This is a genomic window from Spirillospora sp. NPDC047418 (genome assembly GCF_040643275.1).
Classification (GTDB): Bacteria; Actinomycetota; Actinomycetes; order Streptosporangiales; family Streptosporangiaceae; genus Spirillospora.
Genome location: NZ_JBEYTW010000044.1, coordinates 1 through 54,793, shown reverse-complemented (window position 1 = coordinate 54,793; position 54,793 = coordinate 1). Strand labels below are relative to the sequence as shown.

At 71.9% G+C, this 54,793-nt stretch carries 54 protein-coding genes and 3 pseudogenes (1 of these 57 cut by a window edge); 34 read left to right on the top strand and 23 right to left on the bottom strand.

The features are described from left to right. The 3 genes and pseudogenes from ABZ806_RS25490 to ABZ806_RS25480 all read left to right on the top strand — a co-directional run. Positions 1-17, top strand: a pseudogene (locus ABZ806_RS25490) (IS630 family transposase); its annotated part reaches 106 nt to the left of the window's first position; the annotation flags it as partial. A gap of 369 nt (positions 18-386) precedes the next feature. Next, the gene (locus tag ABZ806_RS25485) at positions 387-1,421 is read left to right on the top strand and encodes an RHS repeat-associated core domain-containing protein (RefSeq protein ID WP_500219894.1); all 1,035 of its coding nucleotides are present in this window, start codon (positions 387-389) and stop codon (positions 1,419-1,421) included. Between the two features lie 31 nt (positions 1,422-1,452). Beyond that, on the top strand, positions 1,453-1,812 hold the full coding sequence (locus ABZ806_RS25480) for a hypothetical protein (RefSeq protein WP_500219893.1): 360 nt from the start codon (positions 1,453-1,455) through the stop codon (positions 1,810-1,812). A gap of 978 nt (positions 1,813-2,790) precedes the next feature. Here ABZ806_RS25480 and ABZ806_RS25475 read toward each other — a convergent pair. Continuing rightward, positions 2,791-2,931, bottom strand: a pseudogene (locus ABZ806_RS25475) (transposase); the annotation flags it as partial. A gap of 55 nt (positions 2,932-2,986) precedes the next feature. Here ABZ806_RS25475 and ABZ806_RS25470 point away from each other — a divergent pair. The 6 genes from ABZ806_RS25470 (at position 2,987) to ABZ806_RS25445 (ending at position 10,081) form a co-directional block, all read left to right on the top strand. Further along, complete coding sequence (locus ABZ806_RS25470; protein WP_500219892.1) at positions 2,987-3,145, top strand: hypothetical protein; 159 nt, start codon at positions 2,987-2,989, stop codon at positions 3,143-3,145. Between the two features lie 226 nt (positions 3,146-3,371). Then, positions 3,372-6,329, top strand: a complete 2,958-nt coding sequence (locus tag ABZ806_RS25465) for an ATP-binding protein (RefSeq protein ID WP_500219891.1) — start codon at positions 3,372-3,374, stop codon at positions 6,327-6,329. 74 nt (positions 6,330-6,403) lie between these two features. After that, complete coding sequence (locus ABZ806_RS25460; RefSeq protein ID WP_500219890.1) at positions 6,404-7,003, top strand: hypothetical protein; 600 nt, start codon at positions 6,404-6,406, stop codon at positions 7,001-7,003. 26 nt (positions 7,004-7,029) lie between these two features. Then, the gene (locus ABZ806_RS25455; protein WP_500219889.1) at positions 7,030-8,190 is read left to right on the top strand and encodes an RNA-guided endonuclease InsQ/TnpB family protein; all 1,161 of its coding nucleotides are present in this window, start codon (positions 7,030-7,032) and stop codon (positions 8,188-8,190) included. Between the two features lie 114 nt (positions 8,191-8,304). Further along, on the top strand, positions 8,305-9,705 hold the full coding sequence (locus ABZ806_RS25450; RefSeq protein ID WP_500219888.1) for an AbeC-like domain-containing protein: 1,401 nt from the start codon (positions 8,305-8,307) through the stop codon (positions 9,703-9,705). A gap of 16 nt (positions 9,706-9,721) precedes the next feature. Then, entirely contained in the window at positions 9,722-10,081 is a 360-nt protein-coding gene (locus tag ABZ806_RS25445) for a DUF5955 family protein (protein ID WP_500219887.1), read from the top strand. A 129-nt stretch (positions 10,082-10,210) separates the two neighbouring features. Here the strand turns inward: ABZ806_RS25445 and ABZ806_RS25440 are convergent, their stop codons facing one another. After that, positions 10,211-11,101 carry a hypothetical protein gene (locus tag ABZ806_RS25440; RefSeq protein ID WP_500219886.1) on the bottom strand — a complete coding sequence of 297 codons (891 nt, stop codon included), beginning with the start codon at positions 11,099-11,101 and terminating at the stop codon, positions 10,211-10,213. A gap of 164 nt (positions 11,102-11,265) precedes the next feature. Then, positions 11,266-13,026, bottom strand: coding sequence for a hypothetical protein (locus ABZ806_RS25435; protein WP_500219885.1), 1,761 nt, complete (start codon positions 13,024-13,026; stop codon positions 11,266-11,268). 366 nt (positions 13,027-13,392) lie between these two features. On the opposite strand from ABZ806_RS25435, the gene ABZ806_RS25430 reads away from it, so the two are divergent. The 3 genes from ABZ806_RS25430 to ABZ806_RS25420 all read left to right on the top strand — a co-directional run bounded on the left by ABZ806_RS25430 (position 13,393) and on the right by ABZ806_RS25420 (position 16,934). Continuing rightward, entirely contained in the window at positions 13,393-14,643 is a 1,251-nt protein-coding gene (locus ABZ806_RS25430; RefSeq protein WP_500219884.1) for a Mur ligase family protein, read from the top strand. Next, positions 14,633-15,343: a type 1 glutamine amidotransferase gene (locus ABZ806_RS25425; protein ID WP_500219883.1), complete on the top strand. Its 711-nt coding sequence runs from the start codon at positions 14,633-14,635 to the stop codon at positions 15,341-15,343. Before ABZ806_RS25430 ends, ABZ806_RS25425 begins: the two co-directional genes overlap by 11 nt. Before the next feature lie 130 nt (positions 15,344-15,473). Continuing rightward, the gene (locus ABZ806_RS25420; RefSeq protein WP_500219905.1) at positions 15,474-16,934 is read left to right on the top strand and encodes a purple acid phosphatase family protein; all 1,461 of its coding nucleotides are present in this window, start codon (positions 15,474-15,476) and stop codon (positions 16,932-16,934) included. Here ABZ806_RS25420 and ABZ806_RS25415 read toward each other — a convergent pair. Beyond that, positions 16,903-17,667 carry a DUF4232 domain-containing protein gene (locus ABZ806_RS25415; protein ID WP_500219882.1) on the bottom strand — a complete coding sequence of 255 codons (765 nt, stop codon included), beginning with the start codon at positions 17,665-17,667 and terminating at the stop codon, positions 16,903-16,905. The two genes, ABZ806_RS25420 and ABZ806_RS25415, sit on opposite strands and share 32 nt — an antisense overlap. Before the next feature lie 169 nt (positions 17,668-17,836). Further along, a complete protein-coding gene (locus ABZ806_RS25410; RefSeq protein WP_500219904.1) occupies positions 17,837-18,628 on the bottom strand; it encodes an SAM-dependent methyltransferase in 792 nt (263 codons plus the stop codon). 130 nt (positions 18,629-18,758) lie between these two features. Here ABZ806_RS25410 and ABZ806_RS25405 point away from each other — a divergent pair, with 130 nt between their 5' ends. Continuing rightward, positions 18,759-20,090, top strand: coding sequence for a cytochrome P450 (locus ABZ806_RS25405; protein WP_500219881.1), 1,332 nt, complete (start codon positions 18,759-18,761; stop codon positions 20,088-20,090). 96 nt (positions 20,091-20,186) lie between these two features. Here the strand turns inward: ABZ806_RS25405 and ABZ806_RS25400 are convergent, their stop codons facing one another. The 6 genes from ABZ806_RS25400 to ABZ806_RS25375 all read right to left on the bottom strand — a co-directional run bounded on the left by ABZ806_RS25400 (position 20,187) and on the right by ABZ806_RS25375 (position 27,192). Beyond that, the gene (locus tag ABZ806_RS25400) at positions 20,187-21,164 is read right to left on the bottom strand and encodes a zinc-binding dehydrogenase (protein WP_500219880.1); all 978 of its coding nucleotides are present in this window, start codon (positions 21,162-21,164) and stop codon (positions 20,187-20,189) included. 168 nt (positions 21,165-21,332) lie between these two features. Further along, positions 21,333-22,382, bottom strand: a complete 1,050-nt coding sequence (xynA, locus tag ABZ806_RS25395; RefSeq protein ID WP_500219879.1) for an endo-1,4-beta-xylanase XynA — start codon at positions 22,380-22,382, stop codon at positions 21,333-21,335. 422 nt (positions 22,383-22,804) lie between these two features. After that, entirely contained in the window at positions 22,805-24,178 is a 1,374-nt protein-coding gene (locus ABZ806_RS25390) for a hypothetical protein (protein WP_500219878.1), read from the bottom strand. A gap of 186 nt (positions 24,179-24,364) precedes the next feature. Next, positions 24,365-25,645, bottom strand: a complete 1,281-nt coding sequence (locus ABZ806_RS25385; RefSeq protein ID WP_500219877.1) for a flavin-dependent oxidoreductase — start codon at positions 25,643-25,645, stop codon at positions 24,365-24,367. Between the two features lie 141 nt (positions 25,646-25,786). Further along, on the bottom strand, positions 25,787-26,068 hold the full coding sequence (locus ABZ806_RS25380; RefSeq protein ID WP_500219876.1) for a hypothetical protein: 282 nt from the start codon (positions 26,066-26,068) through the stop codon (positions 25,787-25,789). Positions 26,069-26,244: 176 nt separating this feature from the next. Beyond that, positions 26,245-27,192, bottom strand: a complete 948-nt coding sequence (locus ABZ806_RS25375) for a helix-turn-helix transcriptional regulator (protein ID WP_500219875.1) — start codon at positions 27,190-27,192, stop codon at positions 26,245-26,247. A 91-nt stretch (positions 27,193-27,283) separates the two neighbouring features. Between ABZ806_RS25375 and ABZ806_RS25370 the strand changes: the two genes are divergently transcribed. Beyond that, the gene (locus tag ABZ806_RS25370) at positions 27,284-27,808 is read left to right on the top strand and encodes a DinB family protein (protein ID WP_500219874.1); all 525 of its coding nucleotides are present in this window, start codon (positions 27,284-27,286) and stop codon (positions 27,806-27,808) included. A 6-nt stretch (positions 27,809-27,814) separates the two neighbouring features. Here the strand turns inward: ABZ806_RS25370 and ABZ806_RS25365 are convergent, their stop codons facing one another. Further along, positions 27,815-28,837 (bottom strand): TerC family protein, encoded by a 1,023-nt coding sequence (locus ABZ806_RS25365; RefSeq protein WP_500219873.1) that lies wholly within the window; start codon positions 28,835-28,837, stop codon positions 27,815-27,817. 233 nt (positions 28,838-29,070) lie between these two features. Here ABZ806_RS25365 and ABZ806_RS25360 point away from each other — a divergent pair. Then, a pseudogene (locus ABZ806_RS25360) lies at positions 29,071-29,658 on the top strand (DUF2238 domain-containing protein); the annotation flags it as partial. A gap of 48 nt (positions 29,659-29,706) precedes the next feature. Here ABZ806_RS25360 and ABZ806_RS25355 read toward each other — a convergent pair. After that, positions 29,707-30,069, bottom strand: a complete 363-nt coding sequence (locus tag ABZ806_RS25355; RefSeq protein ID WP_500219872.1) for a DsrE family protein — start codon at positions 30,067-30,069, stop codon at positions 29,707-29,709. 9 nt (positions 30,070-30,078) lie between these two features. Further along, on the bottom strand, positions 30,079-30,759 hold the full coding sequence (locus ABZ806_RS25350; protein WP_500219871.1) for a GIDE domain-containing protein: 681 nt from the start codon (positions 30,757-30,759) through the stop codon (positions 30,079-30,081). Between the two features lie 117 nt (positions 30,760-30,876). Between ABZ806_RS25350 and ABZ806_RS25345 the strand changes: the two genes are divergently transcribed. The 4 genes from ABZ806_RS25345 to ABZ806_RS25330 all read left to right on the top strand — a co-directional run bounded on the left by ABZ806_RS25345 (position 30,877) and on the right by ABZ806_RS25330 (position 33,773). Next, entirely contained in the window at positions 30,877-31,365 is a 489-nt protein-coding gene (locus ABZ806_RS25345; protein ID WP_500219870.1) for a heme-binding beta-barrel domain-containing protein, read from the top strand. 356 nt (positions 31,366-31,721) lie between these two features. Beyond that, the gene (locus tag ABZ806_RS25340; protein WP_500219869.1) at positions 31,722-32,138 is read left to right on the top strand and encodes a Fur family transcriptional regulator; all 417 of its coding nucleotides are present in this window, start codon (positions 31,722-31,724) and stop codon (positions 32,136-32,138) included. Positions 32,139-32,221: 83 nt separating this feature from the next. Next, positions 32,222-33,205 (top strand): CAF17-like 4Fe-4S cluster assembly/insertion protein YgfZ, encoded by a 984-nt coding sequence (gene ygfZ / locus ABZ806_RS25335; protein ID WP_500219868.1) that lies wholly within the window; start codon positions 32,222-32,224, stop codon positions 33,203-33,205. Between the two features lie 79 nt (positions 33,206-33,284). Further along, the gene (locus ABZ806_RS25330; protein WP_500219867.1) at positions 33,285-33,773 is read left to right on the top strand and encodes a hypothetical protein; all 489 of its coding nucleotides are present in this window, start codon (positions 33,285-33,287) and stop codon (positions 33,771-33,773) included. A gap of 49 nt (positions 33,774-33,822) precedes the next feature. Here ABZ806_RS25330 and dtd read toward each other — a convergent pair whose 3' ends face one another. Next, on the bottom strand, positions 33,823-34,248 hold the full coding sequence (gene dtd, locus ABZ806_RS25325; RefSeq protein ID WP_500219866.1) for a D-aminoacyl-tRNA deacylase: 426 nt from the start codon (positions 34,246-34,248) through the stop codon (positions 33,823-33,825). 20 nt (positions 34,249-34,268) lie between these two features. On the opposite strand from dtd, the gene ABZ806_RS25320 reads away from it, so the two are divergent. Next, positions 34,269-35,096 (top strand): beta-keto acid cleavage family enzyme, encoded by an 828-nt coding sequence (locus ABZ806_RS25320; protein WP_500219865.1) that lies wholly within the window; start codon positions 34,269-34,271, stop codon positions 35,094-35,096. Positions 35,097-35,142: 46 nt separating this feature from the next. On the opposite strand, the gene ABZ806_RS25315 is transcribed toward ABZ806_RS25320, so the two are convergent. Further along, positions 35,143-35,574, bottom strand: a complete 432-nt coding sequence (locus tag ABZ806_RS25315) for a hypothetical protein (RefSeq protein WP_500219864.1) — start codon at positions 35,572-35,574, stop codon at positions 35,143-35,145. Positions 35,575-35,719: 145 nt separating this feature from the next. Here ABZ806_RS25315 and ABZ806_RS25310 point away from each other — a divergent pair, with 145 nt between their 5' ends. Beyond that, complete coding sequence (locus ABZ806_RS25310; RefSeq protein ID WP_500219863.1) at positions 35,720-38,071, top strand: serine/threonine protein kinase; 2,352 nt, start codon at positions 35,720-35,722, stop codon at positions 38,069-38,071. On the opposite strand, the gene ABZ806_RS25305 is transcribed toward ABZ806_RS25310, so the two are convergent. Beyond that, positions 37,986-38,801 (bottom strand): hypothetical protein, encoded by an 816-nt coding sequence (locus ABZ806_RS25305; RefSeq protein ID WP_500219862.1) that lies wholly within the window; start codon positions 38,799-38,801, stop codon positions 37,986-37,988. The genes ABZ806_RS25310 and ABZ806_RS25305 overlap by 86 nt on opposite strands. A gap of 78 nt (positions 38,802-38,879) precedes the next feature. Between ABZ806_RS25305 and ABZ806_RS25300 the strand changes: the two genes are divergently transcribed. Beyond that, the gene (locus tag ABZ806_RS25300; protein WP_500219861.1) at positions 38,880-40,034 is read left to right on the top strand and encodes an AfsR/SARP family transcriptional regulator; all 1,155 of its coding nucleotides are present in this window, start codon (positions 38,880-38,882) and stop codon (positions 40,032-40,034) included. Positions 40,035-40,131: 97 nt separating this feature from the next. Continuing rightward, the gene (locus tag ABZ806_RS25295; protein WP_500219860.1) at positions 40,132-41,088 is read left to right on the top strand and encodes an asparaginase; all 957 of its coding nucleotides are present in this window, start codon (positions 40,132-40,134) and stop codon (positions 41,086-41,088) included. A 31-nt stretch (positions 41,089-41,119) separates the two neighbouring features. Here ABZ806_RS25295 and ABZ806_RS25290 read toward each other — a convergent pair whose 3' ends face one another. The 5 genes from ABZ806_RS25290 to ABZ806_RS25270 all read right to left on the bottom strand — a co-directional run bounded on the left by ABZ806_RS25290 (position 41,120) and on the right by ABZ806_RS25270 (position 46,030). Beyond that, positions 41,120-41,500: a hypothetical protein gene (locus ABZ806_RS25290; protein WP_500219859.1), complete on the bottom strand. Its 381-nt coding sequence runs from the start codon at positions 41,498-41,500 to the stop codon at positions 41,120-41,122. Between the two features lie 41 nt (positions 41,501-41,541). Continuing rightward, positions 41,542-42,747 carry a CynX/NimT family MFS transporter gene (locus ABZ806_RS25285; protein WP_500219858.1) on the bottom strand — a complete coding sequence of 402 codons (1,206 nt, stop codon included), beginning with the start codon at positions 42,745-42,747 and terminating at the stop codon, positions 41,542-41,544. A 35-nt stretch (positions 42,748-42,782) separates the two neighbouring features. Then, positions 42,783-43,499, bottom strand: a complete 717-nt coding sequence (locus tag ABZ806_RS25280) for a FadR/GntR family transcriptional regulator (RefSeq protein WP_500219857.1) — start codon at positions 43,497-43,499, stop codon at positions 42,783-42,785. Positions 43,500-43,743: 244 nt separating this feature from the next. Next, entirely contained in the window at positions 43,744-44,190 is a 447-nt protein-coding gene (locus ABZ806_RS25275; protein WP_500219856.1) for a hypothetical protein, read from the bottom strand. A 73-nt stretch (positions 44,191-44,263) separates the two neighbouring features. After that, on the bottom strand, positions 44,264-46,030 hold the full coding sequence (locus tag ABZ806_RS25270) for a DUF2207 domain-containing protein (protein WP_500219855.1): 1,767 nt from the start codon (positions 46,028-46,030) through the stop codon (positions 44,264-44,266). Between the two features lie 231 nt (positions 46,031-46,261). Here ABZ806_RS25270 and ABZ806_RS25265 point away from each other — a divergent pair, with 231 nt between their 5' ends. The 8 genes from ABZ806_RS25265 (at position 46,262) to ABZ806_RS25230 (ending at position 49,931) form a co-directional block, all read left to right on the top strand. Further along, on the top strand, positions 46,262-47,152 hold the full coding sequence (locus ABZ806_RS25265; RefSeq protein WP_500219854.1) for a neutral zinc metallopeptidase: 891 nt from the start codon (positions 46,262-46,264) through the stop codon (positions 47,150-47,152). A gap of 84 nt (positions 47,153-47,236) precedes the next feature. Beyond that, positions 47,237-47,533 carry a YiaA/YiaB family inner membrane protein gene (locus ABZ806_RS25260; RefSeq protein ID WP_500219853.1) on the top strand — a complete coding sequence of 99 codons (297 nt, stop codon included), beginning with the start codon at positions 47,237-47,239 and terminating at the stop codon, positions 47,531-47,533. 219 nt (positions 47,534-47,752) lie between these two features. Continuing rightward, complete coding sequence (locus tag ABZ806_RS25255) at positions 47,753-48,193, top strand: helix-turn-helix domain-containing protein (protein WP_500219852.1); 441 nt, start codon at positions 47,753-47,755, stop codon at positions 48,191-48,193. Beyond that, entirely contained in the window at positions 48,190-48,606 is a 417-nt protein-coding gene (locus tag ABZ806_RS25250) for a hypothetical protein (RefSeq protein ID WP_500219851.1), read from the top strand. The genes ABZ806_RS25255 and ABZ806_RS25250 overlap by 4 nt, the downstream gene beginning before the upstream one ends. A gap of 211 nt (positions 48,607-48,817) precedes the next feature. After that, positions 48,818-49,183: a DUF2516 family protein gene (locus tag ABZ806_RS25245; protein ID WP_500219850.1), complete on the top strand. Its 366-nt coding sequence runs from the start codon at positions 48,818-48,820 to the stop codon at positions 49,181-49,183. A 52-nt stretch (positions 49,184-49,235) separates the two neighbouring features. Beyond that, the gene (locus ABZ806_RS25240; protein ID WP_500219849.1) at positions 49,236-49,532 is read left to right on the top strand and encodes a type II toxin-antitoxin system prevent-host-death family antitoxin; all 297 of its coding nucleotides are present in this window, start codon (positions 49,236-49,238) and stop codon (positions 49,530-49,532) included. Positions 49,533-49,566: 34 nt separating this feature from the next. Beyond that, positions 49,567-49,767, top strand: a complete 201-nt coding sequence (locus ABZ806_RS25235) for a hypothetical protein (protein ID WP_500219848.1) — start codon at positions 49,567-49,569, stop codon at positions 49,765-49,767. Further along, positions 49,764-49,931: a hypothetical protein gene (locus ABZ806_RS25230; RefSeq protein ID WP_500219847.1), complete on the top strand. Its 168-nt coding sequence runs from the start codon at positions 49,764-49,766 to the stop codon at positions 49,929-49,931. Before ABZ806_RS25235 ends, ABZ806_RS25230 begins: the two co-directional genes overlap by 4 nt. A 24-nt stretch (positions 49,932-49,955) precedes the next feature. Here ABZ806_RS25230 and ABZ806_RS25225 read toward each other — a convergent pair whose 3' ends face one another. Next, positions 49,956-50,576, bottom strand: a complete 621-nt coding sequence (locus ABZ806_RS25225; RefSeq protein WP_500219846.1) for a TetR family transcriptional regulator — start codon at positions 50,574-50,576, stop codon at positions 49,956-49,958. 71 nt (positions 50,577-50,647) lie between these two features. Here ABZ806_RS25225 and ABZ806_RS25220 point away from each other — a divergent pair, with 71 nt between their 5' ends. The 3 genes from ABZ806_RS25220 to ABZ806_RS25210 form a co-directional block, all read left to right on the top strand. Then, entirely contained in the window at positions 50,648-52,963 is a 2,316-nt protein-coding gene (locus ABZ806_RS25220; RefSeq protein WP_500219845.1) for an MMPL family transporter, read from the top strand. Positions 52,964-53,030: 67 nt separating this feature from the next. Continuing rightward, positions 53,031-54,080: a type III polyketide synthase gene (locus tag ABZ806_RS25215; protein ID WP_500219844.1), complete on the top strand. Its 1,050-nt coding sequence runs from the start codon at positions 53,031-53,033 to the stop codon at positions 54,078-54,080. Between the two features lie 7 nt (positions 54,081-54,087). Then, positions 54,088-54,793, top strand: a 706-nt coding sequence (locus ABZ806_RS25210; protein ID WP_500219843.1) for an isoprenylcysteine carboxyl methyltransferase family protein, incomplete at its 3' end; no start/stop codon positions are given.

The window sequence follows — 54,793 nt, the reverse complement described above, 5'->3', positions numbered from 1 at the left end:
AAACGCAGGTCCAAGCCTGGAGCGGACGCAAGGGCTGTGGGTGGAAGGAGGTCGGTGATGGCCGCTGGCGCCTGATTCGCGTCCGATAGCAGGGGTCCTGTCGTGTGCGTCGCATTTGTTGGAGCAGCTGACGCGGGCGGGTATCCCGTGGCTGGCGATCGAGCCCGCGAAGTCGGAGTACGCGGCGATGGCGGGGCGCATTCAGGATCTGGGCGGGCCGGTCACCGTTGTTAATCCGTCTGATCCCGACTCGATGCCGTTGTCGGTCAATCCGCTGGCGCCGGAACCGGGGTATCCGGTGCAGGCGCATATTGACATGGTGCGGGCGCTGTTCCAGGCCGCGTTCGATCCAGGGCACCGCCCAAGTCGCCGTCAACTCCGCCACCATGGTGAGCACGATCCGCCGCTTCACCCCGTTCGGCGCGATCCGCGGCTTCGACGACGACGCCACCTGGCCGAATGGCAAGGGCTTCGTCGGCGGCACCCGAGACTCCACGGGCCTCACCCACCTCGGCCCCCGCGAATACGACCCCGACACCGGCCGGTTCCTCAGCGTCGATCCTATTCTCGACCTCGCCGACCCGCAATCGTGGAACGGATATGGCTACGCTGGGGAGTCCCCGGTCACCTTCAGTGATCCCGATGGACTGACCAGATGCGACGTCGGCGCCTGCCCCACCCCCTGGCAGAACGTCCACGGGCCGAATTTCTGCGAAACACATAACTGCCACAAGAGTGGCGCGCCTTACAACGGGCTGGCGTGGGCCGACCCCGATAACGACCCTTACAACGGGCACAACGGCCGGTACGACCGGCGGAATTATGGCCGGGCTCAGAACTACCTCAAACACCACTCTAGACTCGCCCAGCAGCTCTCCGTCCAACGCATGGCTGAGCGAATCGCTTGGCAGCAGGAAGCCCACAGGCGGCTTGCGGCACGGGCCGCCGCACTGCGTGCACAACAAAACTCCTGTCATGGTTGGAAATGCGGATTCAAGAAAACCGCCGGCTTCCTCGCCCTCGCCAGCACGATTGCCGGAGCCGTTCCAGTATGCACGGTATGTCAGGCGGTCTCGGTCGGGCTCGGGCTCGCCTCGGCGGGGTTGTACGCAGGGACCGGTGACTGGGGAGTGGCCGCGAAACAGCTAGGATCGACCGCGATCGGATTGGTCGCCGGCGGTACGGGTCTTAGTGTGATTCGCAATTTCGGAAAGTTTGGAAAGATGTACAAGTACATGTCGTCGCCGTCAAAGATTCACCGCGCGTACGGATGCGGCCGGACCATACTGAATAACGGAGGTGCGGTCGGCAGCTTCCAGAAGGCCGCGCGAGGGGTCGGGCGGGGTAAGGCGTACCAAATCTACTGGGGAACCAGAATCCAGTGGTCCGGCACCGCATTGGGAATGGTGGGGACTTCATGAAAGGTATATGATCTGGCGTACTGGAGGCGGCATGGCACTGATCGCGGCGGTCTCGGCTCTTGCGCTCATCATCGCCCTCACGCTGAGGGACCACAAACTGCTCGGTGTCGCTGGCACGGGTGCCGCCGTCATGATGTGGGTGGCGGCACCCGTGATATTGCTGATCAAGCTCAAGTGGTTTGGCTGGTCGGCCGAGAAGACTCTCTGGTCCACTGCGGCACTATTCATATGGGTGATAGCATCCGGCATCGGAAGGTCCGGCATTTTGCTCTCATCACTTTTTATGGATGAGCCTAATGTGCCGCAGCGTGTAGTCCTGAGATCCTTCATCGGGCAGGGCGTCCTGATAGTCGGAATCGGCGTATTCGTAGCTGTCGACACCTTTGCGTAAGACAGCCGAGAATCGAGTTTGAGACCCTTCGGGCGCTCCGCCGAGCCACGCGGATCGTACGGCATGCATGGCAGTTCCCGCGATGCCACAGCAAGGGCGGCATGCACCCATGGTGATCATTTCACCAGACCCGGCTGAATCCGTTGGGGACGGGTCAGGCCGGCTAGCGGGAGACGACGGGCAAACTGCGTCCCGTACCCCGGTCTCACTCGGCCCAGCCCTTGACCCCGAAACCGGGCAGACGGCGGCAGAATATAGAAATCTTGGTTGAGGAGGGAAGTAGTAGACTTCACACCGGACACCCGGTCCGGTGGGGAGTTGTGCATGGCCGAACAGTACTTGTGCGGCAGATGTCGTGTGGGATGGGTGCGACATTATAGAGTCCGGCGAACCCGGAGAGCGGTATGGGTCTGCGAGGAATGTGACTCCTTCTGGAATCGTAACGACCGGATCGGGCGTGAGAGGAGTCTCGGGATGCCAGATGTAGAAATGGACCAGATCCTCGCGCCACCGGACGGCAATCTTGTGCAGATAGTCGAACCATATACGGGTTCTGGTGATCCCACTGATTGGGAGCAGATAGAGCCTTGGTTTGAATGATGCAGGCGTGTGCAGACGTCACTGTGCAGCGCGTCAGAACGGGCATTGTGGAGCGGGCCACGACGAGGTGGAGGTCGGACCGCCGTACCTGGTCCAGGACGGCACCCTGGTCTCGATCGACCGGTTCGCCGCCGACCGGCGACCTGCTCTCGGGTGAACACCGCCACCACGGCATGAACCTCTAGGTGTGCCTCCCCTGCGATCGTGAGCGGCAGCGGCGGCGGACCGAGCCGGATACCGCGATCCGCCGGTCCTTCGAGGGACTCCGACGGCACCTACGGGGTCCCGCGGATCGCGAGGGCCTGCGGGAAGAGGGCTGGCGGGTGTCGGCGGACACGGTGGCGGCGCGGACGAGTCACCGCCGTGCGTTCTGTGGTACTCCTTGACCCAATTGCCCAAGGTGGCGTCGTGGATCCCGACCTCACGGGCCACATGGGTGATGGGGCGCGGACCGTCCAGGACCATGCGGACGATCTCGTCCTTGTGCTCCTGAGTGAAATGCCGCCTCTGTCTTGCCAACTGCCTTGCTCTCCGGTTCCCCCCAACTCTAGTTGGGGAGCTGTCCGGAAGCTCCGTGGCACCTCAGGACCGCTCCGGAGTCATCTGCTGGTGGGGCGCCTACACCCGGGAATGGTGGGCGGTCATTCCCGGCGGGACGCAATGGAAGATCGTCAACGTCCCTGACCCGGAAGCTCTCATCGAGGCGGTCTTCAAGGCCCGAGGCCGCCGATAGTCCTCAAGCCGCCGCGCGGCCGGGGTGCCCCTGTCCCTTGCCGCGCGCGGCGTTCAGGTCTGAAGCCGGGGCTGATACGGGGTCGATCCTTCGGCCCCTTCCTTGCGGTGCGTTGGCGCGGAGGGTGGGGGCGCGTCAGGATGCGGGGGTGACTTCGTCTGGATTGCCGCCGGTGCCGCCGTATCGAGGGGGGACGGGGGTTCCGCCGGGTGGGCCGCCGCCTGGGATGCGGGCCGCCCCTGAGCAGCAGCCGTTCGTGCTGCCGGGGCCCTGGTATCGGATCCAGGCCATCCCGGCGCCGCAGCGGGACGCTTCGGCCGAGTGGGACTTTGTGAGTGTGCTGCCTGCGGCCTTGTCGGCGGCGCGGTTGCGGCGGCCGTTCGTTGTGGGGTGGTTGTCGGCGGGGGCCGGGGCGCCGCTGGAGCTCATTACCAATGCCGGGCCCATCGGGACGCCGGTCGATGGTGTCGAGACGCATGGGCTGCTGTTCCCGAGTGGTGGGCGCGGGGTGCCGATCGGGGACGGGTGGCTGCGGCAGGCGGAACGGATGGCCTGGACGCGGTGTCCGGGGCGGCTCGCGCCGCAGGGGGCCGGGGGCGGGCCGGGGCTGTTCGAGGCCACGCTCGCCACGTTGATGGAGCGGCCGTTCGGGTGGTTCGTCGTCGCCGACCCCTGCGACGAGCGGATGATCGACGACGAGGTGCGGGAGCTGCAGCACGAGTTGCGGATGCTGCGGCGGGGGGAGGACGAGCACGCGCGGCTCGCCGTCGCGCGGGCCGATCAGCGGCTTGCGGAGCTGGACGCGTTTCGCGAGGCCGGGCTGTGGCAGGTGCGGGTCGTCGCGGGTGCGGCGTCGCAGGAGGAACTGGGGCAGATCGCGCCGGTGTTGGTCGGCTCGATGGAGCTTGGGCATCATCCATACCGGCTGCGGTCGGGGCAGGGGAGCGGGGCGTTCAGCGAGATGCTCAGCCCGGGGACGGCGCCCGTGCCGGTTCGGCCGATGGGCGAGTCGGAGCAGCGGTTCCCGTTCGTTGCGACGGCGGGGGCGCTGGCGGCACTGGCCGGGCTGCCGCGCCGTGAGGTGCCGGGGCTGCGGGTGCTGGAGGCCGGGTACTTCGACGTCACGTCCGAGACGACGCCGCAGTTCGGGGAGCCGCAGATCGAACTCGGTGCCATCCTGGACGGGCAGGACCGGGAGGTCGGAAGGTTCACCGTTCCTCGGTCCACCATCAACCGGCATGTGTTCGTGACGGGGGCTACGGGGGCCGGTAAGTCGCAGACCGTACGGCATTTGTTGGAGCAGTTGACGCGGGCGGGTATCCCGTGGCTGGCGATCGAGCCCGCGAAGTCGGAGTACGCGGCGATGGCGGGGCGCATTCAGGATCTGGGCGGGCCGGTGACGGTGGTCAATCCGTCCGATCCTGACTCGGTGCCGTTGTCGGTCAATCCGCTGGCGCCGGAACCGGGGTATCCGGTGCAGGCGCATATCGACATGGTGCGGGCGCTGTTCCAGGCCGCGTTCGATGCGGAGGAGCCGTTCCCGCAGATCATGGCCCAGGCGCTGCAGAGGGTCTACGAGAACAACGGATGGGATGTGGTTACGGGTGGGGGTGTGCCGGGCTCCCTTATCGAGCCTGCCGTGCCTACGCTTGAGCAGTTGCAGAACGCTGCGCTTCAGGTCATCCAGGACGTCGGGTACGGGCGCGAACTGATGGCCGACGTGCAGGGGTTCGTCGATGTGCGGTTGCGGTCCCTGCGTATCGGGTCGGCGGGACGGTTCTTCGAGGGTGGGCATCCAGCCGATATCGGCGGGATGCTTCGCGACAACATCGTCCTCGCCATTGAGGACGTCGCGAACGACGAGGACAAGGCGTTCCTCATGGGGACGCTCATCATCCGCATCGTCGAGCACCTGCGCATGCGGGAACGGAATCGGGATCGAGCGACCGGGTCGGTGCTGCGGCACGTCATCGTCATCGAGGAGGCGCACCGGCTGCTCCGCAACCGCGGGCCCGAGCGCGGCAGTTCGCATGCGGTCGAGCTGTTCGCCGGGATGCTCGCCGAGATCCGCGCCTATGGGGAAGGCATCGTCGTCGCCGAGCAGATCCCGACGAAGCTCGTTCCGGACGTCATCAAGAACACCGCGCTGAAGGTCGTCCACCGGCTGCCCGCCTATGACGACCGGCACGTGGTGGGCGCGGCCATGAACCTGGACGGCGACCAGTCCCGCGAGGTGGTGTCGCTGCGTCCCGGGGTCGCGGCCGTGTTCGCGGACGGCATGGACCGCCCGTTGCGGGTTCGCGTCCCGCTGGGCGAAGGGCGCGAGGAGGAGCTGCCGGGCCCGCCGCCCCCGGTCGACGGACGCCGCTCCGCCGCGTGCGGTTGCGAATGCCGTTCGGGACGCGCCTGCACCCTGTTCGAGCTGCGCGAGGCCGACCTCATCGCCGGCGGCCCCGACTGGGCGTGGCTGCGGATGTGGGCCGACACGCTCGTCCTGGCGCATGTCGTGAACCGGCCGCTGCCCGCCGTCCCGGCTGAGTTGGGGCGCGCCTGGTCCCGGCTGGCGCCGCGGCTCCGCGAGTGCGCGCTGGCGACCGTCCTCGAACGGGCCGTGTCGCGGCGGTCCAGGGCGCTGCGGGCCGCGTATCCGCCCGCAGATCTGACGGCCGCCGTCGCCGAGGTCGCCGGGCGCCTCCTCGGCGGTGCGGCGGCCGGTACCGCGCCCGGCCCGCAGTGGATGATTCCGCAGGTCAAGTGGCTGCACGAGCTCGACCGCCTGTTCCCCTACGGCGCCGGCGTCCCCGACAAGCACACCCTCGCGCCGCCGCTCGACTACCCGCTGCCGGGCCTCAAGCTGCCCTCGGACGCCAAGCTCGGCCACCGTCTCCGCGCCCTGCGCCGCCACCCGCTGTCGATGGAGCTGGCCCGCAACCGGCCCCTCGCCCTCACCGCCCTCTACGGCGACGACGACCAGACCGGCTTCTACCAGGACCTCACCGTCGTCGCGCTGGGCTTCGAGGAGGACGAGCAGATCGACCACGTCGCCGAGACGATGCGGGTCACCGAATGGCTCGAACCCGTCCTCAGCTGGTTCGAACGCTTCGTGGACCCCTTCGAGGACCCGTCCAAGGGCCTGCCCTTCCTCGGCCAGCCCCGCGACCCGGGCGGTCCCGACGGTCCGTGACCAAGTGCGGCCACGTGGCCACGGTGTGACGCTTTTTCGCGCATCCGCGAGATGAGCCGGATAATTTCGTCGGCATGACCGTGGAGAAGGCGACCGCCGCCCCCGCCGCGCCGTACTTCCACCACGCTCAGCCGACCGCGGAGGCATCGCACCAGCCGCTGCAGAACACCACTCGGTACCTGTGCGCCGCCGTCTACCTCGACCGCGGGATCTGCGAGCGGGTCATCTCCGAGTTCCTCGACGACGAGAACCGCGCCGTCGTCCCGTCCTACGGGTTCGACGTCGAGCCGGTGATCCTGCACGCGCTGCGGGCGCGCCGCTACCGGCTCGTCCGCGACGCGGTCCTCGGCGGGATCTGGTTCGGCGCGCTGATCTTCCTGCAGTTCCTCGCCGTCGGGTACTTCGCCGTCCTGCTGGTCCTCCTCGGCCTGACCGCGATGCCGTGGCGGCGGCTCAGCTGGGGATGGCGACTGATCGCCGGGTGGGGCGCCTTCGTCGTGCTCTCGTGGGTGGTCTTCGGCGTGGCGGTCGCGCTCCTGGGCGAGCGGTCGGTCGAGGACTCCGGCTTCAGCGGGCTTCTAGCGGGGAACCCCGGTCCTTCAGGGCCGGGAGGAATCGCTTCTCTCGTCCGCGGCGCCCCGGCGCCGGCGGGTTCCGCCCTCAAGACAACCTAGAGTCTGTAATGATACAGTCACGGATTGTGAAATTGGTGGTGCAGGTGAAGCTGCTGCCGACGTCCGAGCAGGCGGCGGCGCTGACCGACACCCTGTACCGGGTCAACACCGCCGCCGACCAGGTCTCGGCCGCGGCCTTCGCAGAGTTCGGGCTGCGCTGCCGTGAACTGCCCTTGCGGAGGCTGTGCTACGGCGATCTCAAAGCCGGCGGGCTCGGCGCTCAGGCCGCCCAGCACGTGATCAAGCGGGTCGTGGACGCCTACACCGCCCTGCGCGGGACCATCCGCAACGGCCGCCTCGGCGGCCCGCAGTCCCGGCGGCGCCGCAAAGCCGAAGCAAAACCCATCGCCTTCCGCCCCGACGCCGCGCACACCTACGACGACCGGTGCCTGTCATGGCAACTGGACGCGGGCACCGTCAGCATCTGGACGGTCGCCGGGCGGTGCAGGAACCTGCGGTTCACCTGTTCCCCCGACCAGGCCAAGGGACTGGCCGCGCACCGGAAAGGAGAATCCGATCTCGTCCACCGGGACGGCATGTGGTTCCTGCTGGCCACCTGCGACGTCCCCGAACCCGAGCCGTTCGAGCCGGCCGACTGGGTGGGAGTGGACCGCGGCATCGTCAACCTGGCCACCACCTCCGACGGCGACAACCACCAAGGGCGTCGGCTGGGCCGGTACCGGCGGTGGCAGGCCCGCAAACGCGCCGAACTCCAAGCCACCCGCACACGCGCGGCGGCCAGATTGCTGAAGAAGCGGGCCCGCCGCGAGGCGCGGCACGCCACGCATGTCAACCACACGATTTCCAAGCAGGTCGTCGCCGTCGCGGCACGCACCGGACGCGGCATCGCGCTCGAGGACTTGAGTGGGATCCGCGGACGGGTCACGGTTCCACGCGACCAGCGGGCACGCCTGTCGTCCTGGCCCTTCCACCAACTCGGGCAGTTCATCGCCTACAAGGCACGCCGCCACGGCGTGCCCTACATCGAGGTGGATGCGGCCTACACCTCGCAACGCTGCCCGCGCTGCGGCCACACCGCCAGGAACAACCGTCCCTCACGGGACCACTTCACATGTCGCCGGTGCGGCCTCGCTGGGCCCGCCGACGTCGTCGCCGGGGTCAACGTACGCGACCGCGCACGCTCGGCGTGGGTATTCGTCAACATGCCCCAACCCGCCCCCGGATAGCCCGGGAGCGGGTGGATGCGACCCGTGACCGCCCCGCCGTAACGGGCAGTCGGGAGCGTAAACAAAGCCCCCAAGGACCGAACGAGCAAGCTCGGTCCCCTCAGGGCCGAGTAGTTGACCGGTTACGACCGAGAACAGAGCAAGGACGTCCTGGAGATCTTCCAGACGGACCTGGCCGTCCCCAGCCTGATCCTCCTCACCCTGGCGCTCGGCCTGACGGTCATCGTGCACGTGGCCGCCGTCTACGGCGTCCTCGCGCGCGACCTCGCCCCCGGCGCCACCGGCCCGGGCCCGCGAACGTTCAGCGAGCGGGCGTCGCGGGTCCTGGCCCGCGTCCGGGCCGCGCAGCACGGCAACGTGACGCTGCACTCGGGGACGAACCCGTTCATCGGCGCCGGGGACCTCGACTCGCCGTGGGCGCGCGCCTGGTCGATCGTCCTGGAACTGGACCGTCCCGCCGGCGGGCCCGTCGATCTCGGCAAGGACGGGGAGGCCGCCGCGCCGCCGTCCCGCGTCGACCCGATGGTCATGCATCTGCGGGTGCGGGACCGGCTGCACGCCATGCGGGACGAGCGGCCGCCCGGCGAGCCCGCCGCCGACCCGCTGCCGCCGAACGAGCGGATCACCGCCCTCCTCACCGGCATGCACATCGCCGGACGCGGGGAGAGCGTCCGGCGGACCCGTCCCGTCGACCCGGCGAACTCCATCACGATGCCGCCGCACCCGCTGATCGACCCGGCGACCGGATGCCCGTTCTCCATGGCGACGCCGGACGCCGCCGAGGCGCTCATCCGGCACCCGCAGTCGCACATCCGCTGCTTCCAGCGCATCACCGTCGGCGCCCACGGGCAGGCGGTCATCGGACGGGACGGGCGCATCGTCGCGCCCGCCGAGGAGCAGGACATCTCCCTGACCGCCTTCGTCTACCTCGCCGTCGAGGGCCGGATGCTGTACGGGCATTTCGCGGCGACCGTCCTGCCGCCCGTCCGGCGGGAGTTCCGCGTCGTGGACCTGCTCCCCGCCTGGAGCACCGGAACCCAGTTGCTGCGCGCCGTCGCGCACGGGCGGCGCGGCATCCTGCGCGGGATGGTGCTGCCCGGCGTCCGGATCGCCGCGGACTGCTGGGCGATGCTGCGCAGCCTGATCGCGGCGACGGCAGCGCAGACCTCCGCGCAGCGGCTGGTGCACGACTACGGCGCGCGGATCAGCGTCCGGGAGCTGTGCGCCGCCGACGACTTCGACACCTACGTCCAGGAGATGGACGCCGACAAGTACACGCGGCTGATCGAGTGGCGCGTCAACGAGGCGCTGCTCGACTACCTGGGCGACGAGTGCGGCCTCGACGTGTCCGCCTACCGGGCGCAGGCCGGCGTCATCATGAACCAGGGCGTGATCATGACCGGTGGCACCGTCAGCGGGCAGCTCGCCGCCGGCGGGATCATCGACCAGCGGCAGAGCGGCGGCCCACGCCAGGGCGGCGTCCGCCGGGACAACGCGCGCCGCATCGACCCATGACCCAGTTGGAGGCGGCATGAGCCGGCCAGGCGACCGGAGCGTCATCATCGGCGGCAACGCCAACGTGTCGGGGCAGGTCGCGTCGGGCGACCACGTGACGCAGAACCAGCAGATCAACGCCGCCGGGCCGGGGCAGGACGTCGTGGAGGCCCTCGCCCGCGTGGCACGGCTGCTGGAGGCGCATGCCGGCGACCTCGACGAGCCCGGACGGGCGCGCCGCGACCTCGCCGACGTCCAGGAGGAGGCCGGTTCCGACGACCCCGACGCCGAGCGCATGGAGGGCGCGCTCGGACGGCTCGGCCGCCGCGTCGCGGGCGTCGCGGTGCTGGCCGAGGCCGTCGGCGCGCTGGGCACCGCCATCGGCATCGGCGGCTGACACACCGGTCCGTCGACCCGCTGGGCAGTCGGTCTGCCGGGTCGTCGACCTGCCGGTCTGTCGATCTGGCGGGCAGCCGACGCGCCGGGCCGTCGATCTGCTGAGCCGTCGGCGCGCCGCCGGGCGGGGTCAGATGTCGCTTTCGGTGCGGGCGGGGAGGCCGGCCTGCTCGGCGATCGGGGTCCAGTAGCCGATGAACTCGCTCTTGGCGTTGCTGGCGCGCGAGTTGACGTCCGAGACCTCGTCGTCGGTCGGGCAGCCGGGCGCGACGTCCAGGTAGCGCTGGTTCGACTCCATCGACGCCTCCAGCGCGCGGACGAGCGCGTCCTTCATCTGGGTGCCGTTGTTCAGCGCGCCGACCTCCAGCTCCCGCGCCGTCTCCAGCTGCCCGCGCCGCTCGTCGAGGATGCGCTGCACGCCGCTCGTCGTGCAGCCCTCCTCGACGACCGTGCCGAGGGAGGTGCGGGTCCTGCCCATGCCGTCCAGCAGCTCGTCCACGGACCCGGCCTGCGCGTCGGCGTCGCCGGTGCCCTCGGTCGCCCCCGCCTCGCCGGTCTCGGACACGGCGCCCCCGCTCGACGGCGTGGACGGCTGCACCGCCGCGGCGGGCGGGTCATCGGGGCCGGACGATCCGCTCGGCCAGAACACGATCCCGAGCGCCACCCCGATGAGGAGGACGACGCCCGCCGCGCCCAGGAAGTACGGGAGCCGGCTCTTGCCCGGCGGCGCCGGCGGCTGCCAGATCGCCGGTTCCGCCCACGGCTCGGGGGAGAGCGGGATCGACCGCTCCTCCGACGGCGGCATGGGCGTCGTGTAGTCGGGCGGCGACTGCCACGGGGTGGGGCTCTGCCCGGCCCACGGCGGCGGCTGCGGCTCGCGCGGGACGGGGATCTCCCCGAACGGATCGCGTGCCGGGGACGCCGGGTCGTGGGCCGTCGCGTCGCCGGCCGCCCGGTCGCGGGTCGCCGGGTCGTGGGACGTCGCGTCGCCGTCCGGCGGCAGGGGCGCGTTGCACCGCATGCATGTGGGCGACGACGCCATGGTGTCGGTCCCGCAGTTCGGACACCGCATGACGACCCCCTGCCCCCGTGGATTCGAACGGTCACAAGATAACGCGCGACCACCGGATCGGGACGCTTCGTCCACGGTCGAGACCCGGCCGTAACCGGCCTTTCGTCCCGCGGCTAGACCCGCTTCCAGCTGCGCTGCGGCTGCTCGGTCTTCTTCGCGACGGGGTTCCACAGGACGACGAACTTCTTCTTCGCCGCCGTCGCCCGCCGCTCCTGGGCCGCCCGTCCGGGCACGTGCGCCGCGCTCGGCTTCGGCTTGCCGTGGCAGTCCCGCTGGTTGGCCTGCGCCCACCGCAGCAGCACCATGTCGACCTCCAGCGACGCCGACAGGGCCTCCGACAGGGTGCCGCGCAGCCGCTCCCCGTTCCCCAGCTTGTCGACCTTGAGGGCCTTGGTGCGGGCCAGCTGGTTCTGCCGGTGCTGCGCGACCTTCTGGAAGCCCTGGATCGCCTTCGGCAGCGTCTTGCACTTGCCGGCCCGGCCGAGCGCCCCGGCGAGGATCCGGCGGGTGGCGACGCTGTCGTCCAGGACCTTGTTGAGCACCTGGGCCTGCTGCTTGGTCTCCGGCGGGATCGTGTTCTTCTGCGCGACCTGCTTGCTGGACGGCGTCGACGTCGGGTTCGTGCTCGCGGACGAGTCGTCACCGGACGGCCACACGACGAACACCACGGACCCGACCGCGACCGTGACGAGCGCGGCGACGGCGGCGATGAGCGGCTTGCTCGCGCCGCCGCTCTTCCCGCCCGGCGGCCGCTGCTGCGGCGGGAAACCGCCGTACATCGGGTCGCCCTGCCCCATCGGGCCGCCCATGTTCCCCATGCCGGGCTGCCCCATGCCGGGCCCCATGCCGGGTTGCCCCATCGGGCCGCCCATCGGCGGACCGCCCATGGGGGCGCCCATCGGCGGACCGCCCATGGGGGCGCCCATCGGGGAACCGGGGTCCATGCGGGTCTGGTCGAAGTTCCCGCCGAACCCCTGGGCGCCCGAGTTCATGGGGCCCTGGTTCATCGCGCCGAGGTTCATCCCGCCCTGGTTCATCGGGCCGGGCGCGAACTGCGTCGCGTCCGCGTCCGGCATGCCGGACGGGAGCGCGGGCGGCATCCCGGGCGGCATCGCCGACGGGAGGGCGGGCTGCTGCGGCGCCATCCCGCCGCCCTGCTGACCGCCGCCCTGCTGACCCCACACCTGGGTGGCGTCCGCGTCCGGGGCCTCCGGCCTGCGCGGCTGCGCGAACCACGAGTCCGGGACGATCGACTCGGCAGGCTCGGCCTGCTCGGCGAGGCCGAACGGGTTGGACAGGGCGCCGCCGGCCGCGGGCAGCGCGGGCTTCTCGCTCGACGGCAGCGCCGGCTGCCCGCCTCCCCAGGGGGAACCCTGCGCGACGGCGCCGTAGGCTCCCGAGTCCTCGTCCGGGTTGAACGTCCAGGCCGCGGTGTCCTCGGGGTCGACGGACGGCAGCGGGGCCGCGGGCGTCGGCACCGACGGCACCGGCGGCGCCGACGGCTCCGGCGGCGCCGACGGCTCCGGAGGCTCTGCCGACAGCCGCAGCGGCTGCCGCTGCGCCGGCGGCTCCGGCGAGGTGGACTGCGGGCCCGGCGGCTGGGGCGGCGTCGCGAAGTCCTGCATCGCGAAGTCCGGCATCGCGGGCGGCTGCGGGCTCGGGGCCCAGGACGGCGTGGGCGGCGGCACCATCATCGTCCGGTCGCCGAGCGCGTCGGCGCCGCCGGCCGGCGTCCCGGTGACCGGGGTGGCGTCCGCGACCGGTGCGGTCAGCGGGACGGCGGGACCGACCGAGTACACGTCGATCGGCGCCGCGCAGTGCGAACACTTGCCTAGCGTCCCGGGCGTGTCGTTGCCGCACGTAGGACACTGCATCGCTCAGACCTCGCCTTATTCGCCGCTTCGTCACGCCCGCGGTCCTGGTCCGCCGGCAGGGACGGGCACCGCAGCCCCGCCAGCAGCGGGGCCTCCGACAAAAGTAGTGGGTGTCGCCGTTCTCGGATGCGTGGACGGAAATCTGGCACACCGTAGTCGGAGGTCGCACCGAATCACGACATGTCGGCACAGGTCAAGATTGCGCACGATGGTTTACCCCGCCCACGTGTGATGATGCTCACATCCTGCACCCTCGGGCCCGGGGACGTCCCGGAACCCGCCGGTACGCCCCGCAACGGCCCGGAGGACCGCGCCCAGCGGCTAGGCTCGGAGCGTTTCCCGGCGCATCCAGAGAAGACGGAGAGCATGAGCGATCTTCCGCTGCGTTCGCAGCTGGCCGTCGCGCTCGGCCGCACGGCCGCCAAGATGTCCCGAATGGCGGGCCGCGGGGACGGCTCGGTGATCGGCGGGCGCGTCGGCCTCCGCCTCGACCCCGAGCTGCTGACCAGGCTCGCGAAGGACCGCAAGCTCGTCCTCGTGAGCGCGACCAACGGCAAGACGACGACGACCCGGCTGATCACGTCGGCGATGACGCCGCTCGGCGAGGTCGCGACGAACGCGTTCGGCGCGAACATGCCGACCGGGCACGTGTCCGCCCTCGCGTCCGCGCCGTCCGCCCGCTACGGCGTGCTGGAGTGCGACGAGAAGTACGTCCCGATGGTCCTGAAGGAGACCGGGGCGAACATCGTCGCGCTGATGAACCTGAGCCGCGACCAGATGGACCGCGCCGCCGAGATCTGGCTGCTGGCCGGCAAGTGGCGTCGCGCGCTGGAGGCGTCCCCGACCAGCCACGTCATCGCCAACTGCGACGACCCGCTCGTCACCTGGGGCGCCGCGAGCGCCAAGAGCGTCACGTGGGTCGCGGCCGGCCAGCACTGGCGCGAGGACTCCTGGTGCTGCCCCGAGTGCGGCGGCCCGCTCGACCGGCAGGACACCGACGAGGACAGCGACTGGGCCTGCCGCCAGTGCCACTTCCGCCGCCCCCGGCCCGACTGGACGCTGAAGGGCGACACGGTCACCGCCCCGGACGGCCGTGCGTACTCGCTCACCGGGCTGTCGCTGCCGGGCCGCGCGAACCGCTCCAACGCGCTGATCGCGCTGGCGGTCGTCGCCCAGTTCGGCGTCCCGCCCGAGCAGGCGCTGCCGCTGCTGTCGCAGGTCACCTCCGTGGCCGGCCGCTACACGACGGTCGAGCACGAGGGCCGCTCGATCCGGCTGCTGCTGTCGAAGAACCCGGCCGGCTGGCTGGAGGCGTTCGACGTCCTGCAGCCCGCGCCCGGCCCGGTCGCCCTGTCGATCAACGCCCAGGGGCCGGACGGCCGCGACACGTCCTGGCTGTGGGACGTCGACTACCGCATCCTGCGGGGGCGCCCGGTGTGGGTCAGCGGCGAGCGCCGGATCGACCTCGCCGCGCGGCTGGAGGCCGCCGACGTGTCGTTCACCGTCGTGGACGACATCGACCAGGCGGTCATGGCCGTCCCGCCGGGGCACCTCGACGTGATCGCCAACTACACCGCCTTCCAGAACATCCGAACGAGGTACGGCCGTGTCGTCTGACCGAATCAAGATCGTCTGGATCTACCCGGACCTGCTCAGCACCTACGGCGACCAGGGCAACACGCTCGTCCTGGAGCGGCGCGCGGCGCTGCGCGGCATCCCGACCGAGACCGTGAACCTGCGGTCGGACGAGCCCGTCCCCGCCGACGGCGACATCTACCTGCTCGGCGGCGGCGAGGACCGGCCGCAGATCCTCGCGGCGCAGCGCCTGCGCGGCGACGGGGGCCTCGCCCGCGCGGTCCAGTCCGGGGCCGTGGTCTTCGCGGTCTGCGCCGGCTACCAGCTGCTCGGCCACGAGTTCGGCGGCGAGGAGGGGCAGCCCGTCGCGGGGCTCGGCCTCCTGGACATCCGGTCGGGGCGCGGCGAGCAGCGCGCCGTCGGCGAGATCGTCGGCGATGTGGCGGGCGAGCTGAACGTGCCCCGCATCACCGGCTTCGAGAACCACCAGGGCCGCACGCAGCTCGGGCCGAACGCGCGCCCGTTCGCGCAGGTCGTGCACGGCGTCGGCAACGGCGACGGCTTCGAGGGCGCCTACAGCGGGCGCGTCCTCGGCACGTACATGCACGGGCCCGCGCTGGTCCGCAACCCCGGCCTCGCCGACCTGCTGCTCACCTGGGCGGTCGGCGCCGAGCTGCAGCCGCTGGACGACTCCTGGGCCGGCCGCCTCCGCGAGGAGCGCCTGCGCGCCGTCGCCGGCTGACACCCGCCTGCTGACACCCGCCGGCCGCCGGGGCCCTGCGGTTCCGGTGGCCGTCCTTTCCGCCCTTTCCGGGCATCTTCGGCTGCTTTGGGTCTGTTCGGATGATCCCGCCGGTGACACCGTGGCGATCATGATCTGCTGCCGTCCGAGCCGCCGGGCCCTGCTCCGCTGGAGCGCGATCGCGGCGGGCGCGTCCCTGCTGCCCGCCGCCGAGATCACGTCCGCGCGGGCGGCCGGCGCCGTCCGGCCGGTGAACCTCGAACTGGTCACCGTCACCGAGACGTCGGCGGTCCTCACCTGGTACACGGGCGTTCCGGGGACGGACGACGGGCTCGGCCGGATGGTGCCGGCGCCGTCCGATGCCGAGGTGCTCTACGGGACGGACCCGTCCCGCCTGACGTCCGTGGCCCACGGCCCTTCGGACACGCCGTACCACTACGTCGAGCTGACCGGCCTCGAACCGGGCCGCACGTACTACTACAAGGCGCGCTCGGCGGGACGTTCCGCCTCGCCGACCTGGCTGGCCTTCGGTTCGGCGGCGGGCCGCCCCGACGGCGACGTTTTCGCGTTCACGACCCCGCAGCCGCCGCCGGGCCGCCACCTCTTCTCGGTCGCCCTGTGCAACGACCTCCACCTCGGCGAGACGGTCGCGGGCCTCGTCGGGCAGCTCCCGTGGATCAAGGGCATCGAGCAGGTGCCGGGCCACGCGCCCTATCCCGAGGTCATGGCGAAGGCCCTGATAGCGGACGCCCGTAGCCGGGGAGCGTCCTATCTCCTGGCGGCCGGGGACGTCTCCAGCGAAGCTGCCCCCGCCGACCTGCGGAACGCGAAGAGCATCCTCGACACCTTCGGCACGCTGGGCACCGACTATCTGGTGGCACGCGGCAACCATGACCGGGCCCACGCGGGAGCGCCTTACGCGTCCTGCACTCCAGGATCGTGGCAGGGGAACGACTGCTTCCAGGACGCCTTCTTCCCGTCCGGCCGGACGTACTTCTCGCATGACCTGCAGGGCCTGCGCGTCATCGGCCTCGACACCTACGACAAGCCGGGCGACGGCGGCGACTCCGGCGGCCTTTCCGCGGACCAGCAGGCATGGTTCGAAGCGGAAGTGAAGAAGGACCCGGACCGTCCCACCATCGTGTTCGGACACCACCCGCTCTTCACCGAGAACGACCCCCTGGCCATCACCGGGACCCATTCCCTGGACGCGGGCCAATCCCTGAGAATCCTCACGGCCTACAACCGGGCCCCCGGAGTCTTCCTCCACCACGCCGGCCACACGCACCGCAACCAGCGCTCGGTCTTTCCGCTCGCTCCTCGGGTCGTCCAGCAGGAGGTCGGCGCGGTCAAGGAGTACCCGGGCGGCTTCACGCTCCTGCGCGTCCACACGGGCGGCTACGCCCTCAACTTCTACAAGACCCGCGGCGCCGAGGCGCGGGCCTGGAGCGAACGCAGCCGCCAGGAACTGTCCGGCCAGTGGCCCCAGCTCTCGCTGGGCAACCGCCCCACCGACCGCAACACGGTGACGACCCGGGACTTCTCCGGGCTGTCCGCCGCTACCCGGCGACCGGGGCCGGGCTCTCCTTGAGCGGGGTGAGCGAGATCGTGCCGTGCCGGCAGACCGGGCCCTGGTTCCAGAACGTGACGAGGCGGCGGGTCTGGTCCGGCGGCGTCACCCGCAGCATGGTGGGAGTCGGCTGGCAGGGGACGCTCTCGTCATCCGCGAGCTCCGACGACCAGTACAGCCGCTCCCAGGCGTAGCCACCGCCAGGGATCGTGACGGTCTGCGGCGTGCCGTGCCGCACGACCCGGGTGGGAAGGACCCCGCCGCCGTTGATCAGCTGGAGCGCGGACCAGCCGCGGACCGTGCAGGCCGTCCTGGACGTGTTGGTCAGGATGAGCGTCACGTAGCGGTTGGTCTCGACGGCGTACCTGTTGGCGAGCCGCGCGCTGAGCGTTCCGGTGGCGCAGGGCTGCCGGGCCCCGGCGCCGTCTCCGCCGAGCCCGCCGCCGGGCCGCTCACCGGTCTCCGTCCCGGTTCTTGACGGCGTTCCGGTTCCCGGGCCGGCGCCGCCGCCCGTCGCGGTTCCCGGCCCGCCGCCGGTCGCCCCGGTGCTCGGAGCGCCGCTGGAGGGCGTTCCCGGTCCCGGCGCGCCCGGCGTACCCGGACCGGCCGCCTCCGGGGCCGAGGCCGCCGGCGAACCGGTGGCCTCCGCCGCGGTGGGACTCGCGGTCGAACTGGTGCCGCACCCCGCGAGCGCGATGGCGATGGCGGCCGTCGCGGTTCCCCCGACGATCCCCGACATTCGAACCTGCTTCATCCTCGCCCTTCCTCCGTCGAACCGGGCGACGGAGGGGAGGGGCCTGCTGGACGCCCCCGTCCGACCCCGTCCCACCGTCCTCTTGGTGGTGGTATGTCTGGTGAGATGCCGGGGGAGGGGCCCAGAGTTCGCACAAGGGCACATGTCCTTGCGCGACCGCCGTCCGGGCCTAGCCGGTCAGTCGGCCCACGCCCGCGTAGCACCACTGGCGGTCGGCGCTGGTAGGGAGGGACGAGCCGGGATCGGGACGCCACATCGACAGGGTGGTGAGGCCCGGTTCCACGAGGTCGAAGCCGTCGAACAGCCGGGTGATCTGCGCGCGGCTGCGCAGGGTGATCTGGTAGGTGGCCTTCCGGTACACGGCTCCGGCGTCCCGGACGCGGCTGTCGGCGTCGAAGTCGGCGGTCACGTGCGACACCGCGAGATAGCTGCCCGGTGCCATGGCGGAGCGGAGCCGCGCCACGATGCCGGGCGGGTCGTCCCTGTCGCCGATGAAGTGCAGGACGGCCAGCATCAGCACGGCGACCGGCTGGTCGAAGTCGATGAGCTTGGTCAGTTCCGGGTCGTCCAGGACGTCATCGGTGCGCCGGGCGTCGCCCTGGATGACGGTCACCTCGGGCGTCCCGGCCAGCAGCGCCCGCCCGTGGGCCAGCACGACCGGCTCGATGTCCACGTACACGACATGGGCGGACGGGTCGATCTCGTGCGCGATCTCGTGCACGTTGCCCTGGGTGGGCAGGCCGGAGCCGATGTCGATGAACTGCCGGACGCCCGACTCGGCCAGGAAGCGCACCGCGCGACGCAGGAAGGCGCGGTTCTCGCGCGCCAGGAACGGCGTGTCGGGCGCGTGCCGGACGACCTCCTCCACGGCCTCCCGGTCGGCGGCGTAGTTGTCCTTGCCGCCGAGCAGGTAGTCGTACATCCGCGGGACGTTCGGCGTCGTCGGATCGACGGTGTCCAGTGTCTTCTCCCCGGCCGGTCTTTGCGGGCGCTTTTCTGCCCGGTCTTATCGCGAAGTATCCGAGAACATGTAAGCATTGTGATCAACTCCGGAACAACCGAATCGACGATCCTGACGGCGGGAGAGATAAATGCGAGGCGACGTCGGCACCCCATCGCAGATCCCCGGACCGGCCACCGGAAATGACGGCGCGGCGGCCATCGCCGCGGCCGGCGGGCTGCACGACTACCAGCTGAAACTGCACGCCGAGTACGGACCGGTGGTGCGATTCCCGCTGCCCGGCGCGGACGTCGCGGTATCGGTCGCCGACCCCGTCCTGCTGGAGGCCACCGCGAAGATCGACAAGCGTCCGGAGAGGCTGTTCGAGTTCCTGGCGCCGCTGCAGGAGGCGGGCAACCTGCAGACGATCCCGGCGGACGAGCACGGCCCGTGGCGCCGCGTCATGCTGTCGGTCCTCGCCGGACGCCCCTCGCACGAGGCGCACTTCGCGCAGTTCACCGCGCTGGCGGCCGAGCTGGCCGACCGGTGGGCGCAAACCGCCGGCCCGGTCGTCCTCCAGCGGGACCTGAGCGAGCTGTCGCTGCGGATGATCTGCCACTACGCGCTCGGCAGCGGCCTGGACGAGGAGGGATCGGCGGGACGGGTGGTGTCGGCGTTCGAGACCGTCCTCACCGAGTACATGGGGCGCGCCGAGGGGCCGGGCGCCGAGGCGCGGGAAGCCCTCGCCTACCTGCGCGCGACCGTCGACGAGGTCCTGGCCGCGCACCGCGACCGCGCTGAAAACCCTGCCGACGACCGTGCCGACGACCGGGCCGATCTGATCGCCGCGCTGGCCGCCTCGGGCGAGTCTCCGGCGCGGATCCGCGACACGGTGCTGATGACGATGCTGGCCGCCCACCACACCACCGGCGTCGCCATCTCCTGGACGCTCTACCTGCTGGCCACGCACCCTGACGTGGCCGAACGCGTCGCCGGCGAGGTCGACCGGGTCCTCGGCGACCGCGCCGCCCCCGACTACGGCGACCTGAAGGAACTCGCCCACCTGGACCGAGCGCTCAAGGAGGCGATGCGCCTCTACCCGCCGGGCCCGTACGGCGCCCGCGAGGCCACCGAGGACCTCGTGCTCGGCGAGTACGAGGTGCCCGCCGGGACGACGATCTTCTACCCGTTCTGGGCCGTCCACATGAACCCCGAGTACTGGCCCGACCCGCACGTCTTCGACCCCGACCGGTTCACGCCGGAGGCGTCGGCGGGACGTCCGAGGCTCGCCTACATCCCGTTCGGGCTCGGCCCGCGCAGCTGCGAGGGCTCGGCGCTGGCGATGGTCGAGGCCGAGCTGGTCCTGGCCGTCCTGCTGAAGCGGTTCCGGTTCGACCTCGTCCCCGGACAGACCATCGAGCCCGTCGAGCGCTTCGTCCTATGGGCCGCCGACGACATCAAGATGACGCTCACCCCGCGATAGCCGAGGAATTTGAATCATCAACCAGTAGGCCGCGGCGGAGCCCACAAGAATTGAACGGTCAACAATTCGCGCTGAATTAGGGACCGCCTCCCCGCGTCATCGCGAATGACCGCCGACCAGCAGCAGCGACTTTCCCACCGTGGCGCGTGCGGCCAGTGATCGGTGTGCGTCGGCGGCCCGTTCCAGCGGGTACGTGGCACCGATCACCGGCCGCAGCCGTCCGTCCGCGGCCCTGTCCAGCACGAGGCCGAGCACCTCCCGCACGGTCTTCTGGTCCGGCGGGCCGTCCATCAGCGGGGTGAACACCTGGATCGAGCGGCGCGCGGCCTCCTCTGGGTCGGGGGCGGCGAACCCGTCGGCGGTGCCGTACGTGACGAACCGCCCGCCGTCGGCCGTGGCGTCGAAGGTGGCCGTGCCGAGCGGGCCGCCCGCACCGTCATAGACCAGCGCGGCCCCCCCACCGGTCGCCTCGCGCACCCGCTCGATCCAGTCGGGCCGCGTGTAGTCGACGGTGGCCTCCGCGCCGAGTTCGCGGGCCAGGGCCAGTTTCCCTTCGCTGGACGCGGCGGCCGCCACCCGGGCTCCGGCGTCCACGGCCAGCTGCACCAGCAGCGACCCCGCCCCGCCCGCCGCCGCCGTGACCAGCACCCATTCGTCCTTCGCCGGCCGGCCCAGCCGGTCGAAGCCGAGCGCGGTCACGCCGTCGTGCACCAGTGCCGCCGCGGCCTCGGTGGCCAGGCCGTCCGGCACCGGCATGATCTCCCCCTCCCCGGCGACGACCCGTTCGGCGTAACCAGTGCCGGTCCGGACGACGACGCGCCGCCCGATCCATGCCGGGTCCACGCCCTCCCCGACCTCCACCACCTCGCCGGCGCCCCCGCCGCCCGGCACGTACGGCGGCGTCCGGGGGAAGAAGTCCTGGCCCCAGCCGCCGCGCAGCAGGGTGTCGAGGAAGATGACGTCCGCAACGGCCATGCCCACGACCACCTGGCCGGGACCGGGCACCGGGTCGGGTACCTCAACGGGAGACAGCACTTCCGGACCACCGAACGAGACCACCTGTATCGCACGCATGCACAGCACCCTTCTCGCTCGCGAACCAACGTCCCGACCAGCGTCCAACCTGAAGATTGGTTGAGGTCAAGGCCCCGGAAGGTCCGGAACGGCCGCGGCGCGGCGGCCTCCCCGGCCGCCGCGCCGCGGGCAGGGTGCGTGTGCCGGGGTGCGTGTGCTGGGGCGGGGTCAGGCGCTGCAGGAGACCGTCGGCCACGTCCAGGTGCCGTTGGCCATGATGGTGACGCCGAAGTTGTTGCCGCTGCCGTTCGGCCGCGCGGTCATGATCTGGCCGCTGGAGTCCCAGCTGGCGCTGGTGTTCCAGGTGGCGCTGATCTTCTCGGGGGACGGGACGTTCATCGTCACGGTCCAGTTGCTGGACCCGGACACCGCGACGTTGAGGTTGTATCGGTCGCCCCACTGCTGGCCTGCGGACAGCGTCGCGGTGCAGCCTCCGGTTCCGCCGCCGCCGCCACCGCCGCCGCCGCCACCGCCGCCGCCTCCGCCGCCGGAGCCGCCCACCGTGATGTTGGAGTTGCCGCTGCTCTGGTAACCCTCCGTCGCGAGGATCATGTAGTAGTTGAAGCTGCCGAGGTTCATGCCCTTGCTCGCCCAGGCGTCGAAGTGGTTGCCGGTGGTGATGGTGCCGCCCGTGCGCTTCGACTGGCGGACGCTCCAGTACTGCTGGAAGGTCTTCGTCCCCTCGACGGACGGCGCGTTGGTCCGGGTGGTCTCGTAGATGTCGTAGGTGCCGCCGTCACTGGTCACGGTGCCCTTGTACGTCCCGGTGGGCCGGTAGGTGCCCCAGTTGTCGACGATGTAGTACTCGACGAGCGGGTTGGACGTCCACCCGTAGAGAGCGAGGTAGGCGTTGCCGGACGGGTTGAAGCTGCCCGAGTAGTTCACGTTCCTGCGCGCGCCGTTGCTCCACCCCTTGCCGGCGACGAAGTTGCCGACGTTGCTCCAGTTGGTGCTGTAGCTGCCGCCGCCCTTCAGGGTCATGGAGGACTGTCCGCCGCCGTCCGACCAGAAGGAGTAGTAGTAGCCGCCGTCGCTGCCGGTCTGGTTCGAGGAGATGGTCGTGTCGGCGTAGGCGGTCCCCGGCAGGACGGCCGTGGCCGCCGCCAGCGCGACCGCGCAGGCGCCGATGAACGGCCTGGTGCGGAAGAGCGTCCTGGACCTGCGGCGTCTCCGGCCCTCGGGACGGGCGGCGGTGTCGATCGGGGGGGTGCTGTGCATGGGGGTGGTTCCTCACTCGTGAGCGCTGGCGGGGGCGGCCGGGCAGCGCGGTACGACCCGGCGCGTCCGTCGGCGGCCAGGGGTGACGGCCACCGCGGCGTCGGCGTCGCACAACGCGGCGGGGTGGATGGCGGGGGGTCGGTCGGCGGGAGCGGGCGGGGGAGGGCGGGGTCCGGCCGTCCGGACGAGCGGACGGCCGGAGGTTCGGGCCGCCGGGCGGGTGACCCGGATCGACGGGTGATCGGGGGTGGTCGAGTCCGTCGATGGCGACAGTGTTGGCCGGGGCTCATCGGCCTGTCAACGGTTTCGGAAAGATTTCGAAAAGGCAGATCTTTTCTGGACGACATTTCGCCTGTTCAAAGGCGCACTCAAGTCTTCGAGCCCTTGAACTGCGCCGCAAGCGGGTCGTAGCGGATCAAGATCTAAGTGCTCGACTTCGAAACTTTCTGCATCCCTGGGCCATGTTTCGGAGCCGGGGCCGCCTGGAAGAGCCACTTGCCGTCTGCGGTGTGCACCTGCAGGATGCTGCCCTCCTTCAGGAGGATCAGCAGATCGAGGTCGTCGATCCGCCCGTCGTACGCCCGGCCCTTGATGAGGGTCGTCTGCTGCGCGAGGTCCGGGCTCAGGAGGCGCAGTTCGAAATCGACGGCATCGGATGTGCGCAGCCTGACCAGGGACGTCCGTCCCGTGAAGCGGATGACCTCGCAGCCGGCCCCTTCGACGGCGGTGGAGAAGCCTCTCAGCGGGAGCGGCCCGTCCGTGGCGCGCCGAACGGCGAGAGACCACGGAAATCTCGAATGGATTTTCAGGAGGGTCGGGCCCGTCAGCGCGAACATAGGCAGGTCGCCGCGGCCCAGAACCCGAGGTTTGAGGTCGCCGTCCAATTCGCTCACCCGCAGGTACCGGTCGGAACCTTCGACGATCTTGGCGATTCCCGGACCTCCCGTGTAGAGCAGGACATCGTCCGAGCCGCCCTCCGCCCTGGTCTCGAACTGCTCCACGCCGGTGTGGTCCATGAACGAGAGGGTCCATGCCGTGGACGAGACGATCCGGATGTACCGGTACTTCATGGCCGGCCGGCGGTCGAACAGGCCCCGCGCGGCCTTGTCGTTGCGGACGTTCGCCGTAGGCATGTCACGTCCTATCAACCGCTGCCGCACGGTCAGGTCCGTCTTGCCCGGCCCCCGGTTCTCCAACTCGAAGACGGTTCTCCTCGGCAGGTCGTCCGGGATGCGGATGAGCTTGTTCCCCGTGCCGTGGAACACCTTGAGCGGGCCGAGAGGCCGCTGAACGGTGGAGATCGGCTTGGACGAATCGGTAGAAGGCCAGGTTTCGGTGACGGGTTCGCCGAGCCACTGGAGTTCGAGATCCCGCAGCGCGTCGTAGCCGCGGTTGATCGCATGCTCGACGCGCGTCGCATGCTTCTTGGCGGAGGTCTGGGCGGCGAGCCGGTGGGCGTCGCGAGCCTCGTGGTGGAGGCGCAGCAACTCCGGCGTCGCTCCGGCGGCCTGCGGGTCGAACGGATGCCGCTCCAGTGCCTCGCCCAGTTTCTCGACCTGCCCGGGGAGGCCGCGTATCACCGACTTGTCGTAGTACAGATGGCGCATCGGCCTCGCCGTGGAAACAACGAGGAGGCCGCAGAGCGAAAGGGCTCCCGCCAGGATCAAAGCGACCATGACGGGGATGGCGCCCGCGATGCCGCAGAGCACACATGCTGTGGCGAGTAAGGCGCATACGGTAGCGATCCGGCGTGCAAAAAAGGACACGGTGAAGATAAGTTCGAGCAGTCGTCCCACGGCGCCTCCAAGGCAGATATGTCCAGGTCGGGGCAGGGCGGCGCCTTCGGGCCGGCCGTCGGAGCAGGGCGGCGACGGGCGGCGGGGCGCCGTTTCTCAGACGCCGCACAGAACGGTCAGGACCCCTGCTGTCACCAGAACAAATTGTCCCTTTCTGGCCAAGCCCTTAAGCCGGACGCGCCGGAGTCAGGTTCGGTGGTCGGGGGCGTCCTCCGGGACGGCGGCGGCGGGGCGGTTCACCTGCTCCCTGGACGCGCCGGAGAGCCGGGCGTAGCCGCTGACGATCGCCTCCAGTTCGGCGGGATCCATGACGTCGTCGAGGCGCGAGAACCCGTCCGGCGCGCGGCGCTCGACCTCGTCGATCACGTTCTCCGGCCCGCCCTCCCGGTTGCGGAGCACCACCTCGCCGGTGACGGGCAGGCGCTCGTCCTGGTAGGCGAGCAGGGCCTCGGCCGGGTCGGCGTGCCGTGCCAGCTGGTCGCTGAGGCTGGTGGCGTCCAGGATCGCCTGGCCCGCGCCGTTCGAACCCATCGGATACATCGGGTGGGCGGCGTCGCCCAGCAGCGTGACCCGTCCCCGCGTCCAGCAGGGGAGGGGGTCGCGGTCGCACATCGGGAACTCGAAGCAGTCGCGCGTGGCCCGGACGAGCGCGGCGTGGTCGAGGAGCGGGACGTGGAAGCGGGCCGCGAGCCCGCCCAGGCCGGCCGTGTCGGCGCGGCGCGACCAGTCCTGGCGCTGCGGCGCCGGATCGCCGGGCCGGCCGGTCCGCAGGCAGATCGCCCAGTTGGTGAGCCTGGTGCCCGGGCGCCCGCCCGGAGCGATGGGGTAGACGACCAGTTTGGCGTCGGTGCCACCGGCGATGACCACCGATCGGCCGGTGCCGAACTCCGGCCAGTCGGCGGCTGCCCGCCACATCATCACGCCGTTCCAGATCGGTGGCCCCTCCGCCGGGAAGAGGACGGACCGCACCGTCGAATGGATCCCGTCGGCGGCCACCAGCACATCGCCGTGCACCCGCGCCGATGCCGTTCCCGCGCGGTCGGAGAAATGCGCGCGGACGCCGCCGGAGTCCTGCTCGAAACCGGTCAGCCTGTGCCCGGTCCGCACCGCGCCGGGACCGAGCCGCTCGCGCACCGCCCGCAGCAGGACGCCCTGGAGTCGTCCGCGATGAATGCTGATCTGCGGATAATCGAACCCGGCGCTCCTCCCGCAGGGCCTGCGCATGATCTCCTGCCCGCGCCGGTGCGTGTAGATCAGTTCGCGGGCCGGTATCCCCACCTTCTCCAGCCGTTCGAGAAGGCCGACCTCGGCCAGTTCCCGGACCGCGTTCGGCAGCGTGTTGACCCCGACGCCAAGCTCTCCGACCTGCTCGCCCTGCTCGTGGACCTCGCAGTCGATCCCTTTATGGTGCAACCGCAGAGCCGTTGTGAGCCCGCCGATTCCAGCCCCCACGATGATCACTCTCATGGCCGGTTCCCTCGTCCGCCGGAGACAGGCGATTTCTCGCCGAGTTGCCCCGAGCCTGTCATCCCGACGGGGATACCGAAAGGCCGGATGATGATCAGTGCGGCCCATTCCACGCGGATCCCGGCCGCACCGGGCCGCGGGCTACTGCAGGGCGCTGAGGCCCTTCTGCAGATCCTCCCTGTTCATCACCGGGTGGAGTTCGACCTTCGCGCCGAGTTCCTGGAACAGCGGTTCGGTGATGCTCGGCATCGTCGAGCTGTCCCGCATGTCGAAGACGAGGACGCAGCAGCGCCCGCCCTCCCCGGGCCCGAAGTAGGCGGCCTCCGGATCGAGCCGGTCGATCACCGACTGGACGATCTCGGGAAGCCTGCCGCTCTTGATCGCCTCGTTCGAGGTCTCGGTGTCCAGCACCGCTCTCAGCATGACGCGCATGGTGCTTCCCCCCTCGCGCCCGGGCCGGCGCGGGCCGCTCGTCCGCGCTCGCCGGAGCCCGTGCGCCATCTCCCAATCTCCTGCCTCCGACCTGCGGGAACAACCGCGGGCGCGTCTCATCTGGGCACAGTTGAGGGAGATCTGTCAGCGGCCCGCGCAGCCGGGGGTCAGGCCCGGCGGAAGCGGGCGGCCCAGGCGTGGAGCTCGGTGCGCAGTTCCGGGGGCTCCAGGACGTGGACGTCGGCTCCCGCGACCCCGAGGGCCATCGCCGGCCAGGCCAGGTCGTCGGACGTCATGTGGATGCGGCAGTGGCCCGCGTCCACCTCCTCGACGGTGCACCAGCGGCCGATCCGCTCCCGGACGGTCGCGGCCGGGGCGTCCACCAGCACCTCGACCTGGTAGGGGCGCGGCATCTCCTTCAGGCCGCGGCGGACGAACTCGGCGGCGTCGGCGGCGGGCAGCTCGCGCGGGCGGAACCGGGCGCCGGTCACCGCCGGGCCGGTGAGCCGGTCGAGCCGGAAGTTGCGCCAGCCGTGCCGGTCGAGGTCGTAGGCGACCAGGTACCAGCGGCGGCCGAGCGGGACGAGGCGGTGCGGCTCGACGTGCCGGTCGGTCCGGGCGCCGTCCGCGGCGGTGTAGGCGAAGCGGAGGCGCTCGTCGTCCCGGCAGGCGAGCGCGATGACGGTGAGGACGGCCGGGTCGACGGCCGTCTCGGCGGAACCTCCCCAGGTGGCGGGCACGGTCATCGCCCGCAGCGCGTCCACCTGGCGCCGCAGCCGGGTGGGCATCACCTGCACCACCTTGGCGAGGACCCGCACCGACGCCTCCGCGATGCCGTCCACCCGCGTCGCGGAGTGCAGGCCGACGGCCAGCGCGACGGCCTCCTCGTCGTCGATGACCAGCGGGGGCAGGGCCGCGCCCGCCGCGAGCTGGTAGCCGCCGTCGACACCGCGCTGCGCCTCGACCGGATAGCCCAGCTCGCGCAGCCGGTCGACGTCCCGGCGCAGGGTCCGGACGGAGACCTCCAGCCGGTCGGCCAGCTCGGTACCCGGCCAGTACCGGTGCGTCTGCAACAGGGACAGGAGCCGCAACGTCCGGGAGCTGGTGTTCGCCATGCGTCCAAGTCTCTCGTAATTCAGGTCAGGAAGTGGCCGCAATGCCTTCTAGCGTGGTCGTAGACCGAACGGACCGGAAAAGACGGAGGCCATGACCATGACCGAGCAGCTCACCGGCGAGCGGGCCGACCTGCTGGCGATGCTGGCCAAGCACCGGCACTTCCTGCGCTTCACCACCAACGGCCTCACCGACGAGCAGGCCGGGCTGCGGACGACGGCGAGCGAACTGTGCCTGGGCGGGCTCGTCAAGCACGTCACCTCGGTCGAGCGGGGCTGGGCGGAGTTCATCGTGGACGGCCCGTCCGCGATGGGCGACTTCACCCAGATGACCGACGAGGACTGGCAGAAGCGGAGCGACGAGTTCCGCATGCTCCCCGAGGACACCCTGGCCGGCGTCCTCGACGCCTACGCCGAGGTCGCCCGCCGCACCGACGAACTGGTCGCCGCCCTGCCCGACCTGGACGCCGTCCAGCCGCTGCCGAACGCCCCCTGGTTCACCGACAAGGAGTGGTCGGCCCGCCGGGCGATCATGCACATCGTCGCCGAGACCGCCCAGCACGCCGGCCACGCCGACATCATCCGCGAGTCCCTGGACGGCGCGAAGAGCATGGGCTGACCCCGCTCACCCCCGCCGGGCGGGCTCCTCTTCGCGGGGCTGCTTGTCGCGGCGCTTGCGCAGGGAGCCGGGCCGCGCCCGCTCCTCGGGGTGCGCGTGGACGCGGATGATGCTGGCCGCGGTGGTGAACAGCAGGATCGCGAGGATCACGCCCAGCGACAGCGGGGTCGGGATCTCGGGCACCGACTTGGTGACGTCCTCGTGGAGGAACTGCAGGATCAGCTTGGCGCCGATGAACGCGAGGATCACCGACAGGCCGATCGACAGGTACACCAGGCGCTCCAGCAGGCCCTCGATGAGGAAGTAGAGGGCGCGCAGGCCAAGCAGCGCGAACGCGTTCGCGGCGAACACGAGGAACGGGTCCTTCGTCACGCCGAACACGGCGGGAATGGAGTCCAGCGCGAACAGGACGTCCGTGCTGCCGATCGCGACGAACACCAGGAGCAGCGGCGTCATGACGCGGTGGCCGTCCTCGTGCGCGAGCATCCGCCCGCCGTGGAAGCTCTGGCTCACCGGCATGATCTTGCGGGCGCGGCGCACGAGGAAGGTGTCCTCGACGTCCGGCTCCTCGTTGCGGTGCCGGATCAGCTGGACCGCCGTCCAGATCAGGATCAGCCCGAAGATCAGGAACGTGAAGGAGAACAGGTTGATCGCGGCGGCGCCGACCGCGATGAGGACCACCCGCAGCGCGAGCGCGGCGGCGATGCCGAACAGCAGCGCCTTCTGCTGGTACTCGGCGGGCACCGCGAACCGGCCCATGATGATCACGAAGACGAAGAGGTTGTCGACCGACAGGCTCTTCTCGACGATCCAGCCGGAGAAGTACTCGGTGCCCGCCGTCGACCCGCCGAGGCCCCACACGGCGAGGCCGAACAGGACCGCGGCGCCGATGTAGAACACCGACCAGAACGTGGCCTCCTTGATGTGCACCGCGTGCGGCCGCCGGACGGCGACGAGGAAGTCGAGGACGAACAGCGCGGCGATCAGTCCGATCGTCGCGGCCCAGGCCCAGAGGGGTACGTCGAGCATCCGGCAGGCTCCTCATGAGCTCGTATAGGGGGCGTCCGCTGACCTATATCCGTTCTGTTGCACTTCTACCCCCTCGCTCGAGGCGTGGTCGCCACCGGGGTAAACCTCCAATGATCTAGACGCGTCCTGTACAGCGAGGTCACAGGCCGCGCGCTCCCGGCCGTCGCACACGCGGCCGGGGGTGCGCCCAGCGCCGGGACGAAGCACTCAGGGGCGGTTGAGTACTTGCACCGATGTCCGCGGCGCCGCCGCGGGCCAGGCTTCCGGGTATGGACACCTCACGCTGGCGCCCGCTCGCACTCGCCGCCAAGGCGGCCCTCGCCGTCCTGCTCGCGCTCGCCGTGGCCTTCCCCGAATGGGACCGGTTCGCGGACAAGGCGATGGGCGTCCGCGTGGCCGCCTACCCCGCCGCCGTCATGCTCGTCACCCTCGTCTGGGCGCTGCGTTCAGGGCGCGGCCGGGGCGGGCCCTTCCCGTGGGACGTCGACCTCCTCCTGACCCTCCCGTTCCTCGTGGACGTCGCCGGGAACGCCGCCGACCTCTACGACACGGTCGGCTGGTTCGACGACGCCTGCCACTTCGGGAACTGGGCCCTGCTGAGCGCCGCCGCCGGCGTCGCGCTGCGCCGCTGGGGCGGCCTGCGGCCCTGGGCGGTCGCGCTGGCCTGCGCCGGAGCGGGCGCCATCGCGGCGATCCTGTGGGAGTTCTTCGAGTACGGAGTCTTCATCCTCGACACCCCCGAGACCGTCACGATCTACCGCGACACGATCGGCGACCTCATGCTCGGCCTCGCCGGCTCCACCGTCGCGGGCCTCCTCGCCGCCGCCCTCGCCCGCCGCGGCGGCACCGTCCCGGGAGGGGCCGCGGGTTCAGTAGACGAGCGCCTGGACGTCGTCCAGGGTGATCTCCTCGACGAAGGTCGGCGCGCCGGCGATGCGGATGCCGGGCAGCACGTCGTCCGGGCCGATGCCGCGGCGGGCCGCGCACTGGGTGCAGAGCGTGACGCGCCCGGCGCCGAGGACCACGGCGAGCAGGTCGTCCAGCGGAGTGCCGTGCGGCAGTGAGAACTCGGCGGCCCGCCCCGGCAGCGCGAACCACGCCGACTCCCCGGTCAGCCACAGCGAGACGGGGACGCCGCTGGCCACGGCGGCCGCCGCCACCGTGAACGCCTGGTTGCAGCGCTCGGGTGCGTCCGCCCCCGCCGTCACCTTGATCACCAGTGGTCTCGCCATAACCGCACTCTAGTGCGGGCACCGCACGTAACATCCTGCGGTGTGAGCGGCATGGTGCACGCGGGGATCCTCGTCCTCGCCCTCGGGATCATGGCGGTGGCCGCCGTCCTCCTGGTGATCCGCCTGGGCCGGTTGCGGTAGCCGGGCCGGCGTGGAGACGGCGTACTGGCCGGTCTCCTTGTCCTTGCCGAGGGAGCCGCCCGTCGAGGTGCCGAGGACGTAGAGGGGCCGGTCGACCGGCAGGATCCACTCCTCGTAGCGGTACTCGGTGACGTCCCCGTCCAGGCCGGGCAGCGGCCCGTTGTCGGGGCGCCGCTCGTCCATCGTCTGGACGGGCCCGTCCACGGCCGCGTTCTCGGGGTCGATGACGATGCGGCCGGTCGCGTCCTGGAGGTAGAAGGGCGCCTTCGACTTCTCGTCGATGAAGGTGCGCGTGCCCTGGCTCGTCTTGGCAGTGGCCTTGGTCCGGTACCACGCGCACGGCGTCCCGGAGAACGGCGCGGGCCGGATGGGGACGGCCGTTCCGGTGACCTGGCAGGGGACACCGGCGTGCAGCCCGGCGGCTCCGGCGCAGTCCGCCTCGACGGCGCGGCGCAGGTTGCGGAAGCGGATCCGCCAGACCCAGCCGGCGGCCAGCAGGCCCGCGGCGATCAGCAGCGGTAGGAACATCACCATGGTGAGGCCGGACACGCTCCCATGATGTGGACGGGGACGCGCACCCGGCCAGGGACGGCTGTCCCCCTCCACGAGGGACGGCCCACGGGACACGGCCCGCCCGCCCCGCCCAGGCCGCTACGCTCGGTGTCCATGGATGTCCCTGAGCTGCACCCGGACCTTGAGCCCCTGAAGTTCCTGCTCGGCACCTGGGAGGGCGCCGGCGTGGGCGGCTACCCCACGATCGAGTCGTTCAACTTCGGCCAGGAGCTGTCCTTCAGCCACATCGGCAAGCCTTTTCTGATCTACGCGAGCCGCACCTGGATGATCGAGCCGGACGGCACCCTCGGGCGTCCGCTCGCGGTGGAGACGGGCTACTGGCGGCCGCGGCCCGACCACCAGGTGGAGGTGACGCTCGCGCACCCGACCGGGATCGTCGAGATCTACGTCGGCAACGTGGCGTTCAACCGGGTGGAGCTGCAGACCGACGTCGTCGCGCGGACGGAGTCGGCCAAGGAGGTCACCGGCGGCCACCGCCTGTACGGGCTGATCGGCGAGGACCTCGGCTGGGCGTACGACATGGCGGCCGTCGGGCAGAAGCTCCAGTCGCACCTGTCGGCGCAGCTCAAAAAGGTGTCGTAGCGGTGCCGTAGCGGGTCTGGGAGACAGGTCCCGGACATAGATCGATCCCCGGACCTTCCGCCGGGTGGCGGGCGATGGACAGGACGGGTCCATCGGTCCGGGGACCGGGTAACTGCCTGGTATTCGCCGGTCACCGTCGCGACCGGCTCCCGCCGTCCGAGGACGGCGGCTCCGAGGCGGAACGGCGACTAGCGGACAGTCACCTCGCGAGTCCTACAAGCAACCATTGGTTAGGACCACCTCCTTTCGCGCGTACTCGGCACGCTATGTGAGCCCGCGCGACGAGGCAAACAAATTTTCGGAGGGCTGAATCCGGCCGTGGGCGGGGTTCGGCGGGTGGGATCTAGACTCGGTGCATGGTCGAGTCGTGGCAGGAGGAGCTGAGGGCCAAGGGGTACCGGGTCACCCCGCAGCGCCAGCTGGTTCTCGAAGCGGTCACCCACCTGGAGCACGGGACCCCCGAGGAGATCTGCACCGAGGTGCAGCGCACCGCCCGCGGCGTGAACATCTCCACCGTGTACCGGACGCTCGAACTCCTCGAAGAGCTCGGGCTCGTCAAGCACGCCCACCTCGGGCACGGGCCGCCGAACTACCACCTCGCGGCCGAGGCCGAGCACATCCACCTCGTCTGCCGGGGCTGCCACACGGTCGAGGACGTCGACCCGCGCGCGGCGGCCGGGCTCGCGGACGTCCTGCAGCGCGACTTCGGCTTCGAGACCGACGTGCACCACCTCACCGTCTACGGCCGGTGCAAGGACTGCCGCGCGACGTAGCCGGACCGTCGTCCGGACGGTGCGGCGTAGTTCGGTTCGGACCGTGCGACGCAGTTCGGAACCTGCGACATAGTCTGGACGGCATGGAGAGCCCGCTGCTGAAGTCGCCCGGAGCCGTCGCCGCCGATGCGCCCGATCAGGAGGTCGCCGCGCACTACGGCGACCCGACGCGGGAGCAGCGCACGCTCGAACAGGGGACGGCGTTCGTCGACCGGAGCAACCGGGACGTCGTCAAGGTCTCCGGCCCGGACCGGCTGAAGTGGCTGCACAGCCTCCTCAGCCAGCACCTGGACGCGCTGCAGCCGTTCGAGCCGACCGAGGCCCTGCTGCTCGGCCCCAAGGGCCACGTCGAGCACCACCTCTTCGTCGTCGACGACGGCGAGGCTACCTGGGCGCACGTCGAGCCGGGGGAGGCCCCCTCGCTGGTGGAGTTCCTCGACCGGATGCGGTTCATGCTCCGCGTCGAGGTCGCCGACGTGTCGGACGAGTACATGGTGGTCACCGGGCCGTCCGGCGCCGCCGAGGGCCTCGCCTGGCCGGACGCCGCCGGGACGACGACGCGGATCGTCCCGCGCGGCGAGTTCCCGGAGGGGCTCACGCCGTCCGGTCTGTGGGCCTACGAGGCGCTGCGGATCGCCGAGCACCGCCCCCGCTTCGGCCTCGACACCGACGAGCGGACGATCCCGCACGAGGCCGGGTACGTCGAGACGGCCGTCCACCTGAACAAGGGCTGCTACCGGGGGCAGGAGACGGTGGCGCGCGTCCACAACCTGGGGCGGCCGCCGCGCCGCCTGGTGTTCCTGCACCTGGACGGCAGCGTCGACCGGCTGCCCGCGCACGGCGACCCGGTCGAGGTCCCGGGCGGCCGCGCGATCGGCTTCGTCGGATCGGCGGCCCGCCACCACGAGCTCGGCCCGATCGCGCTGGCGATGGTCAAGCGCAACGTCCCGGTGGACGCCGAACTCCTGGCCGGCGGGGTCGCGGCCGCGCAGGAGGTCATCGTGTCGCCCGACACCGGGGCCAACGCGCAGATCGCGCTCCGTCGCCGGCCCGCGAAACACGGGTAGCAGCGGGACCCCTGGGCGAATATCGTCGGCTATGGACGATTTTTAACCGGCGTCGCCCAGGGAAGGTGGATTCCTGCCAATGGTCGCGAACCTCGGGAAACGGGAGCCGCCGGCTGCCAGGAGGGGGACGCGGCGCCGCCCGCGCCGGGAGTCCCCGCTGGTGTGGTGGGCCCTGTTCGCGGCGTTGGCCGGGTTCGCGTGGTGGCTGCAGTCGTGGCGGGTCGCGCTGCTCGGCCTGCTGGCCTGGTGCCTGTACGAGTTCACGCTCGTCCCGACCCTGTGCCGCATCCTGAGCCAGCAGGGCGCCGCCTGCACCGAGCGCACCCGGGGGCGGCTGTTCGCCTGCGGCGCCGAGCACCAGCGTCTCCGCAACGACGCGCTGTGGCGGCTCGCCGGCCTGCGCAACCCGTTCCAGAAGGAGCCCGCGCGGGGCGACGGCGAGACGGGGGTCGTGGTCGTCTCCTCGGACGTCCGCGGACGCCTCACACTGCTCGACCGGGCCCTCATCCTGCTCGCCGCCGTCGGCACGGTCGCCGTCCTGGTCGGCACCGTCTACGGCTTCCGCTGACCGCGGGGCCGCGGGCCGCGAGGCCGCGGGGCCGCCTACATCGTCACCGTCAGATGTCGAGGATCAGGGTGATGGGGCCGTCGTTGGTGAGGGCGACCTGCATGTCCGCGCCGAACTCGCCGGTCTCGACCTTGGCGCCGAGGGCGCGCAGTTCGTGGACGACGGCGTCCACGAGGGGTTCGGCGACGTCTCCGGGGGCGGCGGCCGTCCAGGACGGGCGGCGGCCCTTGCGGGCGTCCCCGTAGAGGGTGAATTGGCTCACGACGAGGAGGGGCGCGCTCAGGTCCGAGCACGACTTCTCGTCCGGCAGGATGCGCAGCCCCCACAGCTTCGCGGCCAGCCTGCGGGCCTTCCCCAGGTCGTCGTCGTGCGTCACGCCGACGAGGGCGAGGAGCCCCGGCCTCTCGATCTCGCCGACGACACGCCCGTCCACGGACACGCTGGCCTGGCTCACCCTCTGGACTACAGCACGCATGACCATGCATTCTGCCGCCTATGGGAGCAACGACGCTCATCACGGTGGCGCCCACGGGCGCGGAGTCCGCAAAGTCGGACGTTCCGGCCCTGCCCGTCACCCTGGATGAACTGGTTCAGACGGCCAAGGAGTGCGAGGCGGCCGGCGCGGCCGTGATCCACGTGCACGTCCGCGACGACGACGCGCGGCCCACACTCGACCTGTTCCTGCTGAGGGACACGGTGGCGGCGCTGCGGGAGGGCACGGGACTGATCGTCCAGCTGTCCACGGGCGGGGCGGTGACGGACCCGTACGACGACCGCCTCCGCGTCCTGGACGCCGGGCCCGACATGTGCTCGCTCACCTGCGGGACGGTCAACTTCGGCGACGACGTCTTCATGAACCCCTGGCCGTTCATGGTGGAGCTCTACAAGCGCACCCAGGAACTCGAGGTCGTCCCGGAGTTCGAGCTGTTCGACATGGGCCAGGTGGCGGCGCTGCACAGGCTGCTGGACAAGCACGGCCTCCCGTACGGCGGCCACGTCCACTGCGACCTGGTGATGGGCGTGCCGGGCGGTATGCCGGGCGATGCGCGGACGCTCGTCGCGGCCGTCGAGGCACTCCCGTCCGGCGCCACGTGGTCGGCGACCGGGATCGGCCGGACGTCCGTGCCCGTCCTGTTCGCGGCCCTGTCGGCGGGCGGCCACCTGCGCGTCGGCATGGAGGACACGGTGACCTTCGCCAAGGGCGAGCCGGTGACCGCGAACGCCCAGCTCGTGGCCCGCGCCGCCCAGGCCGCGACCCTGGCGCAGCGCCCGCCGATGTCCCCGGCGGACGCCCGCGCCCTCCTGCGCACCAAACCCCGCTGAGCGCGTCCGATAGCGGCGGAGGGAGGGGCGCCCGCGCGGAGCCGGGTCAGATGCTCTTCATCGTGGTGCAGCCCTGCAGGCGATCGCCGCCCTCGTACAGGTAGGCCCGCATCCAGATCGCGTAGGGACGCAGAGGGGTGGTCCCGCTGGTCCTGAAGAGCTTGGTCGTGCCGTTGCCGTAGACGTGGTACCACGGGCTCCGGTACTCGCCGCCGCTGTAGTGCGCGTACGACTGGATCGCCGCGTGGTGGCCGTCCGGCTCGGTGTCGCTGATCCAGAGGTCGGAGCTGATCTTCCACCCCGGGTCGGTGTACGTCACCGAGATGTAGGCGGTGCCGGAGACGCCGGGCCTGCTGCACGAGAGCGTGTAGATCGTCGTACCGGCGGCGGAAGCGGCGGTGGGGGCGGTGACGGCGGTGGCCGTGGTGGCCGCCGCCGTCAGCGCGAGGGCGGTGGCCGTGATCCTGCGCGTGCGCATGAGGACTCCTTCGGGCTGGTGATGGTGGTGCGGGGAGAGTAAGGGCTCCCGTTATCACCTGGTTATCGAGCGGGCCGCGTCCCGCCGGAACCGTGCGGCGGGCCTCTCCGTCTGGTCAGTGCGCCGACGAGATGGGGATGTGCCGATGGAATCGGATCCGTGGGCCGTTCGGGTGCCGCCCGGCTACCGGGTGGCGGGGTGGGAGGTGGGCGCCGGCATCGCCACCGGCAGCTGGGGCGCCGTATACGAAGCCCGCCTCCTGGACGCAGCACGCTTCCCGGACGGGCGCGGCGGCGACCCCGGCGGATCCGGCGAGTCCGGCCTTCCCGAGCGGGCGGCGCTCAAGTTCCTGCCGACCGGGACGCTGACCCCGCGCCGGCTGAGCCATCTCACCGACATGGCGCGCCGCGAGGTCAGCCTGCACGAGGGCGTCGAGCACCCCCGCCTCATCAGGTTGTTCGGGGTCGTCACCGTCGACGACCCGGGCGTGCCGGAGCTGGACGGCGCCACCGTCCTGGTGATGGAGCGGGCGGAGCGCTCGCTCGCCGACGTGCTCCGCGCGTCGGCGGGCGGCGGGCCGGTGCCGGACGCGCCGCGGCTGATCGCGGAGATCTGCGAGGGCATGGCCCACCTGCACGCCCAAGGCTGGGTGCACGGCGACCTCAAGCCCGGCAACATCCTCCTCATGGCCGACGGGTCGGTGCGGCTCGCCGACTTCGGGCTCGCCGCCGAGCTGGAGGGCACGCACGGGTACATGCCGCCGGCGGGCTCGTCCGACTACGTGCCGCCGGAGCGCTGGGCCGAGTCGCTGACCGAGCGCGGCACGGCCGTCCGGACGACGGCGGACGTCTGGGCGTTCGGCGTCACCGCGCACCAGCTGCTGACCGGCCGGCCGCCGTTCCCGGGGGCGACCGCCCGCGCGCGGGCGGCGGCCGCGGCCGAGTACGCCGAAGGGCACCGGCCACTGGTGCTGGACGCGGCGCTGTCCCCGGGATGGCGGGCGCTGCTGGCCGGCTGCCTGGCACCGGGCCACGCCGGGCGGACCGCCTGGGACGCGGAGACGCTGCTGGCCCGGATTGGGGAACCGGGCGATCCGCGCACCGCGCCCGTCCGCCGCGCCGGGCGCCGCGGCACCCGTTCCGTTCCCGTCGCGGCCGTGGCGGTGGCCGCGGCGCTCCTCGTCGCGGCGGCGGCCGACGCGCCGTCCCCGGCCGTCCCGTCCCGGGCTCCGGCCGTCCCGGCTCGGGCCCTGGTCGGCGCCGCGCAGTGGGCCTCCGGACCGGCGTGGACGGCGAACCGCCCCGTCCCTCCCGAGACCTTCGGGGTGACGATGAACAGCTCCACGGGGACGATGCCCTCGTTCCGGGTCGGCAGCGTGCGCCTCTGGGACGGCGGGACGCGCTGGGCGCAGCTCGAACCCGCACGGGGCGAGTTCCACTGGTCGACGCTGGACCGCCTGGTCGAGGGCGCGCACCGGGCCGGGCTCCCGGCGCTGTTCGTGTTCGGCGGCACCCCGGCGTGGGCGGCGCCGGACGGCCGGAAGGGCGCCTACCCGGACGGGTCGCGGACGGCCCCGCCCGACGACCTGGCGGACTGGGACGCCCTGGTGCGGGCGGTCGTGACGCGCTATCGCGGCCGGCTGCCGGCCTACGAGCTGTGGGTGAACGGGAACGACGGCCACTACTACTCCGGCAGCGTCCGGCGGCTGGTCGAGATGACGCGCCGGGGCGCCGCGATCATCCGGGAGGTGGACCCCGGGGCCACCGTCGTCTGCCCGTCCATGGGGCGGCTCTGGCAGCCCGAGGCCGGGGACGTGCTGCGCCGGTTCGCCGAACTCGGCGGATACGACCACTGCGACGCGGCCGGGGTGAAGCTCCACCAGCGGCGCGCGTCCGACCCGCCCGAGACGATGAGCGAGCTGCTGACCGTCATCGACCGGGCGATGCACCGGGCGGGGGTGCATCCCCCGCTGTGGAGCACCGGCACGACCTACCAGTACGCGATCGAGGGCGCGCTCGACCCGCGCCGGGCCGTCGACTACCTCGCGCGCTTCTACCTGATGGGCGTCTACGGCTCGAACATCGGGCTGCGCAACATGTACTTCTACGCGTGGGGGAACAGCCACCTGCCGATCGTCCTGCAGCCCGAGGGCGGCCGGCCGACCGCCGCCGCGCTGGCGCTCGAAAGGCTTCAGGGATGGCTGGACGGCGCGCGGACCCGCTCGTGCGGGCAGGCCCGCACGAGCGGGTCCGCGCGCGTCTGGCGGTGCCGGTTCACCCTCCCCGGCGGGCCGGCGGACATCGTCTGGACCGAGACCGGCACCGCCGCCGTCGCCGCGGAGGCGGGCGCGCTCTCCCTGCACCGGCTGGACGGCACCGCCGTGCCCGTGCGCGCGGGCGCGGCGGTCCGCGTCACGGGCAGCCCGGTGCTGATCCGCTACTCCGGTGGCCGGGACCCCGGGGCGACGGCGGGAGCAGGCCGAGGTGCTCGGCCCTGACGAGATCGAAGCGCAGCGCGAGTGACACCAGCGCCTCCCGCCGCCAGTCGGCCTTGCCGGGGGCTCCGGCGGGGCGGGGCGCGGCGGACGGCGGAGCGGCCTCGCGGCGCGGCTCCCTGACCCGCAGCTTCGTCCCGGCCAGGTAGTCGATGTGGAACTTGACCGCCGACCGGGTGAGGTCGCCGCGGCCGTCCCCGCGCAGCCGCTCGACGATCTCGGGGACGGTCGGGATGGCCACCGACGAGGCGTCCCGCAGCCGGGGCTCGCAGAGCGCGACCAGGACGAGGAAGTACTTGGCCGTCTCGTCCAGCGGGAAGGCCGCCGCCGTCGCCTCCCCGGACGCGGGCTCGGGGCCGCCGGGGTCGGCGTACCGGTGCTGGGACGCGTAGACGAGGAACGACACGGTCCCCCGGTGCGCGGGGATCACGACGCGGGAGAACTCGAACGGCACCGGCATGTCCAGCCGGCGCGGCGCCACCTTGACGAACTCGCCGCCGCCCTCGGGGTTCTCCACCACGTACGTCGAGCGGCCGCTCAGGTTGCTGATGGTCCAGTGGTCCTCGACCGCGCGGACGGTCCCCGCCCACCGGGGCACGCCCGCGTCCGGCAGGACCAGGCCGGCCGGGCGCTCGGCGGTGCCCCGCCCGAAGGACGCCTCCCGGCCCACGGCGAGCCGGACGACGGCGCCGGCGCCGCCCCGGCCGGGCAGCTGGAGGATGACGCCCCGCATGTCCGCGCCCTCCCAGCTGGCAGGTTCCGAAGTGTCCCATTCTGCTCCACGCTGATCGCCGAACGGGGGGCGAGGCGGATGTCCGAGCAGGTGGAGTTCCGGATCCTGGGAGTCCTGGAGGCCGCCGTCGGGCGGCGGCCGGTGCGCCCGCCGGGCGGGCGGGCGCGGCTGGTCCTGGCGGCGCTGCTGCTGGACGCCGGCCGGGTGGTGCCGGTGCCGCGGCTCACCGCCGCGGTGTGGGGGCACGATCCGCCGTCCTCCGCGCGGACGCAGCTCGCCATCTGCGTGTCGGGGCTGCGGCGCGCCGTGCGGACCGCGGGCGGCGGCGACGGCTGGCTGCAGACCGCCGGTTCCGGCTACCGGGTGCGCGCCGACGCCGTGCGGCTCGACGCCGCGGTGGCCCGGGCGGCCCTGGCGGAGGGGCGGCGGGCGGCCGCCGCCGGCCGTGCCGAGCACGCGGCCGCGGTGCTGGGCCGCGCCCTCGGCCTGTGGCGCGGACCGGTGCTGGCCGGCCTGGACGGCGAGGTCGTCGCCGCGGGCGCACGCCGCTGGGAGGAGCTGCGGCTGACCGTGGCGGAGGAGTTCGCGGACGCCGAGCTGTCCCTCGGCCGCCACCGGGAGCTGGCCGACGACCTGTGGCCGCTGGTGCTGGAGAACCCCTTCAACGAACGCCTCCGCGGCCAGCTCATGACCGCGCTGGCGCTGGCCGGACGCAGGTGCGACGCCCTGCGCGTGTACCGCGACGGGCGGCGGCTCGCGCTCGACGAGCTCGGCGTCGAGCCGGCGCGCCCGCTGCGCGACCTGCACGAGACGATCATGAGCGACGCCCCGCCGCCCGCCACGCGAAGCCGCCCCGAGCCGGGCACGACGCGCATCACGGTGACGCTCCCCGACGACCACGTAGCCCGGCTGCGGAACCTCACCGACGACGTCCCCAGCTTCATCGCGCACACCGTAGCCCAGACCCTCGCTCGGCCCGCCGCCCAGACCCTCGCCCACCCCGCCGCCCAGACGCTCGCCCAGCCCGCTGCCCAGCTGGCCGCCCACCCCGCCGTTCAGCCGGTCGTTCAGCCGGTCGTTCAGCCGGCCGTTCAGCCGGCCGCCCAGACGCTGGCCCAGCCCGCCGGGCCGTCGGCCGGCCAGCCTGGCGCTCGGCCGGCCGCGCGGCCCATCGCGCACCGGACGGTCGCGGATGGGTGTGTGGACGTTCGGCCGGGTCATGGGGGTGCATAATCGCGATCACGGGCGGGTCAGGGCCGGTTCGGTGCGGTGGGCGGGGTAGTTGACCCTGCGTGACCGGGGGGCTCGCGGGCTGGAGTGGGAGGGCGCGATGGAGATCAATCCTGTGCTGGTCGAGGTCGAGCGGTCCGGGTTCGTGGAGTCGCGGCATCGCGGGTCCGCGGTCGGGCTCGCGGCGGACGGGTCCGTCGCCGTGCGGGTGGGGCGGCCCGACGTGCCGATCTTCCCGCGGTCGGCGAACAAGCCGATGCAGGCGGTCGCGATGCTGCGCTGCGGCCTCGACCTGGACGGCGAGCTGCTCGCGCTGGCGGCCGGCAGCCACTCGGGGGAGGATTTCCACGTCGAGGGGGCGGAGAAGATCCTCGCGGGTGCGGGGCTGGTCGCCGGGGACCTGCGCTGCCCGGAGAGCTGGCCGCTCGATCCCGCGACGCAGCAGGCGGTCGCGCGGGACGGCGGCGGGCCGTCGCGGATGCGGATGAACTGCTCGGGCAAGCACGCCGCGATGCTCGCGACGTGCGTGGCGGCCGGGTGGCCGACCGAGACCTACCTGGACGCCGGGCATCCGCTGCAGCTCGCCGTCCGCGAGGTGGTGGAGGAGCTGGCCGGTGAGGCGGCGGCGGCCGTCGGCGTGGACGGGTGCGGGGCGCCGCTGTTCGCGGTGTCCACGACGGGGGTCGCGCGGGCGTTCCGGGCGCTGGTCCTCGCCGCCCCCGGTACGCCGGAGCGGCGCGTCGCGGACGCGATGCGCACCCACCCGCAGTGGACGTCCGGCACCCGGCGCGAGGAGCGCGAGCTGATGGACGCCGTCCCGGGGCTGCTCGTCAAGTGCGGCGCCGAGGGCGTGGACGCCTTCGCGTTCGCCGACGGGCGGGCCGGCGCCGTCAAGGTCGACGACGGGGCGATGCGGGCGCGGACACCGGTGACCGTGGCGCTGCTGCGGGCGCTCGGCTTCGGCCAGCCGGCGCTGGAGCAACTCGCCGACGTGGAAGTGCGGGGCGGGGACGGCGTGGTGGGCGCCGTCCGCCCCGCACCCGGCGTGTTCGCCTAGCGCACCCGGCGCGTTCGGCCGGCGTGTTCGCCTAGCGGCCCTGGGGCTCGCCCTTGAGCTGCTCGAACTCGTCCCTGACGACCGTCTGCTCGTAGAGGACGCCGTCCGGCCACGGGTTCTTCGGCTCGCGGCCCGGCTGGGGGTTGTCCTTGCGGAACTCCTCCCACCGGCCGCGCGGGTCCGGCGGGTAGCTGTGCGAGAACATCCCGGGCCGGTAGGTGTACATGCCGCCCTGCTCCATGCCGCGGTGGTTCATCTGGTCGTTCCGCTTGCCCGGGTGGATGTGCTTGGTCGCGGCCTCCCTCGTCAGCCAGAACCGGGCGATGATCGCCACCGTGCCGACCACCACGATGATCCACAGGTAATGGATCGGCACGTTGGTGTCCGTTGCGGCCAGGATCGTGGCAGGCATTCTCCGTCCACCTCCCGATGGTGTTGCGGCCCCTTACGGGGTCATTTAGGGATGTGTCCGCTAATGGCCGGGTTAACCCCGTCCGCGGCGGGCGCGGGGCCGCCCACCGTGCGGATGCGTCCCGCGGCCAGGCCGGGCACCGCCATGAGGACGCAGACGCCCAGCACGCCGATCATCGGAACGCTCCATCCGCCGGTGGCGTCGTGCAGCGCGCCCAGCGCGAGCGGGCCGAGCGCCGCGATGAGGTAGCCGACGCCCTGCGCCATCCCGGACAGCTGGGTCGCGACGTGCGCGTCATGGGCGCGGAGCCCGATGAACGACAGCGCGGTGGCGAACCCGAGGCCCTGGCCGAGGCCGAGGACCACCGCCCACCCCCACACCGACGCGATCGGCGCCCAGGTGACCCCGACGAAACCGATCATGGTCAGCACCGCGGTGGCGAGCACCAGCGGACGCTGGTCGCGGGTCCGGCGCGCGAGCACCGGTACGGCGAGCGACCCGACCGCCTGGATCGCCGCGGACAGCGCCAGCACGTAGCCGGCGGGCGCCGCGTCCATCCCGCGGTCCTGGGCGATCGTCGGCAGCCAGCCGAGGACGACGTAGGCGAGCAGCGACTGCAGGCCCATGAACACCGTGACGTGCCAGGCGAGGCCCGACCGCCACACCAGCGCCGCGACGCCGCGCGGGGCCGCCGCGGGCGGCGCCGACCGCGCCGCGTGGGCCGCGCGCCGCGCCCGCGGCACCCACAGCAGCCCGGCGAGCGCCGCCGGGATCGCCAGCAGCCCGAGCGGCAGCCGCCAGCCCGCGTCGAAGAAGTGCTCGACCGGCACGGCGAACCCGGACGACAGCGACGCCCCGGCCGTCACCGCGACCGTGTAGATCGCCGTCACCGTGGTGATCCTGGACGGATGGTCCCGCTTGATGATCGCGGGCATCGCGATGTTGCCGATGCTGATCGCGATCCCGGCGACCAGCGACCCGGCGAACAGCGCGACCGGGGCGTCCACGAGCCGCAGCACCAGCCCGCCGACCAGCAGTGCCATCGCGCTGACCAGCAGCGTCTCGCCGCGCGGTGCCCGCGGCAGGAACGCCGCCGCCAGCCCGTAGGAGCCGAAGAAGACCAGCGGGAGCGTGGTGAGCGCGCCCGCCGCCGTTCCCGACAGCCCGAACTCGTCACTGATCTCGGTCAGCAGCGGCCCCACCCCGGCGATCGCCGGACGCAGGTTGACCGCCAGAAAAACGATCATCAAGAGTGAGCCGACGACACCGGCCCGCCGTGCACTCACCCCGCACTCTTTCCGAGCCGTGTGTCGTGGTCGGGCCGTGTGTCGTGGTCGGGCTGCTTGTCGTGGCCGGGTTTCGGGGTGGCGAGGAGGGTGTCCAGGGTGGCGAGGGTGGGTTCCACGACGGCGGCCGCGGCGGTGGCCGCCGCCTGCGGGTCGCCGGCCGCGATCGCGTCCAGGACGGCGCGGTGGCGGGCCGGGCCCGCCTCGGGAACCTCGCGGTCCAGCCGGATCGCGCGCATCGACTCGTGCAGCCGGCCGAGGAAGAAGCGCATGGCCTCGATGAGCAGCGGGTTCCGGGACGCCTCCGCGACGCCGAGGTGGAACCGGGCGTCGGCGGCGCCGAACGCGTCCGGCTCGGTGGCCTCGTCCCGGGCGCGGAGCAGGTCCTCCAGCCGCGCCAGGTCGTCGCCGGTGCGCCTGCGGGCCGCGAGCCGCGCCGCCTGCACGTCGTAGGCGAGCTGCACCTCGAACACGTCCCGCGCCGAGGCCCGCGCGACCCGGCGCAGCAGCGGACGCGGGTCGGCGCTGCTGCGGACGTAGGTCCCGTCGCCGCGCCGCACCTCCAGCACCCCGACGTGCGACAGCGCCCGGATCGCCTCCCGCACGGCCGGGCGGCTCACACCGAGCTGCGCGGCGAGGTCCAGCTCCGCCGGTATCCGCGCGCCGACGGCCCAGGATCCGTCGCTGACCTGCGCCTGGAGCTGTTCGAGCACGGCATCGACCGTCGATCCGCCCGCAACGGGACTCAATCCCACGGAACCCTCCCAAAGTAAGACGTCAGACATCTTACGAGAGGTGATCCCGGCGGCGGCCTCGGCCTGACCGGCGGTCGAGGCGGACCCGCGGTGGCCGCAGGGAGGGGTCTCGGCGACCACCGCGGGCTCGGACAACGCCCGCCGGGCGGCGGGGGCGGGAAACCGTCCGGCGGGCGTCGCGTCCGGTGCCGGGCCAGGAGGGTCAGTTCGGGCCGCGGGGCTTGCGGTGCTTGGCGTGTCCCAGCGGTCCCGGCCGCTTCCGCGGTTTCCGGCGCGCTCGGGCGGAGGCCCGGCCGGGCCGCTCGTCCCGGCTCCCGCGCGCCTCCGGCAGTTCCCTCTGCCGGGCGGCCTCCTCGTCGCGCCGCGCCTGCTCGATGTGCGCCATGACCGCGCGGTGCGTCACCGACGGGGCCGGGTCGCGGCGCGACCGCTGCGCGGGGCTGCCCTTGATGACACCGCCCTGCACCGGTCCGCGGTTCGGCAGGCCGCCCATCGGGTGCCGGCTGCTCGGCCGGATGCGGGACGCCGCCAGCGTGAGCGCGACCCAGAAGACGACCGCCAGGAAGATGACGGCCGGTCCGATGTAGAGGAACCAGCGGTCTCCGACGCCGCCGGGGGGAACCATGGGGTTGGGGTAGTCGGCGAGCATGAGGCGACACCTCCTCGCCCCGGCCCCTACCCCGCGTCAGGCGGCTAACCGCCGGGTCACCGCCCGGCGCCGGTCACATGCCGCGCGACTGGGAGATGGAACCGGACGTGGCCAGCGTGAACGTCCGCATCGACTCGGCGAACTTCGACAGGTCCCACTCGGCCGGGCCCTCGTACCAGTAGAGGTTGTCGGCGCCCTCGGCCCGCTCGCCCGCGTCCTTCACCGTCTCCGCCCACGTCTGGACGGTGTCGAACACGACCGCGTACGGCAGGAAGCGGGAGAACAGCGCGATCCGCTGCCGGGACGCGACCGCGTCCCCGCCGTCCGGGACGGCGCCCCGCTCCAGGAACGCCCGGAACCCGATCGTGTGCGCGAGGACGGTGGCGCCGCGCGCGGTCTTCGCCGGCATGTACTGGCCGCCATAGGCCAGCGCCGCGCCCGCGATGATCAGCGCGAGGCCGGCCAGCGCCCACTCGGTGGTGAGGGCCAGTGCGACCGTCCCGGCGATGCCGAGCAGCGTCACGAGGATGCCCGCGATCGTCCACCGGGACCGGACGGTGTCGGGCCGCCGCGCGAACCAGCCCTGCTTCACGACGTCGTCGTACATCGCGGACCTGACCTGCGCCAGCTTCGTCGCGAACGTCCCGCCGAGCTCCGACAGCTTCACCGCGTCGCGGCCCGTCCCGTCGGGGGCGGTGAGCAGCGCGTCCAGCAGGATCCGCTCGTAGGGGAGCAGGTCGACCTGGGGACGGTCGAGGCGGCGCAGCGTCCAGTCGAGGCGGCCGGTGCGGGCCCGGTCCTCCTCCTCGATCAGCAGGTAGCCGCGTACCGCGAGGTCGACGATCGTCGCGGTCACGTCGATCACGTCGGCCTGCTCGTCGATGAGCGTGCCGACCTGGCCGGGACGCACCCCGTCCGGCGGCTCGAACTCGGCCCCGGCGAGCGGCGCCTGGTCGCCCTCGGCGGCCTTCTTCCCGACGACCCGGGCGTCCCGCCCGCGCAGCAGGTAGAGGCCGGCGACGCCGCCGACCAGCAGCACCAGCAGGCCGGCGAGCGCGCCGCCGGTCACCGCGTTCACCGAGAACGCCGTCGCGACCGTGTGCCGCCGCTCGTGGATCGCGCGGCCCCCGGTCGTGCCGGCGGGCAGGCCCGCGACGACCGTCATGAACTCGCCGGGCAGCATCCCCTGCTGCGCGTAGACGCCCTGCGTGTGCGTGTGGTTCGTGTAGTACTGCGTGCAGCCGATCGTGCTGCCGATCGGCCCGGTGAAGCAGTTGACGCTGCGGATCATCGCGCCGCCGTCGACGGTCGCCTTCGCCTCGTCCAGCGGGACCTTCCAGCCGCCGACCACCGGCCAGCGCAGCTCCTCCGCCGCGCCCATCGGGGTGATCGCGCCGCGCAGGTCGTACTCCAGCACGACGGTGCGGTCGCCGGTGAGGGCCTTGGCGCCGCTCACCTCGACGGTCGTCCGCAGGCCCGAACTGGACGTGCTGACCTTCGTCGGACCGCCGTCCGGGCTGCTCGCCCGCAGGCCGCCGAGCTTCCAGACGCGGTCCTCGCTGAGGCTCTCGTGGGTGCGGGCCTGGAACTGCCGCGCGAAGCCCTTGCGACCGGCGAACCGGTAGACGATCGTCTCCTTCACCTTGACGGTGCCGCCCTCGCCGGCGGTGAGGACGACCTCGTCCTTCAGTACCCGCTCCGCCGCCGCGGCCGTCCCGGACGCCGTGCCCGCCGCCGTCCCGGCCACCGTCGGAGGGGAGGTCAGGACGGGGATCAAGAGCGCGGCCGACACCGTCAGGACGACTGGCCGGAACCGGAACAACGCCGCAAGAGCAGACATGGCCGCAAATAGTATCGGCAACGCGTGCGATGATTCTGCGCTATGGCAGGTCACTACCCCCCGCCGCCCCCTCCGCCCGGGCCACCGGCGCCGCCCTACGGCCGGCCTCCGCACGGCGGACCGCCCTACGGCGGACCCCCTTACGGTGGGCCGCCCTACGGTGGGCAGCCGCCGCGCGGCCCCGGGTACGGGCCGCCTGCCTACGGACAGCCGCAGTACCGGTACGTCCCGATGCGTCCGCCTCCGCGCCGCAGCGCCGGCGGGACGATCGCGGGCATCTTCGGCGGGCTGACGGCCCTGGTCGTCGTCGCGATCCTCGGGCTCGCCGCGCTCGGCGGGACGCAGAACGCGACCGGGAGCACGCGGACGCCGACCTCGTCCGGTGGCGGCGACACGGCGCTGTCGTCCAAGGAGAAGGCCACCAACAGCCCGCTCTACCGGACGGGTTCGCTGACGTCGGTGAGCTGCCGGCTGCCGCGCATCCTGCCGTCCGCCGCGTCCATGCGCCAGTTCATGGACACGCTGAGCGACTGCCTCGACTCCGCGTGGACCAGGCAGTTCCGGAAGGCCGGGATCGCGTTCGACAAGCCCAAACGCGTGTTCTGGGTGGACCCGGGACGCAGCCCGTGCGGCACCTACCCCGCCCCCGGCGCGTCCGCGTTCTACTGCCCGGCCAACAACACGATGTACGTCGGGCTGAAGCACGTCGTGGAGACGTCGGGCGGCGAGCCGCTGTCCCACTACGCGGTGTACGCCCGGGTGATCGCGCACGAGTACGGACACCACGTCCAGGACCGCGCCGGGATCCTCCGCTACGGGGACCGGCAGATCGAGAGCGGCGACGAGGCCACCGGCAACGCGGCCAGCCGCCGCATCGAGCTGCAGGCGCAGTGCTTCGCGGGCGCGTTCCTCGGCAGCGAGCGCGCCACCCTGCCGATGACGCGCGAGCAGTACGTCGCGATGATCATGGACGTGCGGGGCCGCGGCGAGGACCGCAAGCCGGTGGACGAGCGCGACCACGGCTCGGGCGCCCACTACGCGGGCTGGGTGGTCGCCGGCTTCAACGGCCGCGACCTGACCGTCTGCAACACCTGGATCGCGCCACCGTCCAAGGTGAGCTGACCCGGGCGGGTTGAGTGCTTTGCCCGCGGGCGTCTGAGCACGGGTACTCATGCCCGGGGCGCGGGCGGCGCGCAGGCTTGGGGCATGACGAACACCAAGACGCCCCCGCCCGCCGGCAGCACCGCGTTCTTCCTCCAGGCGGCGATCTCGTTCGCCGTGTCCAGCGCCGCCGTCGCCATCGGCGTCGCGTACCTGCCCGTCAGCGCGTGGGTCCGCGGGTTCCTCGCGCTCGGCCTGCTGTACGTGATCACGTCGACGTTCACGCTGGCCAAGTGCGTCCGCGACAAGCAGGAGGTCCAGGCCATCACCAGCCGGGTCGACCAGGCCCGGCTCGACAAGCTGCTCGCCGAGCACGACCCCTACTCGACCGCGAATCTGTGACCTGCCTGACCTGCCCCGCCGAGCCCGGCCCCGCCCTCCCGGCGGCGCCGGGCTCCGACCTTTCCCGGCCCCGCCGGCCCCGCCTCCCCACGCCCCTTCCTCGCCCCCGTACCGTCCTGACCTGCGACTTTTCTGACCTTTCCGGCATGTGACTCGTTTCACCACAAAGTGCTAGCTGGGGCGCTTGCAATTGCAAGCACCATGACGCAGTGTGGAGGCATGGCAAGTTCGAAGGTCGGCTCCATCGGGGAGTACATCCGGGAACAGCGCACGCGCGCGAAGATCTCGCTGCGCCAGCTGGCGGACGTCTCCGGGATCTCCAACCCGTACCTGAGCCAGATCGAGCGCGGCCTGCGCAAGCCGAGCGCCGAGATCCTGCAGCAGATCGCCAAGGGGCTGCGGATCTCCGCCGAGGCGCTGTACGTGCAGGCGGGCATCCTTGAGGACCGCGAGGCCGACACCGACGTCCAGGCGGCCGTCCGGGCCGACCTCCTGCTCACCGAGCGGCAGAAGCAGGTCCTGCTCGACATCTACGCGTCGTTCCTCAAGGAGAACGAGGCCACGGGCGTGGTCGGCGACGGGTTCGCCGCCACGGTCGCACCCGAACGAGCAGTACCCGAACCAGCAGACGCACAGAACGGAAAGGACGAGGTCGGATGACGCTGGCCAGCAACTTCCGAGAGAACAAGGCCGTCTACGCCGTGGCCGGCGCCGGCGACTTCGCGGTGGAGAAGCTCCGTGAGGTCCCCGGCCAGGTGGACCGCTACCGCGGCCAGGTCCGCGAGACCGTGGACCGCTACCGCGGCGAGGTCTCCCGGTACCAGGAGCGCGTGGACGCCAAGGACCTGCCGGGCGCGGCGGTCGCGTACGCCACGCAGGTCGGCACCCGGGCCGCCGAGATCATCGACGAGCTCGCCGAGCGGGGCCGCAAGGTCGTGAACCGCGAGGCCGCCGAGGTCGCCGAGATCACCGGGACCGACGCCAAGCCGGTCGCCAAGGCCCGCACCGCGGCGCCGCGCCGGACCACCGGCACCGGCTCCACGCGGCAGGGCCGCCCCACCGCGAAGAAGTAACGGCACCGCGAGGACCCGGCCGGGAACACCCGGCCGGGTTCCTTCGTCTCTCCAGCAGGCCGCCCCGTCCCTTCAGGCACGACGTCCGCCCTACAGGACGGTGCGCACGAGACGGTGCGCACAGGGCCGGGGCGCATAGGGTTGGGGCGGGAACACGCCGTGTGCGCGACAAGGAGTCGCCGTCCGAGACGAGCAGGAGCGCTGATCGCCGATGTCGGGCTTCAATGTGCTGGACTATTTCTTCTGGCTGCTGCTGATCATCGCGTTCGCCATGGAGGCGTGGGCGCTGATCGACTCGCTGACCGTGCCCACCAGCGCGTTCTCGGCGGCCAGCAAGCAGAGCAAGAAGCTCTGGATGATCATCTTGATCGTCGCGACCGTGGTCGGCGCCGCCTACGCCGTCGCGCCCGCCGCGCTCGGCGCCAGCCCCATCGCGCTGCTGCTCGGCATCCTCCCGGTCGCCGCGTTCATCGGCGCCGCGATCTACCTGGCCGACGTCCGCCCGGCCGTGGCGCCGTTCAAGAAGAACAACGGCGGCCGCGGCGGTTCCCGATCGGGCCCCTACGGCCCCTGGTGACCTCGGACAGATTTAGAGTACACAGAGAGCCTGAGAGTGTACACTTCTCCCCATGGAAAGTGTCCCGTTGAAGGATGCGCGTGGTCGGCTCGGCAAGATTCACTCCGCAGCCGCGCACGGGCAGCCGGTTGAGATCACCCGCCATGGCTCCGCTCCAGTCGTCGTGGTGTCCAAGACCATGTACGACGTCATGTTCACCGATCACCTTCGCTGGCAGGCCGAGCAGTTCCGCAAGGCGCTGGACGAGGGGGCCGTCCCCGAAGGGACCCTCGTCATCCACCGCGACGATCTCGATCGCTGGCGCGATGCCACCCCGGAGGAGTGGGCGGCGGGCAAGCTCGATGCCTGACCACCTCATGGTCCCGCCGGGCACTCGTCGGCAGATGGCCGCGCTTCCGGAGGCTCTCCGGAAGCTCGTCTTCGACGTCATCCTTCTGCTACTGGAACAGCCGCAACCGCCCGGTAGCCGGCCCTACGAGGGTGTCGCCGACATGTACTGGCTGGAACTCGATGATGTGACGATCTACTACAACGCCTACGGCACAGGCACGATCATCATTCAGCAGGTCATCGTCAACGATTGAGAAGCGAGTCAGTACACCGGATCGTCGACATCGTCGGCCTCGACACCCAGGCCGACGGCGGCACGCACGTCGGCTCCACCAAGCAGATCGGCCGCGTCACGGTCGCCAAGATCGAGAACAAGGGCCGCGGCTTCCGCCGCCTCCGCATCAAGATCACCGACTGACGTGAAGGTCGGGTGCCGGGGGGTTCAGGGGGACGGGCTCGACAGGGCCTCTACCGAGACCAGGCCGTGTTCGACGATGTCGACGGCGCGGTCGAGGGCCGTCCGCATGGCGAGCGGGTCGTAGCCCCCGCGGCGGCAGTGCGCGACGACCGCCTGCATGCCGCCGATCGCGACGCCGGACGCGGCGACCGCGTCGATCTCCGAGATGCCGGGGCACAGGTCGCGCAGCAGGGCCTCGATCGCCTCCTGGGCGTCGGTCATCCGCTGGAGCGCGCGGGCCCGCAGGGCGGGACGCTCCAGGACGAGGGCGACCTGGACGGCGCCGTAGTCGGCGTGCTCGGTGACGATCGCGTTGAGGACGTCCACGATGCTGCGCCGGATCGTCTCCATCGGCGTCTCGCCGGGGGTGCGGCGCAGCCGCTCGGCGACCTCGGCGAGCCGGTCGTCGATCTCGGCGAAGACCACGTCCTCCTTGGACGGGAAGTAGCTGAAGAACGTGCGGGGCGCGACGTCCGCGGCGGCGGCGATGTCGGCGATCGTCGTCTCCTCGTAGCCGCGCTCGGCGAACAGCCGCAGCGCGGCGGTCGCGATGGCCTGCCGGGTGCGCAGCTTCTTGCGCTCCCGCAGGCTCGGCCTGTCGTCCATGTGACGGACGTTACCATGACTGCAAAGTTGCACCTATTGCAAATCTGCACCGATGGGTGTTCTCTGCGAGCATGGCGCGATTCCTGGACGCACTCGGGCGGCTCTGCGTGCGGCGGCGGCGCACCGTCTTCGAGCTGTGGGTCGCCGTGATGCTCGGCGCCGGCGTCCTCGGGATCATGCACGGCGGCATGTTCGTCCAGCAGAGCACGCTGCCCGGCACCGAGACGCAGCGCGCCATCGACACGCTCGCGCAGGACTTCCCGGCGATGACCGGGCCGACCGCGACCGTCGTGTTCCACGAGACCGGCCAGGCGAGCCCGGCCGACTGGCGCGTCGCGCTCACGATCGGCCAGTCGATCGAGAACATCGGCGCGCTGAAGCGGGTCGCGTTCGTCGAGAACCCCTACGTCCAGGGCATGGGCGGGCTGAAGGACGACAACGCGGTCGTCGTCCGGCTCAACTTCACCGGCACGATGAGCGACGTCGGCCACGCCGACCTCGACGCGCTCAACCAGGCCGTCGAGCCCGCGCGGATGGCCGGGCTGGAGGTGAAGTTCGGCGGCATCGTCGCGATGATCCTGAACCAGCCGAAGGGCGGGCCGCAGGAGGGCGTCGGGATCGTCCTCGCGCTGGTCGTGCTGCTGCTGGCGTTCGGGTCGTTCCTCGCGGCGGGCCTGCCCATCCTGGTGTCGCTGTGCGGGATGGCCGTCGCCTACTCGCTGATCCATTTCTCGGCGTCGTTCTTCCAGATCGCGCCGACCGCGCCGATGTGCGCGGCCATGCTCGGCATCGGCGCGGGGATCGACTACGCGCTGTTCATCGTGACCCGGTACCGGCAGCAGCTCGACGAGGGCGACGACGTCGAGACCGCGGTCGGACGGGCCATGGCGCATTCGGGGCACGCCGTGGTGTTCGCCGGGGGCACCGTCGTGTTCGCGATCTGCGGCCTGTTCCTGTCCGGGATCGAGTTCGTCGGGATCATCGGGATCTTCACCGCGCTCGCCGTCGCGATCATGGTCATCGCCGCGCTGACGCTGCTGCCCGCCGTCCTCGGCGCGCTCGGGCACCGCATCGACCGGTACAGGCTGCCGCGCGTCCGCCCCGACCGGAGTTCGCACCGCTGGACGGCCTGGGGACGGCACGTCGACCGGCACGCCTGGCCCTACGCGATCGTCGCGACGCTCGTCCTGCTGACGCTCGCCGTCCCGACCCTCAGCCTGCGGTTCGGGGTGATGGCGGACAGCATGTCGTCCCCGAAGATGGAGGCGCGGCAGGCCTACGACATCGTCGCCCGCGAGTTCGGCGCCGGCCACTACAGCCCGTTCGTCGTGGTCGCGAAAGTGCCCGGCGAGGAGAAGCGCGCCAAGCCGAAGCGGGTCGTGCCGACGGTGGACGGCCGCGAGGGGCTGACGGGACTGACGAAACCGGCCGCGCCCGCGCCGAGCCCGTCCCCGCAGGCCGCCCTGCCCAAGGGCGCGCCGGACCCGGCGAAGAAGCCGGACAAGGACGCGATCCTCATCGCGCAGGAGCTGCAGAAGCGGATCTCCGAGGCGCCCGGCGTCGTGTTCGTCGGCGATCCGGTGGTGACGGGGAAGACGGCGATCCTGACGGTCATTCCGCGGGACGCGCCGCACGCGCAGTCGACCACCGACCTCGTCCACCATCTGCGGAACGCCGAGATCGCCGCGGTGCGGGACGCCAACCCCGGCGCCGAGATCTACCTCGGCGGCGAGAACCCCGCGATCATCGACCTCGCCACGACGGTCGGCGACCGCATGCCGGTCGTCGTCGTCGCGGTCGTCGGCGTCGCGCTGCTGCTGCTCGTGATCGCGTTCCGGTCGGTGGTCGTCCCGCTGAAGGCCGCGGTGATGAACCTGCTGTCGATCGGGGCGTCGTTCGGCGTCGTCACCGCCGTCTTCCAGTGGGGCTGGGGGATCCGGCTGCTCGGCGTGGACCAGGCCATCCCGATCATGTCGTTCATCCCGCTGTTCATGTTCGCCCTGATCTTCGGGCTGTCCATGGACTACGAGGTGTTCCTGCTGTCGCGGATCAAGGAGGAGTACGAGCGGACGGGCGACCCGCACGAGTCCGTGGTGATCGGCATCGGGGCGACCGCCCGGCTCATCACCTCGGCGGCGCTCATCATGATCTTCGTGTTCGCGAGCTTCGTCCCGCAGCCGGACCCGACGATCAAGATGATGGCGCTCGGTCTCGCCGTCGCCGTCGCGATGGACGCCACGATCGTGCGGCTCGTCCTCGTCCCGGCGCTGATGAGCCTGCTCGGCCACGCCAACTGGTGGTGGCCCGGCCGGTCGCGCCCGGTGCCGCCCCCGCCGCCGGAACCGGAACCGGTCGCCGAGCAGCTGGAACTGGAGCTGACGAGCTGACGCGCCCGGTCCGCCGAGTGTTCTGCGGAGTCGCGGGTAGATGCGGGTCGGACACTCGGGGGGACACATGCGCGTTGCCGCGGTACGCACGGTCGTGCCAGAACACCGCTACGACCAGGACGAGATCACGCGGGCCGTCGTCCAGCGGACGGACGCCAACCCGGAGCTCGCCCGCCGCTTCCATGCCGCGACCCAGGTCACCGGCCGCAGCCTGGCGCTGCCGATCGACGAGTACGTGAAGCTCGACGGGTTCACCGGCTCCAACAACGTCTACATCGAGGCGGCCGTCGAGCTGGCGGCGCGCGCCGTCCAGGACGCGCTCGGCAACGCCGGATGCGCCCCGGACGACGTCGACCACCTGATCTTCTGCTCCTCGACCGGGGTGGCGACGCCCTCACTGGACGCCCGCGTCGCCCAGCGCGTCGGCCTGCGCGAGGACATCACGCGCGTGCCGATGTTCGGCCTCGGATGCGCGGCGGGCGCCGCCGGACTGTCCCGGCTCTACGACACCCTGCGCGCCTGGCCCGACCATGTCGCGGTGCTGGTCTGCGTCGAACTGTGCTCGCTGACCGTCCAGCGCGAGGACATCTCGGTCGCGAACCTCGTCGCCAGCGGCCTGTTCGGGGACGGCGCCGCCGCGGTGGTCGCGCTCGGCGACCGGCGGGACACCGGCTCCTACCGGGGGCCGCGGGTGGTCGCGACCCGCAGCAGGCTCTACCCCGCCACCGAGCGCCTCATGGGCTGGGACGTCGGCGACCACGGCCTCCGCATCGTCCTGGCCGCCGACCTGGTCGACCACGTCGAGGCGAGCCTGGCCGGCGACGTGGCCGCGTTCCTCGGCGAGCACGGACTCTCCCCGGACCGGGTCGGCTCGTGGGTGTGCCATCCCGGCGGCCCGAAGGTGATCGAGATCATCCAGCGGGAGCTCGACCTGGCGCCGGACGCCCTCGACATCACCTGGAACTCCCTGCGCACGATGGGGAACCTGTCGTCGGTGTCGGTGCTCAACGTGCTGGAGGAGACGATCGCGCAGCGCCGCCCGCCCGACGGCGAACCGGGCCTGCTGATGGCGCTCGGCCCGGGCTTCTCCGCCGAACTCGTCCTACTACGCTGGTGAGCGCCCCATGAACCGCCGCACGAACCGCCGCGCGAGCCGCCGCGCGGACGGCTCGGCGAACCGCACTGCGAACCGCTGCGCGGACGGCTCGGCGAACCGCTCCGCGAATCGCTATGCCGGGCTGATCGGGCTCGTCGCCGCCGAGAGGCTCGCCGAGCTGGCCGTGGCGCGGCGCAACCGCGCCTGGGCGAGGCGGAACGGCGGGGTCGAGCACGGCGCCCGGCACTATCCGCTGATCGCCGCCGCACATGCCGGCCTGCTGGGCGGCGCGCTGCTGGAGGCCCGGCGGGCGCGGTTCGTGCCGTCGATCGGCTGGCCGATGCTGGCGGTGGCGGCCTCCGCGCAGGCGCTGCGCTGGTGGTGCATCGCGAGCCTGGGGAAACGGTGGAACACCCGCGTCATCGTGGTGCCGGGCATGCCGCTGGTGAGCCGCGGCCCCTACCGGCGGCTGCGGCACCCCAACTACGTGGCCGTGGTCGCGGAAGGTGTCGCGCTGCCGCTCGTCCACACCGCGTGGCGTACTTCGCTGCTGTTCACAGCGTCCAACCTGTGGCTGCTCAGAACCCGCATCAAGATCGAGAACAAGGCCCTAGCCCACACCCCCACACCCGAACCCACCCACCGGGAGCGTGCCGTCACCGTCCCAGACCTCCACCACGCAGACGCGGCCGTCCGAACGGGCGTCCACCCGGACCTCGTCGGTGACCGCGTGC

What these genes read in the sequence shown, in the direction of transcription:
- ABZ806_RS25485 (WP_500219894.1), top strand. Translation starts at nt 387, where the DNA reads ATGGTGAGCACGATCCGCCGCTTCACCCCGTTCGGCGCGATCCGCGGC.
- ABZ806_RS25480 (WP_500219893.1), top strand. Translation starts at nt 1,453, where the DNA reads ATGGCACTGATCGCGGCGGTCTCGGCTCTTGCGCTCATCATCGCCCTC.
- ABZ806_RS25465 (WP_500219891.1), top strand. Translation starts at nt 3,372, where the DNA reads ATGCGGGCCGCCCCTGAGCAGCAGCCGTTCGTGCTGCCGGGGCCCTGG.
- ABZ806_RS25460 (WP_500219890.1), top strand. Translation starts at nt 6,404, where the DNA reads ATGACCGTGGAGAAGGCGACCGCCGCCCCCGCCGCGCCGTACTTCCAC.
- ABZ806_RS25445 (WP_500219887.1), top strand. Translation starts at nt 9,722, where the DNA reads ATGAGCCGGCCAGGCGACCGGAGCGTCATCATCGGCGGCAACGCCAAC.
- ABZ806_RS25440 (WP_500219886.1), bottom strand. Translation starts at nt 11,101, where the DNA reads ATGCGGTGCAACGCGCCCCTGCCGCCGGACGGCGACGCGACGTCCCAC.
- ABZ806_RS25435 (WP_500219885.1), bottom strand. Translation starts at nt 13,026, where the DNA reads ATGCAGTGTCCTACGTGCGGCAACGACACGCCCGGGACGCTAGGCAAG.
- ABZ806_RS25430 (WP_500219884.1), top strand. Translation starts at nt 13,393, where the DNA reads ATGAGCGATCTTCCGCTGCGTTCGCAGCTGGCCGTCGCGCTCGGCCGC.
- ABZ806_RS25420 (WP_500219905.1), top strand. Translation starts at nt 15,474, where the DNA reads ATGATCTGCTGCCGTCCGAGCCGCCGGGCCCTGCTCCGCTGGAGCGCG.
- ABZ806_RS25415 (WP_500219882.1), bottom strand. Translation starts at nt 17,667, where the DNA reads ATGAAGCAGGTTCGAATGTCGGGGATCGTCGGGGGAACCGCGACGGCC.
- ABZ806_RS25405 (WP_500219881.1), top strand. Translation starts at nt 18,759, where the DNA reads ATGCGAGGCGACGTCGGCACCCCATCGCAGATCCCCGGACCGGCCACC.
- ABZ806_RS25400 (WP_500219880.1), bottom strand. Translation starts at nt 21,164, where the DNA reads ATGCGTGCGATACAGGTGGTCTCGTTCGGTGGTCCGGAAGTGCTGTCT.
- xynA (WP_500219879.1), bottom strand. Translation starts at nt 22,382, where the DNA reads ATGCACAGCACCCCCCCGATCGACACCGCCGCCCGTCCCGAGGGCCGG.
- ABZ806_RS25385 (WP_500219877.1), bottom strand. Translation starts at nt 25,645, where the DNA reads ATGAGAGTGATCATCGTGGGGGCTGGAATCGGCGGGCTCACAACGGCT.
- ABZ806_RS25380 (WP_500219876.1), bottom strand. Translation starts at nt 26,068, where the DNA reads ATGCTGAGAGCGGTGCTGGACACCGAGACCTCGAACGAGGCGATCAAG.
- ABZ806_RS25375 (WP_500219875.1), bottom strand. Translation starts at nt 27,192, where the DNA reads ATGGCGAACACCAGCTCCCGGACGTTGCGGCTCCTGTCCCTGTTGCAG.
- ABZ806_RS25370 (WP_500219874.1), top strand. Translation starts at nt 27,284, where the DNA reads ATGACCATGACCGAGCAGCTCACCGGCGAGCGGGCCGACCTGCTGGCG.
- ABZ806_RS25365 (WP_500219873.1), bottom strand. Translation starts at nt 28,837, where the DNA reads ATGCTCGACGTACCCCTCTGGGCCTGGGCCGCGACGATCGGACTGATC.
- ABZ806_RS25355 (WP_500219872.1), bottom strand. Translation starts at nt 30,069, where the DNA reads ATGGCGAGACCACTGGTGATCAAGGTGACGGCGGGGGCGGACGCACCC.
- ABZ806_RS25345 (WP_500219870.1), top strand. Translation starts at nt 30,877, where the DNA reads ATGGATGTCCCTGAGCTGCACCCGGACCTTGAGCCCCTGAAGTTCCTG.
- ABZ806_RS25340 (WP_500219869.1), top strand. Translation starts at nt 31,722, where the DNA reads ATGGTCGAGTCGTGGCAGGAGGAGCTGAGGGCCAAGGGGTACCGGGTC.
- ygfZ (WP_500219868.1), top strand. Translation starts at nt 32,222, where the DNA reads ATGGAGAGCCCGCTGCTGAAGTCGCCCGGAGCCGTCGCCGCCGATGCG.
- ABZ806_RS25330 (WP_500219867.1), top strand. Translation starts at nt 33,285, where the DNA reads ATGGTCGCGAACCTCGGGAAACGGGAGCCGCCGGCTGCCAGGAGGGGG.
- dtd (WP_500219866.1), bottom strand. Translation starts at nt 34,248, where the DNA reads ATGCGTGCTGTAGTCCAGAGGGTGAGCCAGGCCAGCGTGTCCGTGGAC.
- ABZ806_RS25320 (WP_500219865.1), top strand. Translation starts at nt 34,269, where the DNA reads ATGGGAGCAACGACGCTCATCACGGTGGCGCCCACGGGCGCGGAGTCC.
- ABZ806_RS25315 (WP_500219864.1), bottom strand. Translation starts at nt 35,574, where the DNA reads ATGCGCACGCGCAGGATCACGGCCACCGCCCTCGCGCTGACGGCGGCG.
- ABZ806_RS25310 (WP_500219863.1), top strand. Translation starts at nt 35,720, where the DNA reads ATGGAATCGGATCCGTGGGCCGTTCGGGTGCCGCCCGGCTACCGGGTG.
- ABZ806_RS25305 (WP_500219862.1), bottom strand. Translation starts at nt 38,801, where the DNA reads ATGCGGGGCGTCATCCTCCAGCTGCCCGGCCGGGGCGGCGCCGGCGCC.
- ABZ806_RS25300 (WP_500219861.1), top strand. Translation starts at nt 38,880, where the DNA reads ATGTCCGAGCAGGTGGAGTTCCGGATCCTGGGAGTCCTGGAGGCCGCC.
- ABZ806_RS25295 (WP_500219860.1), top strand. Translation starts at nt 40,132, where the DNA reads ATGGAGATCAATCCTGTGCTGGTCGAGGTCGAGCGGTCCGGGTTCGTG.
- ABZ806_RS25290 (WP_500219859.1), bottom strand. Translation starts at nt 41,500, where the DNA reads ATGCCTGCCACGATCCTGGCCGCAACGGACACCAACGTGCCGATCCAT.
- ABZ806_RS25285 (WP_500219858.1), bottom strand. Translation starts at nt 42,747, where the DNA reads ATGATCGTTTTTCTGGCGGTCAACCTGCGTCCGGCGATCGCCGGGGTG.
- ABZ806_RS25275 (WP_500219856.1), bottom strand. Translation starts at nt 44,190, where the DNA reads ATGCTCGCCGACTACCCCAACCCCATGGTTCCCCCCGGCGGCGTCGGA.
- ABZ806_RS25270 (WP_500219855.1), bottom strand. Translation starts at nt 46,030, where the DNA reads ATGTCTGCTCTTGCGGCGTTGTTCCGGTTCCGGCCAGTCGTCCTGACG.
- ABZ806_RS25265 (WP_500219854.1), top strand. Translation starts at nt 46,262, where the DNA reads ATGCGTCCGCCTCCGCGCCGCAGCGCCGGCGGGACGATCGCGGGCATC.
- ABZ806_RS25260 (WP_500219853.1), top strand. Translation starts at nt 47,237, where the DNA reads ATGACGAACACCAAGACGCCCCCGCCCGCCGGCAGCACCGCGTTCTTC.
- ABZ806_RS25255 (WP_500219852.1), top strand. Translation starts at nt 47,753, where the DNA reads ATGGCAAGTTCGAAGGTCGGCTCCATCGGGGAGTACATCCGGGAACAG.
- ABZ806_RS25250 (WP_500219851.1), top strand. Translation starts at nt 48,190, where the DNA reads ATGACGCTGGCCAGCAACTTCCGAGAGAACAAGGCCGTCTACGCCGTG.
- ABZ806_RS25245 (WP_500219850.1), top strand. Translation starts at nt 48,818, where the DNA reads ATGTCGGGCTTCAATGTGCTGGACTATTTCTTCTGGCTGCTGCTGATC.
- ABZ806_RS25240 (WP_500219849.1), top strand. Translation starts at nt 49,236, where the DNA reads ATGGAAAGTGTCCCGTTGAAGGATGCGCGTGGTCGGCTCGGCAAGATT.
- ABZ806_RS25235 (WP_500219848.1), top strand. Translation starts at nt 49,567, where the DNA reads ATGGCCGCGCTTCCGGAGGCTCTCCGGAAGCTCGTCTTCGACGTCATC.
- ABZ806_RS25225 (WP_500219846.1), bottom strand. Translation starts at nt 50,576, where the DNA reads ATGGACGACAGGCCGAGCCTGCGGGAGCGCAAGAAGCTGCGCACCCGG.
- ABZ806_RS25220 (WP_500219845.1), top strand. Translation starts at nt 50,648, where the DNA reads ATGGCGCGATTCCTGGACGCACTCGGGCGGCTCTGCGTGCGGCGGCGG.
- ABZ806_RS25215 (WP_500219844.1), top strand. Translation starts at nt 53,031, where the DNA reads ATGCGCGTTGCCGCGGTACGCACGGTCGTGCCAGAACACCGCTACGAC.